We start from the raw sequence: 57,671 nt of genomic DNA, 5'->3' as shown, positions 1-57,671 counted from the left end.
TACTTTATGAGATTGGTGGGGAAGGAACAATAGGTGTAAATGGTAAGAAGATAGAAGATACTCTTTATAGTTCAACAGACTTCATAACAGAAAGTGATGCGATAATAGCTGTTGGTAACCTGACAGAGGTAAAAAGTTTAGTAAAATCTCCTGAATCGTTAGAAATTACGATTGTTTCACGACCGGATGTTAATGACGAGAAACCTGTCTATGTGATAAAAACAGGAGATATGGATGCTAATATCGATTATTTTGAAATTACTGTTGATGCGTTAAGTGGGGTAATTATTAATATAAATCAATTAGTGGAACAGAAGGAGGAAGTTACCATTAATGGAATAACTGCAGAAGAAGCAATTAACTTGTCTAAAAGGTTACCAAGCTACACGGACCTAGTTGAAAATGGGGATACTTTTTCTGCACCAAGAATCTATGAGGGTTCATGGATTATCGATATAAGTCGACCGAACGGTATAGCAGAAGGTTCAATTATCATTGATGAAAATAAAACAGTTTCATTTATGTACCCTAACGGAGATGTGGATGAGGTTACTCCATACGGAGCTTTAGATAACACACAACAGAATCAAGGGAAATCAGTTGGAAATGGATTTTTGAGTGAGGATGAAATTTCTGAGATAGCATGGCAGGACCCGGTAACTAGTAATATTGATTCTCCAAGTATAGAGGTAAAGTTTATTAATTATCCAACAGAAAAGATCCCATATTATAAGGTTCAAGTTGGGGATTTTTCAATAGATTCATATTACACGTTTATCATTGATGCTTATACAGGAGAGATTATAGATATCGGTTCTGAGTGAAGGAGAGGTTAATGAAAAAAGAGTATCTTGGTACGGTTGATTCTTTTATAAGGAGTGATAACATGACGAATGTTGAAATGATAATTGAGATTGATAAGATAACCTCAGGTAAAAACAATGTGATTTCTTTCGAGCGAAAGGGGAAACAAATTGATCAGGCTCCCTTAAAATTAAAACCATATTCAGAGTCGTCAGATTACCATTATAACCATCACTTTGATAAAAATGACCTAGAACAGCTAAGTGAAATTTATCCATCAATTTATCCAAATTACTCCCAAAAGAATATAAACAGTTGGGCAAATGAAATCAAAAAAGCACTTAGACACTTAATTGAAACTGGCCAACTTGATAAAATTTACGATTATCACGGTCAAGAAGTATCTGTAAAGTATATTTGGGTGAATGAGTTGGAATCCAGTTAGAAGATTAATTATGTTAAGGAACAAGTGAATTGAGTTGGTTTATTTCGGTGCCAGTCACTCCCCAAAGTTTTTCAAAGATTTACAGAGAAATAGATTAATGGAAAGCCCTGTGGAGATAATGGTCTCTGCAGGGCTTTTCTATGATATTTTCAGACTATTAAAGAATAAGTATGATAGAATAAAATTGCAGCTGAATATTGTGAGGGTGGTTGGTTGTCGATCTTCTTTCCGTTTAGGAGAGGAGGTGATAACCATGGAAACATTTCTTGAATTTCTAAGAGAAGTTCTGAAAGGGATTGTACGTGCAGTAAGTGCGTATTTCTTTCAGAAAAACATATTAGAACACAAGAAAACCACCCCGCGCCGTCACAATCATAAGGGTGGTTCTCGAAAATAATAAATTTTGACAACCATCTACCCTGACGGTAGCAGCTGTAGGGAGAAGTGTTAGTAGCACTTCTCTTTTTAGTATATTCTTATTATACATGAAATAAACCTTAAAATAAAGCGGGATAGGTGCCAGTCACTCCCCGATATTTCTTTTTTCACGAGAATGTTTCACGGGTTATGAAGAAAAGCTCTGTGGAGAGTAGGACCTCAGCAGTGCTGTTCTTTGATATTTTCAGACTATTAAAGAATAAATATGATAAAATGGAGTTGCAGCTGAATATTGTGAGGGTGGTTGGTTGTCTCACTTCTTTCCGTTTAGGAGAGGAGGTGATAACCATGGAAACATTTCTTGAATTTCTAAGAGAAGTTCTGAAAGGGATTGTACGTGCAATAAGTGCATATTTCTTTCAGAAGAACATATTAGAACACAAGAAAACCACCCCGCGCCGTAGGAAGCAAAAGGGTGGTTCTCAAAAAAAATAAATTAATTTGACAACCATCTACCCTGACGGTAGCAGCTGTAGGGAGAAGTGTTAGTAGCACTTCTCTTTTTAGTATATTCTTATTATACATGAAATAAACCTTAAAATAAAGCGGGATAGGTGCCAGTCACTCCCCGATATTTCTGAATGTTTCACGGGTTATGATGAAAAGCTCTGTGGAGAGTAGGATCTAAGCAGTGTTTTTCTTTGATATTTTCAGACTATTTAAGAAAAAGTATGATAGAATAAAATTGCAACTGAATATTGTGAGGGTGGTTGGTTGTCTCTCTTCTTTCCGTTTAGGAGAGGAGGTGATTATCATGGAAACATTTCTTGAATTTCTAAGAGAAGTTCTGAAAGGAATTGTTCGTGCAATAAGTGCGTATTTCTTTCAGAAGAACATATTAGAACACAAGAAAACCACCCTACGCCGTCGCAAGCAAAAGGGTGGTTCTCAAAGAAAATAACTTAATTTGACAACCACTACCCTGACGGTAGCAGTTGTAGGGAGAAGTGTTAGTAGCACTTCTCTTTTTAGTATATTCTTATTATACATGAAATAAACCTTGAAATAAAGTAGGTTTAGTGCACAGTGCTTAATGAAGCAGAGTTCGTATGAACCTTATCCAGATTTGATCCAGTTTGTTAAAATAGAACAAAAACAGGCGAATGTGAATGACCGAATGTCAAAGTGCGCTTTATAACAAATGAAGATGAAATTCTACTATTTATCCAATTATTGACTTGTATCCGAAGCTACTGGTAAATCTTCTACTGAAATTTCTAAAGTTAAAGTTGTAGAATTTTCATTTGAGTCCTTAAATTGTGTTTCTAATGTGTAATGACCAACTGGGATGAAATCGTATTTCGCATCATCGACTAGTGCCCACTTGTCTCCATCATAAGTTAGCGTGCCCCAGGTTAAGCCTTCTCCAGGTTTAGCGGCTGCAACATCAGTACTTTTTAGTATGACAGTTACTGTTTGGTTATTCGTAAAATTTGCATCCTCAACAGTGAATTCAATCCCATTCAAATTAGCAGATCCATTGGTTGCAGGTAATGTTACATTCGTTGTCGTTTTACCTGCAAAATCGAAGTTGACGGGGTCTACTCCTTCTAATTGAATGACTCCTGCCTTCGCTTTTGGTGCAGCATAATCAAAAGGAAATTCAAAGTCGCCTATAAAAAGTACTCCTTCCTCACCTGTTAAATCACGGTGAGTAATCGTTATTGATTTACGGTCAGTCGAAATAACTGACGTATTGGCGATTAAATCTAAGGATGTGCCATCATTAAAATCAGCCCAAAAATAAAATAAATCGGTAATATCCTCTGCCGTGTATTCATCATCAAGCGGCTCTTCTAATTGTAAAGTGAATGATTTTGAATCAATGATATTTACAGATTCTACATAGATTGAACCATTTTCAAGGATAAAAATGAATGTGTTATATAGAAGATTAGCAAAGTCCCCTCTCGTTATTTCCTGATACGTACCATATGAGGTAGGTGATTTACCCGAAGTAATTTCTGTTCCGTAGAGAGCCTCAATATAAGGCTTGAACACGCCAGCAGCATCGTTGAAAGGTGTTTTAGTTGAATATTCTTCTAATTCAAATGCCTTTACCAGTAATTTTGCCATCGCCCCGCGGGATAATGGTGCATGTGGATCAAATTTATCTTTCGTTACACCAGAAATAATCCCTTCCTCTGCAAGTGCATTTACAGCTCCTCTAATTCGAGGAAATAAATCCTTAAATCCAGCATCTTTAGCATTTTCAGTATCTAAACCTAATACATTCGCAAGGATAACAGCTGCATCTCCTCTAGTTAAGTTCAAGTATGTTCCAAATGTAGTAGTGGATGTACCTTGAATGATCTCAGTTACATATAAGAAATCTACAGCTTCTGAATAGTTAGGACCTACATCTGTAAAAGGATGTTCTGCAGCAAAAGCAGCTGGTGCAACGGCAGTCGCAACAATTGCAGCTGTAGCCCCAGCTGTTACGAATTTTTGAAATGGTTTTCTCATTTATTTTGTCCCCCTAGGAAATAGTTTCATATCATTACTATTTTGTTTGTTAAGAAATTGTAACTTACTTGTAATAGTTTACAAGAAACCGTGATGAACAGATATGAGTAAATATTTCCTTATATTTTCGGAATGGAAGAACGGTATAGAACTCATAACCTATTTATCTATTACTATTTTAGTAGTAGAATACTAGTTTAATTATTTGGTATCATTTGAGTCCTTTGTGAAATTTCACCTTTTTGAGCGAATCTCTTCTATATATATACTAAAAAAGGACTCTATCAATTTATTAATTAACCAATATATAACAATGAAATAGGCATATAGACCTGTTACAATAAATCTCGTGGTCAGGCAATCACCTTACAAAAAAAGAGTAGAAGATTGCAAGTATCCAATTATGTTAATTAATAAAATTCATATACACAACAGGAGGAAATAATTCATGTCATATAAATCAAAATCATATTCTAAATTTATCGCTTCAGCTGCAACAGCAACGATGGTAGCAGCAGTAGTAGCACCATTCGCATCTGCTGCAGGATTTTCAGATGTAGCTCCAAAATACAATGATGCAGTAAACTTTTTAGGAACAAAAGGTATTGAAGGTTTCTCAGATACTAAATTTGGTACTGATCTAAATATCAAACGTGTGGACGCAGCAGTTATGGTTGCAAAAGTATTAGGGCTTGACGTTAACGCTGCTCCAGCATCAGGATTCAAAGATGTTCCATCACGTGCTGTAAAATATGTTAATGCGATTAAAGCTGCTGGAATCACTAGTGGTAAAACACCTACTCAATTTGATGCAGATAGCCAAATTACTCGTGGTGAATTAGCAATCTGGATTCAAAAAGGTTTTGATCTTAAAGGTTCTGGTGAACTTAACTTCAAAGACGTTAATCCTCGTTATGTAGATGCAGTAAAAGCACTTGTAAGTAATGGAATTACAAATGGTGTGTCTGCAACTGAATTCGGTGTTGACCAACCAGCAAAACGTGGTGACTTTGCAATTTTCTTACACAAAGCTAGTGGAGCTGAAGTACAAAGCTCAACAGTTTCAACAGTAAGTTCAATCAATGCTACTCAAGTACAAGTAACTTTCAACACGGCTGTAGATGCTAAATCATTGTTTATAGATGGTGTTTCTGGTGCGTTTAAAGCAGGAGTACTTTCAATTCGTTCAATTGATTCAGTAACAGATGGTACGTTAACTGGTGAACTAAGCAAAGATGGAAAAGTTCTAACAGTAACATCAACACAACTTTTTGAAAAACGCTATGATGTAGTGATTGATAAAGTAACTACTTCTTTAGGTGAAAAGGTTGAGAAGTACAGCAAAATTATCTCAATAGATAAAGATGTAAAAGCTCCTTCAATCATTGGTACAGAGGCAGTAACTGCTACACAGGTTAAAGTTAAATTCTCTGAGCCAATGACAAATGCAGGTTCTATTTCATTCAAACTAGCTGATGGAACTGTAGTATCAGACATTACAGGACAAGGAACACTAGTTGATGGTGGTAAAGCGGTTCTTCTTGACTTAAGTGATGCAGATGTTCCAGAATCAAAAGATATTACTGCAACAATTATTGGTGCAGCTGACATGGCTGGAAATCTTTTAAATCCAAACCCAGCTCAAGTAACGTTCCAAAAAGGAGCCAAAGATGGCGTAGCTCCGACTGTTTCATCAGTTACACAAACAGGAGCAACAACTTTTGAAATTAAATTCTCGGAAGCTGTTGTAGTAAAACCAACAGTTGCGATCGATAGCCAAGCAATATCTGCTTCTGATGTTGTTATCGACTCTGAAGATGCAACAAAAGTTACAGTAACTGCAGGTTCAGTACTTGATGGAGATAAAGTAGTGTCCATTTCAAACTTTGCTGATTTTTCTGGTGAAGTAGGAGAAACTACAAATCGAGTAGTTAAATTTGTTAAAGATACTGCAGCACCACAACTTGTATCAACTTCTGTAGTTGCTGATGCAACTGACAAAGCAGAATACCTTGAATTCACATTTGATAAAAATGTTAATCTTTCAAGTGCAACTGTAGATGTAACTGGTGGAAATCACGTGAAAGATCATGTTACAACACCAGTTGTTGATGGTGACATTTCTGCACAAACGATTAATTACAAAGATACAGCCAATAAAAAAGTGGTTCGTGTAAAACTTGACACTCTATTAGGCGGTATAGATGTTGAGGGAGCTAATTATTCTGTAGACGTAGCATTTGCAAATGTAACAAGTGAAGCTGGAGTAGCGATCACAACTGGAAAAGCTACATTTACACGTGGTATAGATGGAGCTCCTGTTAACACAGATGTAATTGCACTTGCTGCAAGCAATGCAATTGTTCAAAACGTAAATAATAATGATGAAATCGTTGTGACATTCGACAAAAATGTAGATGCTGCTACAGCAACTGAAACATCTAACTATATTGTAGGTGGCGCAATCGTTGATTCTGCAACAGTAAGTTCTACTGACTTAACAAAAGTAACATTAAAATTAAGAGCTAACTCAAATACTTTCTCTGGAGTTCGTAATGTAACAGTACAAAATGTGAAAGCTGCTGGTTCAACAGTTGCAATGACTACTGTAACGAAAGTAGTAAATCTTAATGAGAACGTAGCTCCAACTGTGACTGCTCAACTTCAGTCTGATCTTACAACAGTTAAGTTAACATTCTCAGAGAACGTACTACAAACTGCAAACAGCACAGATGACTTCGCTGTTTTAGTAGGTACTGAAGCATATACCTATGATCATGACACTGATGTAGCTACTCCTGCTATCGCATTTAAAAAGGATTCTGGTTTAGCAACATCTGGAGCTGGAGTTAATACAATTAATATTACTCTTCCAAGCACAGTAACTGCTGATCAATTAATTAAAGGTCTTTCTTTAGAGGCTTTAAATACACTTGATATTAAAGATGTAAAAGGAAATAAACTATCAGTTTCTGGTAACATTACAATTTCACGCTAATTAATAGTTAAACCCTTTAAGGATAGGATATCCTTAAAGGGTTTCTTTATGTATATTTGTATTAATCCGGCGGATTCCGGTATGAATCCGGCCGATTCTTGCTTTTTTCCGGCGGGAATTCGGAATAATCCGGCGGGTTTCAGCAATAATCCGGCCGAGTCCCCTAATTTATGGATACTACCATACTATAAACACCACATCCTACTATTATATTGTTCTTAATAAAAAACGAAAATAAAAGATAGAATGAGATAATCCGTGATAAAGAACGTAAAAGTGTTCTTTATAGTGAATTTCGACTGAAAATGGAAGTTTTCTTTATATTTTTAATCTTTTATACTAGATTACGTAATAGATTACATATATATACAGGAGGTAGTAGGATGAAGAAGAAGAAAAGAAGCAAAGGGATTATTAATGTTTTAAGTACTGGTTTTATTGTGTCTTCACTATTTTTCGGTGGAGTAGTTGCTAGTGCTAGTAGTAGTGGAGTTTCACAAGTTGTAACAGGGAAGCATGACAAAATCTTTGAACAAATCTCTACAGGTAAGAAGAACGTACAAAACCAAGGAGTTCATGATAGTGCGATCGTGAATCAAATTGCGAAGGACTTATTTTTAAGCAGCCAGTTTACAAAATCAAAAAATCTTTCAGGCGTCTCTCAATTAGCTGATGGAAAACGAACAGTACAAAATCAAGGATTATCAAATAGCTCAACACAAAACTCTGGAGCTATGGGATTGTTTGTATCTCAGGATCAGAGATCAAAGGACACAACTTGGGCTGATCAATTAAGTTTTGGCAACCGAAATACACAAGATCAATTTTCTACTAATGAAATAGTTCAGAACGCAGATGTGATTGGTGCTTTAATTGGACAAAAACAAAAGTCTGATAATTATACTGAATTGTATCAAGAAGCAGATGGAAATCAAAATAGTCAATATGGTGAGTCCAATAATGATACAGACCAGAATGCTGGAGCAATCGGAATTGGAATTGATCAAACCCAAAAATCAGTAAATGATAAATGGAATAATCAATATGCATCAGGTAACGGAAATGCACAAGACCAATTCTCGAATAATGATACAGAACAAAATGCTGAAGCGGATGGTTCATTAATCGATCAAAAGCAAAAATCAGACACTCATACTGAGTTAGATCAAATTGCCCTTGGAAATAAAAACTCTCAATACCAAGATTCAGATAACGCAACGAGTCAAAATGCTGGAGCAGAAGGTAATGAAATTAATCAGAAGCAACAATCTACGGATGTAACAATTGGTGCACAAATTGCGGATGGTAATAAAAATTCTCAAGACAATCTTGCTTATAACACAACTGATCAAAATGCTGGAGCTCTTGGTGAACTAATTGATCAAAAACAAAAATCAGACAACTATACGGAGTCCTATCAAGAGGCTACTGGTAATCAGAACTCCCAAATTGAAGTAGTAGTGAATGAGACAAATCAAGAATCCGGTGCAGTTGGAGTTGGCATTGATCAGAAACAAGTGTCAGACAATTATACAGATGTAGAGCAAACTGCAAATGGAAATAAGAATGATCAATATCAGGGCTTAGATAATAGCACAGACCAAAGTTCTGGCGCGGTAGGAATTGGAATTGATCAAAAACAAAAATCTGAAAATGCATCATGGATGGGCCAAATTGCAGATGGTAATAAAAATTACCAGGATCAAACAGCGACTAATGATACTGATCAAGCCGCTGCAGCTATAGGTGGATTAATTGACCAGAAGCAAAAGTCCGATAATTATACAGATCAATACCAAGATGCAGAAGGCAATAACAACTCTCAAGAAAGTACTTCATCTAACGACACAAATCAAGCTGCAGCAGCAGAAGGTGTGTTGATCGATCAAAAACAAAATTCACAGAATCAAACTGAATCTTATCAAGATGCGTATGGAAATGGTAATGAACAAAATCAAGAATCAGATAACTACACAGAACAAACAAGTGCTGCAGAGGGCACTAATATTAAGCAAAATCAAGATGCAAGCAATGTAACGGTACAAAATCAAACATCAGAAGGAAATAATAATAAACAAAATCAATCTGGTAAAACACGTACAAAACAAAAGCAAAGCTCAAGTGGGTCTGGGAATAGTCAAAGCCAAAGCTCAAGCTCTACAATTGTTCAAAACCAAGTTGCTAACTAATCGGGTTTAAGAAAAAATGGACGAACCTAGCGATGTACTCAAATAGAGAGTATTTATTTTTTGATAGGTTCGTTCTTTAATAAGAACTAATTTATTCGTTTTAAAATTATTCTTGGAGGGTGAACTTATTGATTAAAAAGCTCGTCATAACGATATTTACATTACAATTTTTACTATTTGGTAGTGTTACTGCCCTTGCAGCGGATTCAGGACTACAGCAAGATACAGATACAACAGTAGAACAAGGCCAATCAATTATTACTGACGGTACTGCTGATGAAATCAAACAGGGTCAACATGATGAAAATGAAGTTTCACAGGACCAATCAAGTAATTCCCAATCCCAAACAACTGAGGTAGATGCTACACAAAACCAAACTGTAACTGGTGCAGATCATCTAGATTCGAATCAGGGACAAAAGGTTTCTGTTGATTCTAGTCAATCACAACAAATTCACGATCAATCTACAAATATTAAAACAGAGCAAAATCAATCGATTAGCACTGGTAGTGAGATTCCAACAGCAGAACAAAATCAATCAGCAAACCTAAAGACAACACAAGAGGGTAACAAAAACAGTCAATCCCAAAAATCAGATGTGACTCTTGAAGAAAGTCAGTCAACTGAAACAACAGGGGATGCAACATTAAAACAGTCCCAAAGTGTGACCGCAAAAGGACAAGAATCTTCAGGTGAACAAGGATCAATCGAAGCGGGCGCACAAAACCAATTAGAGATTGTGAAGGAATCTGCAAAGACAGTAGTGAAATTAATTCAAAAAATCATTATCAATGGAATTGAAGTAGCTATATTAGACGAATCATATGATTTAGGTGATGATGCAATTGATAAAAAACAAGAGCATAGTTTTTCCTTCGATTGGGGAACAGTATATGTTTCAAACCATACTGTTGCAGAAAAAGACAGTGATAATCTAGTTAAATCGTACATGAAAAGCGTAATCAAGTTATTTCTAGCAACTCCACAACCACCTATTGATGATAGTGATGGGGACGGCTTACCAGATGATGAGGAGCTTCAACTTGGTACAGATCCATATAATCCTGATACGGATGGAGACGGTGTGACAGACTTTATGGAAGTGAAAATTTTTAACACAAATCCATTAAAAATTGACAGTGATGGGGATGGTTTAACAGATTACTTTGAAATTCTCTATCATGATAGCACTCGCTCTTTCAACTCAATATACGAAATAAGCAATTATGCTCCAAAAGACCTCAATCCATTAAACAAAGATACGAACGGAAACGGCATTAGTGATAACAAAGAAGACTTTGATCAAGATGGATATGACAACGAGGCAGAACAAAAAAATAATACAAATCCATATGTTGCAAACTAATGGTACGAGGGATTTGTCCCTCGTACTTTTTACTGCCGCTGCTTGGAAAGTAAGCGTGCTCCAAGTAAGCAAAATCCTCCATACAAAAGATAGACTGGGATGATCGGTGTGCGGTAGCGTTGTCCACCCACTAATAATCCTGCAGATGTTAGACCGGCAAATCCAGCGATGAATAGAAGTAAGAATAGATGAATATGCCGGTTCTCTCGATCAAAAATAAACGCAAGAATCCACCCCACTACGCTAACAAATAAAAGAATCCAATCTAAAACAGAAATTCCTTTAAAAAATAACAGTGACTTGAGAATTAATCGTTTAATGGTTTCAATCGGGTTATGTATCATATAATCGATTGCTTTTTCTTTTAAGAGTTTACTTTTCTCTGAGAGCGGGTAGTCCTTATACGTTTCATATTCGGGACCAACAAAGCGATCAATCCGAGTGGAAGCGTAAAACTCTACTGAAGTGTTTGGATTATTTGCCAAATATAAATTTTGTCCACTATAGTTCTCCAATAATACAAATTCCCCGTGGAGCCATTGATTGTGCAACCCATTTAGTAGCAAAAATAAAAGAGGAATCAAATAAGCTGCTGCTGTGATAATCTTCAACTTCTTTTTTACTACAAGCCAAATATGATAAACGAGTACAATTCCGAAAACATACATAAGATGTGGTCTGAAAAGTAGACTTAATGACAGTATTATCATTAAGTAATAAAAATAGTTAGATGAATCTTGTTTCAACCATAAAATTGATAGATAGCATACGATTAAGATGAACGTAATAAAGATTGTCTCAGTGAGTAAAAATTGGGGACCATTTAATAAAATAACAGGGTGAACTGCGTACATGAATGTTGTCAATACTCCAATTGCCTTAGATTTAAAGAGTTTGATTGAAATAACGAATAAAAGAAGAGAGTTTAATCCATAGAGAATGTATTGAAAAATAAAATAAGGAGCTTCACTTTTAAAAAGTAATACAAAAGGTGCTAGAAATAGGGCAAATAGAGGTGGAACAATAATATCCTCTTTTCGAATCGTATTGATTAACCCATGACCCTCTACAAAATTTTCAGCAAGATTTAAATACAACTTCCCGTCAGCTGTAATCGTAAACCACTGCTGGTTACTTAAAAAGATATACATGATTAAAAAGAATTCTGTCATTAGAAATAGGAAAATATAGACAAATGGTTTTTTTATAGTGGATTGTTCCATATAGACGACCTACCCATCTTTTACCCCATTATGTTAAATTCTTGAAAGTTTGGGGATACTTTAACTATTCAACTATTATATCCAATTAAAAGGGGCTTCATTATGGCTGATAAGGTACTGATTATTATTCCGGCATATAATGAAGAAGAAACTATCTATAATACAGTTACTTCTTTACTTTATTCATGTACATATGATTATTTGATTGTTAATGATGGGTCGAATGATCGTACAAGTGAGATTCTTAAAAAAAATAATCTTAACCATGTAAGTTTGACGGTGAATTTAGGTATTGGCGGAGCTATGCAGACTGGCTATAAGTATGCATTACGACATGGCTATGATTATGCCATTCAACTTGATGCAGATGGACAGCACGATCCCAGGGACTTGGAGAAACTAGTGAGTGAAATGAAAAGGTCTAAAAGTGATATGGTGATCGGGTCGAGATTTATTGAGAAAACGGCCTATAAAGGAAGTTTTATGAGACGGTTTGGGATCTATTATTTTTATTATATGTTACGAATGATTGCAGGTATTAAGGTGATGGATCCGACATCTGGCTATCGGATCGTGAATGCAAAAATTATCAAAGAATTTGCAACCTACTATCCAATCGATTTTCCAGAGGTAGAGGTTCTTGTAAGATTGGCGAGTAAGAAGTACATCATTAAAGAAGTGAAGGTAGATATGAATGCAAGGCAAGGTGGGAAGTCATCAATTACCCCATTTAAATCTATTTATTACATGACGAAGGTAACCTTCTTCTCGATTATTCGCTCAGTATTTTAAGGGGAGATCGTATGAATCAAGTTCAAATGATTGCCATTGTTGCAGCCCTGCTATTCTTAGCACAGGTACTTTATTTAACATCGAAAAATAGGCTTCATGACCAGCAGGCGTTCATGTGGATATTATTTGCACTGGGGGCATTAATTGTTGGCATTGCGTTACCATGGTTTAATGGTCTTGCAAATGTGTTAGGTGTATCCTACATGCCAACTTTAATTTTCATGACAGCGTTCTTTATTATTCTGTCATTATTAATTTACTATACAATTGTGATTTCAAAGCAGGATGAAAAGATGAAAAGCCTTGTTCAAGAACTAGCATTTTTATCAAAAGAAGTAGAGGATTTACGACGAGATTTATCACAGGGAGAATGATGATGACACAATTCAACTTTATATTGTTGCTAATTAATTCATTCATATTGGTGGCGGGGCAATTTCTTTGGAAATTTGGTATGACTAATAAGGAAGATAGCTTTCAATCGATTGCATCGATTATAAAAATGCTTTTATCCCCATATATTCTTGGTGGGCTATTCCTCTATGGAGTAGCCACGATTATATGGTTATTTATTTTGACAAGGGTTCCGTTAAGTGTGGCATACCCTGTTCAATCGATGGGCTATATATTGGCGGTTTTTGGTGCTTACTTTATCTTTCATGAACCACTGACATTTCCAAAAATAGCAGGGGTTCTCTTTATTATGTTAGGTGTCTCTATTATTGGTTTTTCAGGAAATGAATTGATAAACAAATGATTTTATAGTATTATGTTGAGTGCATTTATTGTCGTAATTTGGGGGAGATTTCCGGGTGCTTTTTAACTCATTTGAATTTATATTTTTATTCCTACCAGTTGTTTTTATCGTATATTTTATATTAAATAAGTTAAATTATACTGTCTCAAAGATTTGGCTATTAGGCAGTTCGCTCTTTTTTTATGGTTGGTGGAATCCAAGCTATTTGCCCCTAATCATTTCATCATTAGTCGTTAACTACTGTGTTGGGACGTTAGTAGGCAAAAAATTCAAGACTAGTACAAGAAAATTGATATTAACGGCTGGAATCCTATTCAATGTGGGACTATTAGGATATTTTAAGTATACCGACTTTTTAATAGCAAACGTAAATACCGTTCTATCAACACATTTTCACTTATTTCATCTGGCTTTACCATTAGCAATCAGCTTTTATACGTTTCAACAAATTGCTTATTTAGTAGATTCCTATCGGATGGAAACGAACGAGTACAATTTTTTAAACTATTCATTGTTTGTTACCTTTTTCCCACAATTAATTGCAGGACCAATTGTTCATCACAAACAAATCATGTCGCAATTCGATGATGCTACTAAGCGAACAATCCATTTTAAAAATATTGCATTAGGATTATTCGTATTTGCAATTGGTTTGTTTAAAAAGGTAGCGATAGCCGACCAATTTTCAGCATGGGCTGTAAGAGGATTTGACCAAGTTCCTGTATTGCATTTCTTTGATGCATGGGCGACTGCATTATCTTATACATTCCAATTGTATTTTGATTTTAGTGGATACTCAGACATGGCAATTGGAATTGGGTTACTATTTAATATCGCTCTTCCAATGAACTTTAATTCTCCTTATAAGGCATTAAATATTCAAGATTTTTGGAGAAGATGGCATATCACCCTTTCGAACTTCTTAACGAGATATATTTATATTCCGCTTGGTGGTAATCGAAAAGGAATCGTACTTACATATGTTAATATTTTGATTGTGTTTTTTGTTAGTGGAATCTGGCATGGAGCGGGTTGGACATTTGTTCTTTGGGGTATACTGCATGGTTTGGCTTCGGTTATTTACCGGTTTTGGAATACAAATGGATATAAGATGAATCGTATTCTTGCATGGTTCATAACCTTCAACTTTATTAATGCGACATGGGTATTATTCCGTGCAACTTCATTTTCAGATGCAATGAAAGTGTACAAAGGTATGCTTGGGTTGAATGGATTTGGATTAGCGGACTCACTGACATTTGCCAATATTGTAAGCTATAAGTTTACACTTATTCAAACGAAGTTACCCGAAAGTACATTAACCATTACATGTTACCTGCTAGTATTCTTCTTAATCTGTGTGTTTGCACGTAATTCGCTTGAATTAAGGGACCGGTACAAGCCAACTTGGATTAATATTGTATTTGTATCATATTTATTTCTTTATTCTGTTTTTAATTTACACAAGGTTAGTGAGTTTTTATACTTTAACTTTTAAGGTGGATTCAATCAAATGTCTAATAAATCATGGGTAATCAAAACATTATTAATATGTTTTTTGTTCATTGCTCCAATTTATTCTTTTAATTATTTTATTGATCCACTTTGGTTTGGTGGATCTTCGAGTGAGTTTAATGATGTTCAGCTAGCATTTAATGAAAGGCAGCAAAAGGCAAATCATATCGCTTTTCAACCATTTGAGCATGATACCGTCTTATTAGGCAGTAGTCGTTCCACGTATATTAACCAACATGATTTTTCAGGGTATGATGTATATAATTTTGCCGTTAGTAATATGTCTGTTCAAGAATATAAAAGCTATGTTGACCTTGCAAAACAAGAACGTGGCAAGGATATGAAGGCAATTATTATTGGACTTGACTTTTTTAAGTCAAGTGTTGCTCAAAGCAAAGACAAAATTACATTATATAGTTACATGGATACAATGAAGGAACCCTTATATCGATATAAAAAACTATTAAGTTTTCAAGTTCTTGAGTATTCATGGGGAAATTTCAAGGCTTCTTATAAAGATGGAACACTAGGTTTGAGAGATTATGACCGTAATAATGTTGCAACCGTTAATAAAATGGATCCAGATGTGGCTGAAAAACAAACCGAAGGAAAAATTGCAAAATTTAAAGAAGAGTTCTACGGTGACACGTACATATACAATGAGAACTATAAGGATATTCTCATGGAGGTCAAGCAAGCTAATCCAAACTCAGAATTCATTATATACACAACACCGATTTCAACAGAATTATTTAAGGCATTAGTTGATTCCGGTCGTTTTCCGGATTATGAAAAATGGTTGCGTGACGTTGTAGATGTGTATGGAAGTGTCTATAATTTTATGGATATCAATACTGTCTCTAATGATCTTACGAATAATTATTTCGATGGCCACCATTTTTATCCGCATGTCGGCACATGGATTGCCCATCGAATAAGCAACGTAGAGGATGATACACTTCCAGACGATTTCGGAAGTTATGTCACGAAAGAAAACATCGATCAATACTTAGAAGAACTCAAACAACAAGTGAAGGAATTATAAAAAACTCGTCAAAATTGGCGAGTTTTTTTATGTCACATAATTACTGATTCAATAGGACAACTTATAATTGAAATCATAAGTGTGGGGTGATAATGATGCACAAGATTTTAAGACATGAGTTGAAAAAAGAAGGTACTGAAAATATTATTGTTGTCTACTTAGATCCTGGTTTAGCTGAGTTTGCAAAGGAAATGGGATCATCAGGTGATGGCAATCAAGAAGATTTGAATAGAAGTATCAAAAAGTATGTTGCTCAAAAGTTCCCTAATCTTAAAAACGCAACTGTTAGAGTAATGGTGGGCTCAATGCTAGTTACCTCTATTGCATTAACACCAGCTACCTTTGCAAATACGGGTAAGGCATCTGCGGAAACAATTGAAACTGGTCAGGGCACAGAAGTCACACAATCAACCGAGGCAACAACAAGTGGTACGGAAGCGACACCGACAACGGGGGATTCTTCTACCGCGACAGGAACACCATCGACCGATGTTCCTTCAACTAACCCAAGTGATGGAATAGATACAAATGTAACGCCTCCTACTGAGGAAACCACAACTAATCCTAGTGATGGGACAGAAACGGTGGTAACCCCTCCTGCTGGAGAAACGGAGTTACCTGCAGTCCCAGATCTTGATGAAGAGGGGGACTACGAAGTTCCATTCACAGATATTGAAACACTTTCGTTTGAAAAATTTGCAGCAATCTGGACCCTCCAGGAGTTTGGTGTTATTAATGGATATGGAGATGGGACATATCGTCCAGGTGAAATCTTAACTCGAGGTCAAGCTGCACTAATGTTCTATAACACTGGAATGTTTGATGCACCGACAGATTTGAATGCTTTTTCGGATGTGAAAAATGAGCGCTATCTCGAGGCCGTTGCTGCGATGAAGGATGCGGGTGTTTTTGTAGGAAAGGTTAATAATTCCTTCGGGTTAACGGATAATTTAACGAGGGAACAAATGGCGGCTACGATTGTGCGAGCATTTGACCTTCAACCGATTGAAGGCGTTGAAGTAGATCTGAAGGACCTCAATAAAGTTTCCCGTAGTCTTGTGGATGATGTGGAGATCCTTTACCAGCATGGTATAACTGTTGGGAATGGGAAGGGAGAATTTAACCCAACTGGAACTGTGAATCGAGGAGATTTTGCGTTATTTCTATATCGAGCAGTTATGAATGATATTTTACCATCATCAGAAACTAGTACGATTGAAAGTATCGATAATGGTGATAATACTGCAACTCTAAAGTTTACGTTAAATGATCGCCGTGGTTTCCCGGTTCCTGAAATGACTGCAGATTTATTCAGCATCGAGTCTGAAGATGATTTCTTTACTTTAGATGAGGATACTTATTTTAAAAACTTTACTGAGATTGAGGAGGGTGTATATGAAGTAACATATACACCAGGTAGTCCTATTGATGAACATTTTGAAGTAGCGGTGTTAGGTAATGTAATTGCAGACGACTTGCATATCGTTGTGAAATAAAAGACAGGTTCCTTTTTCCATCCAAGTGGAAAATGGGGCCTGTCTTTTGATTTGAAAAAAAATGTCGAAATTCCTTTTTCAATGTTGGTTTAAGTGGTAAGATAGAAACTGGGTTAGCTTTCCAATTAGCTGAAATAAATATAATACATATATTAATGGAGGTTGTAATGAAGAGATTTATAGTTTACATCACGGCTATCATTCTATTATTTATGATTATCGGAACGCCACAACAGGCAAATGCTACTTCAGAGTTTTCGGATGTGTCTGAGAATCATTGGGCATATAAACAAATTATGTTTCTAACAGATCAAGGTGTTATTAACGGATTTGCAGATGGTAAATTTCGACCAACTGAAACAATTACGAGAAAGCAAGCAGCAATCATGATGAGTTATGCACTTGGCTTGGACCTTGAAAATCGAACAGAAATAAAATTTGCAGATTTAAAACCTAATGAAATCGGATATAAGGAAGTTGTTGCTGCAGTAGAGGAAGGGTTGTTATCAGGAACTACTTACTTTTATCCGAATGAACCATTAACAAGAGAGGAAATGGCAAAATGTCTAGTCATTGCGTATGAGTTAAATAGTGCTGACCAATACAAGTTTTCAGATGTACCTGTAAGCAGCCCTTTTTATACTTATATATCTAAGCTAGCTGCAAGTAAAATTACTACTGGTTATTCAGATGGTACCTTTAGACCAAAGGAAGCAGTAAATCGGGCACAATTTTCGATGTTTCTAGCTAGAGTTTATAATGAACCACATCAATTTGAAATCATGGAATCTGGTAATAAAGTCACTCAATTTAGTTCCAGAGATGAAGCAATTGAATATGCGGTATCAAACCCTGGGACATCAATTAGACCTGCTAGCAATCACTTAATTTCATATCCTAATTCTTTTATTAGTCCTGAAGAGTCGAATATTAAAGCAGGGGCATTGATTTATAATGGGTATGAAATTGATGCGAAATATGGATCGACAGATAGATTTACGCCTGAATTTTTCAAGCCATATGTAGCCTTTGAAAAAGATGGTAGTTATGTAGATACAATGTTTGATACTTTTATTATCTTAGGTCGTAAATATCCAGACGGAGAGTTTCCGGAAACAAAACAAAATATGGCAAACTACAAAGACTGGAAATGGTATATTGATAGAACATTTAGTGAAAATGGCGCTATTTCTAATTTGAATAAGGCAGTTGCACAAGTTCAGAATGTAGATAAGGTAAAAGTATATGTAGCAATCCCTTATCCAAAGGATGAGGGGGTTATCGAGGACTTAAATGGTAACGGGTTTGTAGCAGATTCTTTTAATCGTTTTCAAATGATAAAATGGTATATTAGCGAAGTAAATAACGAGTTTCAGAATAAAAAATTTGAGCATATTCAATTTGAAGGCTTTTATTGGTTAAATGAAACAGTTATTAGTAAAGAGGATGAACAATTAGTAAATTCAACAGCATATGCTGTACAAAATACAGGAAAGAAATTTATATACTCACCACATTCCAGATCTACTAATCTTGAAAAATGGGATTCATATGGCTTGGATGGTGCATATTTACAAATGAATGCACATAAAGCTATACATAATGAATTTGAAACAAAACGCCTTCTCCACAAAGGGTATTTGAATGCGTTGATTAATGGTACAGGTATTAATATCGAAATTGAGGATTCAACCCTTGATATTGAGCTTGTATTTCAAAATCTAAGAAATTATCTCGAAGTTGGTCGTTTATATGGTGCTGAGGATAAATCTATCATTATGTATCAAGGAACAGAAATGGTTCATCGTCTAGCAACATCACCAAGAGAAGACTATAAAAAAATGTATGAAGATCTATATAAATTCTTACGAGGAAAATAGGGAAAGGTTTACTTTTGATATCAATTGGAAAAGGTAACCAATCTTTATATTCATTTCGAAAAAATGTTAAACGAAATTAGCAATATAGGAATAAAAAACATTTACAAGAATAATTTTCTAGTTTATCATGGTAGTAAGTGATAAGCCACTACCTAATTCCTTTTTTAAAAATAATGAGACAAATTGCATTCCAATCGTTATGGAGTGTAAAGCCAAAGAAATTGATTGGCAACCAATCGATGAAATAATTGGTTATAATGACTACCCTTTAAAAGGGTAGTCATTTTTTTGACGAAAAATTTTATAAAATTTCCCAATTTGTTCGACAAAAACTACTAAACTATGATAAAAATAGTATATAACCATTTTCATAGAACAAATCATACTAGATATAGGAGGAGAAGTTTTGGCAGAAAAAAGGAAAATACTATCGATCGTGGTAGTCGCAACATTAATTATTCAAATGGGCTTATTTATGAAGCCAACTAATAAGGTTTCCGCTCAAGGAAGTCAATTCCAGGTTTCGACTGGGGTTAAATATAGTGAGACAAATACGAAGATTAATTCTTATAACCAAGCACTTCGTGTGATGGAGATTAATCTACAAGATCCTTACACTCAATTGGACTTAGGGCTACCGAGTCCACTTAATTCGTTAGCAACTACTTCCAAACAAGCTATCCGTGATAGCAAGGAAGGACATCAGGTTGTTGGGGCTATTAATGGTTCATTTTTTGATATGAGTAGCAAGTTTCCTATGTATCTACTTTCCTATAATAATCAATTAGTAAATGCTGGTGTTATTTCTTCAGGTTTTGATCAGTATGTTAATAAACCAGTTGCATTTGGAGTTACTGCTGATGGAAAAGCATTAATTGATTCCTATGATTTAAATCTTTCCCTCGTACATAATGGGGTAACTTCGAAAATTACTAGTATGAATAAAATCCGAAATTACGATGATTTGATTTTATATACACCAGAGTATGGGAAAAATACGAATTCAAATAAATTCGGTATGGAAGTTGTTATTACGAATGCATCAAAAAATAAGAATTTAGCATTTGGAGATGTTGTTACCGGAACTGTTAGTGAAGTTAAACCATATGGGGAAGCAGCAGCAATCCCAGAGGATGGATTGGTTTTATCAGCTCATGGAACTAGCATTGATATTTTAAAAGGAATGCAAACTGGTGATCAAGTTAGTATTTCATTAGATATTGATGCAAAATGGAAAAATTCTAAATTCATGGTTGCAAGCGGTCCGGTTTTAGTAAGTAATGGACAAGTAAAATTGGGGATTGACCCAAACTCATCACGTGCTAAAGAACGTGCTCCAAGAACAGCAGTTGCTGTAGACAAGACATTAACAAAAGTATTTTTTGTGACGGTTGACGGTAGACAAGAGGGTTACAGCAAAGGGATGAATTTAAAAGAGTTTGCTGAGTATTTAGTAAAAATGGGTGCATATCAAGCACTTAACCTTGATGGTGGTGGGTCGACAGCGATGGTTGGGCGTAAATATGGAAACCAACAAGCTACATTACTAAATAAGCCATCAGATGGAAGAGAAAGAGCTGTTTCGACTACCTTACAAGCAATTAGTACAGCTCCAATAGGTGAGCCTAAAACAATCTCAGCACAGTTTGCCCAAAAAGGAAAAATAGCAATTGGAGCATCTGTTGATGTGAATGTGAAATATATTTTAGACCAATACTATAATACATTAACAGTTGATTCTAGCAAACTAGCATATTCAGCTAGCTCGACGATTGGAAATATGAATGGAAAAACTTTCACAGCTTCAAAAGCTGGGACAGGAAATATTGTTGTAAAATCAGGAAATGCAACAGCCTCTTTACCAATAACGGTGGTTGATAAAATTTCAAAACTGAGTGTTAGTCCTGCAACGATTAACATCGCAAAATCAGCTTCACAGCAATTATCAGTTAAAGGCTATGATGCAAGTGGAGATGAAGTTATTATAAATGCCTCAAGTTTGAAATGGAATGTGCCAAGCAGTCTTGGAACCATTACAAAGGATGGAAAGTTCCAAGCAAGTAGTAAAAATGGATCTGGAACGATTACCGCAACATATGGTAATTTAAGTGTTAAAATACCAGTTCAAATTGGTGCAGATAATGTTATTGTAGAAAGTTTTGATACAGTAGATGGATGGTCAGTGGAGACAGCTCGTGCTACTGCTAGCTTAGTTAAAGCATCTTCATCTGAACCGAAGATGCAAGGAACAGGTGCAGCAAAATTAAGCTATGACTTTTCTAATGGTGATTCGGGAACAGCTGCTGCATATCTAGTGCCTAAGAAGCCAATCACTTTCTCGGATAAGCCGGATCACATTGGAATTTGGACATATGGTGATGGAAATGGACACTGGCTTCGCGGTCTTGTAACAGATGGAAATGGTAAGGAACATACAATCGACTTCACTGAAGAAGGTGGACTTGATTGGGTAGGCTGGAAATATGCAAAAGCAACACTTCCAAGTGATATTGCTCTTCCTATTCAAGTTAAACAGGTTTATGTTGTTGAGCCGAGTGCAAGCAAGCAAGGAAAAGGTACTCTCTATTTTGATAAATTACAGGCTGTTTACAGTGCATCATATATTGAACCAATTTATACTGACGTACCAAGTTCATATCCTGGATTTAAAGAAATCAAATATTTATCAGAAAATAATATAATCTCCGGCTACGGAACTGGTGATTTTAGACCAGGTGCAGAATTAAGGCGTGTAGATGCAGCAATTTTGATTTCAAAAGCATTAAACCTTAATACTGAGACTGTGAAGAATGTTTCGTATAAAGACGTTCCAAAGACATATCGTTTCTATAATGAAATTGCGGCAGTAAGTAATGCAGGTATTATGAATGGTAAAAATAAAGGAACTACCTTTGACCCGAATGCTAAATTAACTCGTGCAGAAATGGCTGTAATTTTACAAAAAGCATTCAAATTAAAAGGAAATGGTAAAGTCGTCTATAAAGATGTAAGTAAGAGTAGTTTTGCCTACGATGCAATCTCAGCCCTATATACTGAAAAAATTACTGTGGGCTATGCAGACAACACCTATCGACCAGGTGAACCGATTACACGTGCTCAATACAGCTACTTCCTATATCGCTGTCTAACAAAATAAGCATAAAAAAACAGGCCAAACTCCTTTGATATGAGTTTGGCCTGTATTCTTTTAACTGGTTATTGGACAGGTATTGCACGCCATTTGCTGAGGTCTGGATTTTCTTTTTTGATAAGGTCTTTTGGAAATATGAATGTCCATGGCTTGCTTGTATTTGCGACAATTTCAAAATTGTCGAGGGCAAAGCCGCCTTCTACGATGATTTCTCCAGTTGCATCTTCAATTTGTAGCGGTAAATGCTGAATTTGAATATTTTTATCCGTACCGTTTCGAATGAGGACTGTTACATGAAGGTCAGCTTCTTCACTTTGTTGGATTTGTAATCCCATAAAGTTTACTTCGCCTTGCTTTGGTGCTCCTAATTTATCGACCATTTCTTGGAGTGATTGCTTAGCTTCATCTGATAGTCCTTTTTCCCAATTTTCATCTAATTGCAGTGAATGCTTTGGTTTCAATTCAAATGCAAGATTCCAGCCTTCTGAAGGTATTTCAGATGATAATACAAATGAAGGTTCGAAAACAAAATGCCATGGTCTGCTGCTTTCTGCAGGGATCTCACCTAATTCTGTTAAGTCAAACTCTCTTCTTGCAAGTATTTCACCGTTTGGGCCACTTAATAATAATGGAGTATTACCTAATGTGATAGACTTAGATAAACTATTTCGTAAAAATGCTGAAACGATTAAGTTGCCGTCTTCTTCATTAATTTCGATTCCAGATAGGGAAATTTGATTTGGCTTTAATGGGTCCAATTCATTATTTAAAAATCGGTACACATAACCTTGTTCAGACGGTAGATTCCAATTTGGGTGAAGGGATAGGCTTGTTTCTACTTCCGTATTCTCCTTAGCCTCACTTGTTTCATTTAGTAAGGTTTCTGATGAAATGCTACTTTCCTGGCCTTTATTCTTTAGCTCTTCTTTTTTATTTTTCTTCAAAAATGAAAGCATTAAATTTCCTCCTTCGTCAGTACAAAAGTAAATGGGGGATGATTAATACCCCCCACTCTTTAAAGCTTCACTTTACTGCTGTCCATTCTCTGTCATATCATGTAAGATTTTCGCAAGTTGAAGACAAGCTTCTTTTTGAAATTGTGCAAACATCATTGTAAAAAGCTCAAGTCCGTCATTTTGATATAGACGCATCGGGTCTTCTTGCTGGTATTGCCGTAGCCCAATTCCCTCTTTTAGACGAGTCATATCTTCAAGGTGTTTCATCCATTTGACGTCAATAAGACTAATGAGAGCATACCTTAAAAAATTCTGAAGTGAAGTGTCATCACGATATGATTCGATAAAATCTTCGTATTCCTTACAAGCTTTAAAGACGATGTCTACTATATCACTTTTATCTTCAAATCCACTTGGAAAATCAATCTCAACTTTGATAATAATTTTTGCTAACTCATTTTTCAACTGGTCAAGATCCCAGTCCTCTACACCTAATTCTTCATTACAATATTCATCAATAAGTGTCTGACATGTTTGCCTAATATAAGGAAGAATAATTGTAACTGGATTGTCATTTGAAAGTACTTTATTACGAATTGTATAGACGACGTTACGCTGTTCATTGACAACATCATCAAGCTTTAAATTGTATTCTCGGATTGAAAAATTGATGCCCTCAACGATTAATTGAACCTTGTCTACAAATTCATGAATTTTTTTACCCTGTACTAACCCATTTTCATCCGTCTTCAAATTTGGTGTCATTTTTTCGAGTTCTTCAAAAGCAAACCTTCGGAACATATCATCTTCCAAGGAAATAATAAATTGAGAAGAACCAGGATCACCTTGTCTTCCGGCACGACCTTTTAACTGGTTATCAACACGGCGACTTTCATGCTTTTCAGTCCCAATCACGTGGAGACCTCCAAGCTCAGCAACACCTTCACCAAGAAGGATATCAGTTCCACGTCCAGCCATGTTCGTGGCAATTGTAATATGCCCACGTTGTCCAGCTCTTGAGATTAGCTCAACTTCTTGTTCCACACTTTTTGCATTCAAAATTTCAAACTCTAAATTTTCCTTTGATAAATACTCTGCCACTGTCTCTGATTGTAAAATGGAAGTTGTTCCAATTAGCACAGGCTGTCCTGTTTCATGACATTTTTTCACTTCTTGTAAAACGGTGTTATACTTTTGTTCCTTTGTTAAATAAACTTGGTCTTCTCTATCTTGTCGAATGACAGGCCTATTCGTTGGAATTTTGATAACATCCATGCCATATACTTGTTGGAATTCCTTTTCCTCTGTCTTAGCAGTACCAGTCATACCAGAAAGGTTAGGATACATTCTAAAATAGTTTTGGATTGTAATGCTTGCCTGTGTTTTATTTTCATCGGTAATTGTTAATTTTTCCTTCGCTTCAATTGCTTGATGCAGACCATCACTAAGAGAACGTCCTTCCATTATTCGACCGGTAAACATGTCAACGAGCGCGATTTTTCCATCACTAACAATATAATCCACATCTCGCTCGAAAATAACATGTGCGCGTAGCGCTTGAATCACATAGTGGAATAATGTTTGATGCTCAAGCTCATAAAGGTTATCAACTCCAAAAGCCTTTTCAACCTTGGAGATTCCTTCTTCAGTTAGATTTGTTGCTTTTGACTCCTCATCAAAAGTATAGTCTTCGTCTCGCTTAAAACGTTTCGCAAGACGAGCAGCAATGAAGTGTAAATCTGGGTTTGCTCCCATTTTTCCTGCAATTATGAGTGGTGTCTTTGCCTCATCGATTAATACACTGTCCACTTCATCGATTATCGCAAAGTGATAAGGGCGCTGCACACGATCAGATGAATCGATAGCCATATTATCACGTAAATAATCAAAACCAAATTCTGTCCCAATACCGTATGTAATATCGGCATTGTATGCTTGTTTCTTGTCTTCCGGTGAAATCATCGGGATATTTAGCCCAACTGTTAGGCCTAAAAATTTATGGATTTGTCCTATTAAGTTGAAGTCACGACTAGCTAAGTAATCATTGACAGTGATTACATGGACGCCTTTTCCTTCTAATGCCCTTAAATATGTTGGTAGAGAGGCAACGAGTGTTTTCCCTTCTCCAGTAGGCATTTCCGCAATATTACCCTCTGTAAGTACCATTCCGCCAATTAATTGTACATCATGATGACGAAGTCCTAACACCCGTTTCGATGCTTCACGAACAACTGCAAAAGCTTCAACTTTAATATCATCTACAGTCGCCCCGTTAGCTAATAAATCTTTGAAGTGATTTGTTTTTTCCTTTAGTTGTTCGTCTGTTAGTTTTTCGAATTGTTCTTCCAAAAGATTAATTTGATCGACAATTTTTCGGTATTTATTGATACGGCGTTCATTTGTATCGCCAAATGTTTTTTTCAAAATTGATAGCATACGTTCAATACGCTCCTTCATTAAAGTACATCTATTATATCATGCAGAAAAAAGTAGTTAAATGTCAATATTTAGTGCAAAATGAGAACGATTTGTAACTTTTTTCGAATAAATTCGTCTAATATGTATACAGGCCCATATTATGGCTGATAGATTGTGGGTAGGTAATCTATAAATATCGTAATATATGTGTAAAAGAAATAATGGTTTCAGAGAGTTGTTTGTTATGATATAATGCAGATTGTGGATTTACCCATACTATTTACAAGCAACTAAATGAAAATACGTTAATTTATGAAAAAAATGCACTAAAATTGGATAAGATAATAGCAAGGAGGGTCTGCATGGTTTATTTAACCTTGTTTCTATGTTTCGTGACCTCTATTCTAATTACACCACTAATAAAAAAATTAGCAATTAAAATAGGTGCAACCGATCAACCTAATAGCAGGAAAGTACATCAAAAAGTGATGCCACGATTAGGTGGTTTAGCAATATACTTTAGTTTTTTAGTTGGATATTTAATATTACGACCAGTATCAGACGACTATAATGTATTCGCAATTCTTCTAGGTGGTCTTATCGTAATTATTACTGGGGTATTGGACGATATTATTGAGCTATCACCAAAGCTTAAGCTACTAGGACAATTGGTAGCAGCAGGTATTGTTGTCATTTATGGTGGAATTCAGGTTGAATATATCACCCTTCCGTTTGGTGGCGAGTTGAATTTCGGATATTTAAGTATTCCAATCACAATTATTTGGATTGTCGGTATTACGAATGCGATTAATCTAATTGATGGCCTTGATGGATTGGCAGCTGGAGTATCCTCAATCTCACTTATTACGATTTCGGGAATGGCAATTTTCAAGGGTGATATATTTGTAATGAGTATCGGTTTAATACTTCTTGGAAGCACATTAGGATTCTTACTATATAATTTTTACCCTGCAAAAATCTTTATGGGGGATTCTGGTGCCCTTTTCCTAGGCTACATGATTTCGGTATTATCACTCTTAGGATTTAAAAACGTTACGGTCATTTCATTTATTGTACCGATCATCATTTTAGGTGTTCCAATTTCCGATACGTTATTCGCAATTATTCGTCGAATTGTCAATAAGCAATCGATCTCTGCACCTGATAAATCTCATTTGCATCATTGCTTATTGAACTTAGGTTATAGCCACCGTAAGACAGTATTAATGATTTACGGAATGAGTGCAATGTTTGGACTAGTTGCTGTTATCTTTTCAATGGCAACGATGTGGGTATCATTTATTGTTGTACTTGCACTTCTCTTAGCAATTGAAATAATTGTTGAAAAGATTGGTCTAGTTGGAAAAGAGTATCGACCAATACTAAATATGCTTCAAGGAATTAGAATGAAATAAGTTTAACCCTCCAAAATTTTGTTGGAGGGTTTTTATGACCAAGTAAGATTGAAAAAAGACAACCATATACGGTTGTCTTTTTTACATTCATATGCTTATTCTTTTAGTTCATCATCCCGTTCGGTTGTTTCGGATAATGCGAGATGTTCTTTTAGAACTTCTGAAAGTTCTTCTAACTTTTCTTCATTTACTTCATAGTAGTAACCGTGATCTGTCCATAAATCTTCACCTTCAAGTACATGTGATTCAATTTGAAGCTTTTTCCCTGAGGCTGCATAGTCATATAAGGAAACCATTTCACCGAATTTCATATTTGTTGAAATGTTATTACCTAAAGCATCAATTACCTCACCATATTTTGTGATAGAACCAACTGAAATGGCTTTATCAATGATCGCTTTAACAACTAATTGTTGTCTTTTTCCTCGTTCAATATCACTATCAATTTTCCTAGTACGTGCTAAAGCAAGTGCTTCTTCACCGTTAAGCTTTTGTAAACCTTTTTCAAGATGAATGGCATTTTTCTTATCTTTACTATTTTGTTCTGAAAATGTTACCGGTACTTCCACTTCAATTCCATCAAGTGCTTCAACGACTTCAATAAAAGCATCAAAGTTCAATTTCATAAAATAGTCAACCGGTACATCGAATAACTCTTCTACAGTTGCAATTGTTCCATCAACACCGTTAAAGGCATGTGCATGATTGATTTTGTCATTTCTGTCACGCATTGGGTCGTAAACAAGAGAATCACGTGGGATACTAACCATATGGACAGATTTTTGCTTCTCATTTAATGTAGCGAGAATTAATGCATCTGTTCGTACTGAATCTCCATATTCACTTTTACGTTTCTCACTATCATCGACTCCCATAATGAGAATTGAAATATTATCATGCTTTGGATCAACAGGAGCAACCCTCTTTTCAGACTTAATACCCCGGTCAAGTTCTGTATTGGAATTTGCTGCAGCATTTGATGCTTTATTTACTAAATATGCACCATAAGCTCCGACACCAAGAAGTACAATTAAGATTGGAACTAAAATAAATTTTATTAGTCTTTTTCTTCGATTTCTTTTCTTCAATTGAACCCTATCAATTTTTTTGGCCATCTGATTTCTCCTCAAATAAGATAGTTTTATTATATATCTTCTTCTAAATATTTAACAATACCAACAGAAATTTCGGATTTACCGTTTGTAAGTTCAATCATCCAGTCGGCAAATGCCTGTTTTTGTTCTTCTTCTACATATGTCTCAATTTCAACATCTTCAAGGAAATGAATATCTTTTATGTTGTAAATTGATGACCTTAATTCATTTTCTACTTTGCCAAGCCAGGTATAGTCAAGCTTAGTATGCATAACCCGCATAAGTTTTCTTTGTACAATTCCGGTACCTAGTAATCCTTCCGAGGTAGCCTTTCCATATGCTCGGATAAGTCCTCCTGCTCCTAATTTTATTCCTCCGAAGTACCTAGTTATGACAACTACTGTATCTTTAAGGTGTTTTTTCTTTAGTACTTCAAGTATTGGAACACCAGCTGTGCCACTTGGCTCACCATCATCGTTTGCTTTTTGGATGTGATCAGTTTCACCAATTAAATAAGCGGAACAGTTATGGGTTGCATTCCAGTTTTGCTTTTTTATTTTTTGAATAAAGTCCTGGGCTTCTTCTTCCGTCGTTGCACGACTAATATATGCAATGAAACGTGACTTCTGAATATTTATTTCATGCTCCCCGTAGCCTTTTACGGTATAATATTGAGTAAGCATTGACTTATAAACCTCCTTCGTATGGGGAAATATAAGCATTTTTTAGTAGATGGTATTAGTTTTTAAGTAAATTTGCCCATCTTTTATTATAAAACGACAAATTTCAGCAATCAATCATTAGTTTATGTATTATAATAGATTTAATAAAAGGTAATTCATATAAATGGAGGTGGGAGGATGACCACCAAAAAACTTGATACGAAAATGTTGGATAAAATATTAGAAAAAATGGTGAAAACCGTTAATCATAGTAAGAGTGAAATTTTTCATATCGGAGAACAGTCGCGACAAGAATATGAATCTCTATCTGAAGAACTCAAAGATATTAAAGTGAAGGTAAAACATGTAATTGATGAAGGGGACAAGCTGGATATTCATATGCGTTTCGCAAGGAAAAGATTATCTGAAGTAAGCAGTCATTTTAAAAGTTATTCAGAAGATGAAATTCGTGATGCTTATGAGAAGGCACATGCGATTCAAATGGAATTAAGTGTGTTCCGTCAAAAGGAGAAGCAATTACGTGATCGTCGTGATGAGTTAGAAAGGCGTTTACTTGGATTAACTGAAACGATTGAACGTGCCGAACATCTAGTCGGTCAAATTTCTGTCGTATTAAATTATTTGAATAGTGATCTTCGTCAGATGGGCGCATTGCTTGAGGATGCACAGCAGAAGCAGGAATTTGGTCTGAAGATTATTGAAGCACAAGAGGAAGAGAGACGAAAGCTATCCCGTGAAATTCATGATGGGCCCGCACAAATGCTTGCAAATGTTATGCTTCGGTCACAGCTGATTGATAAAGTATTTCGTGAAAAAGGAAATGAGGATGGTTTTAAAGAAATTAAAGACCTAAGAAAAATGGTCCGATCGGCGTTGTATGAGGTGCGACGGATTATTTATGACCTAAGGCCAATGGCATTGGATGATCTTGGTTTAATTCCGACACTTAAAAAATATTTATCAACAATTGAAGAGTATAATAGTGACACTAAAATTTCATTTATATATATTGGTTCAGATAAAAGAATTCCTACAAAATTTGAGACAGCCCTATTCCGAATGATTCAAGAGGCAGTTCAAAATGCACTGAAGCATGCAGAAGCGAAAGAAATCAAAGTAAAACTCGAGATTACTAGAAGTCATGTCATCGTCGTCGTAAAAGATAATGGTAAGGGCTTTGACATTCGGGAGAAAAAGGACAACTCGTTCGGTCTGATTGGAATGCGTGAAAGGGTTGAATTATTAGAAGGACATTTGACAATTGATTCAAGTATTGGTAATGGAACGATTATTATGATTCAAGTGCCGATAGAGAAGTAGTGTATGAAATGCTAGAGGGATAGTCAAAAGGAACTAAAAATACTTGAGTACTATCTTTTAAAGTGAAAGTTATACGAGCGTAATTTTACGCAAATTTTTTGATGATTTACAGTGTTGATGATACTTTTCAGGAATTGGTAATCTATAACACTGAAATATATGGAAATTATGAGTAAATGTGACAAACGTCATTGACAAATTGGAATATTTTGTTGAAATACTGCAAAAGGCTTATTGACTACATGTACCTCAATAGGCAAAATGAAGAATGGGGAGGCGTAAAACGTGAAAACAAACATAGTAATTATTGATGATCACCAATTATTTCGAGAAGGTGTAAAACGCATATTAGATTTTGAACCAAGCTTCCAAGTAGTAGCCGAGGCGGATGATGGTGAGAGAGCATTAGAAATTGTCGAGCAATTTCAGCCTGATGTCGTCATAATGGACATCAACATGCCAAATATGAACGGTGTAGAGGCTACAAAGCAATTAATTGAAGCAAATCCTGATACGAAGGTAATTATATTATCGATTCATGATGACGAAAGCTATGTAACGCATGCCCTTAAAACTGGTGCTAGTGGTTATTTATTGAAAGAAATGGATGCAGATTCGTTAGTAGAAGCGGTAAAAGTAGTTGCGGACGGTGGTTCATACTTACATCCAAGAGTCACTCACAATCTAGTAAATGAATATCGTAGACTTGCAGTTGTTGCAAGTGGACATTCAATGGCAACACACCCTCATCAAATGGTGGAAATTCGTCGCCCATTACATCTTTTAACACGTAGAGAATGTGAAGTTCTTCAATTACTTACAGACGGAAAAAGTAACAGAGGAATTGGCGATGCTTTATATATAAGTGAAAAAACGGTTAAAAACCATGTTAGTAATATTCTTCAAAAAATGAACGTTAACGATCGCACTCAAGCTGTAGTTGTTGCAATTAAGAACGGCTGGGTCGAAGTAAAATGATTAAGTGCCAAACACTAAAAAGAGGTGTTTGGCATTTTTATTTTGGGGGGATTTGTATGAGTTTTTGGTTAATGTGCATATAATTCGGTGAGCGTGCAAATGAGTCGGTGAATGCGCATATATTTTGGAGAACGTGCAAATAATTCGGCGAGCGCGCAAATATTGCTGGTAACGTGCATATAATCTGGTGAGCGCGCATATATCTTGGCTAACGCGCAAATAATTCGGCGAGCGCGCATATATCTTGGCGAACGTGCAAATAATCCGAGCAACGTGCATATCCCAAAATTATCGAGCATATCTCAAAAATAACGTGCAAATCTATATTTTCACACCTTCTCAAACCAAAATTCAAGCGCAAAATTCTATAATTATCAATCAAATAGTAAAAAGTCTATGATAAATCTCATGAAATTATCAAATCTATCACCTCCACTCAACCCTCATTTGAAAATTCAAACTTTTTATGTAAGTGTTTAATTTTTCAGTCTCTTAGTTTATAGTTCTAAATAGAAACTATTAATTTTTTATGTTTTTTCAAGTCTGATTATTCAATCTAGGTAGAAAAATACAACATAAGGGGACATACGCAAATGGGAAGGAAAGGTTTTAACATCAAGTCAGGCATTAAGATTAAAAAGGGGAGAAAAGAACATAAAATTAACACTAGAGCAAAGACAAAAGTAGAAAGAAAAGGTTTTAGCTTAAAATTAGGAACAAAGATTAATTTAATTGTTTTGGTAATTATTTTATTACTATCTGCTGTAGTTGGGTCTACAGTTGTGTATCAAATTAATGCGGGGATTAAGAAGTTTGCAGTGGAAAAAGCTCGTGGGGATTTAGAGCTAGCTTATAATTACATAGATGGAAAATATCCAGGTACTTGGTCTGAAAGTGATGGGAAATTATATAAAGGTGCAATTGCATTAAATGAGAATTATACATTTGTTGATCAAATCGGCAAGCTCACTGGAGATACTGTAACTCTCTTTTTAAATGACACTCAAGTTTCGACAAATGTTATGAAGAATGGAAAAAGGGCTATTGGTTCGAAAGCTACCAAAGAGGTAGCAGATACCGTTCTCAAAAAGGGTGAGAAATTTTATGGACAAACTAAAGTTTCGGGGGAAAATGTCCAATCTGCCTACATGCCGATCTATGATCGTAACGAAAAAATAATTGGGATGTTTTATGTAGGAGCATCGCAAGAAATTGTAAAAGAGACAATTATGAATGTTACCGTGATGTTCTTGGTTATTTTAGCGGTAATGATTGTGCTAGCTTATTTAATTGTTCATTTCTTTACAAGTGGATTAAAAAGAAGATTGGCGACTATTTCTTCTGCGTTAGACAAAGCTGGCAATGGTGATTTTACGACTGATATTACGGATCGTTCCGGTGACGAGTTGACTGGTCTAGCAAAAAGCTTTAATGCGATGAAGTCAAACTTAGGTGGTATGATCGGGGAAGTATTGAAGACATCCGAACAGGTTGCTTCTTCATCCGAACAATTGACAGCTGGGGCAGAGCAAACAAGCAAAGCGACAGAAGAAATTTCGAATTCCATTCAGCAAGTGGCGAGTGGTGCAGAAACTTCAACAGAAAACTTAGAAGATAGCTCTGTTTCATTAGAAGAGGTCACTCGAGGAATCCAATATATTGCTGATCACTCATCGACGATAACAGAAGCGGGGGTCAAAGCGACTGAACAAGCGAAACATGGAGGCGATTTTGTCAAAAAATCCGCTGACCAGATTCATGCGATCGACCGGTCTGTTAATATAAGTGGAGATGTGATTAAACTCCTTGAAAAGAGATCAAAAGAAATAGGCGATATTACGAATGCAATTACCGAAATTGCCAATCAAACGAATCTATTGGCACTTAATGCTGCCATTGAAGCGGCAAGAGCTGGTGAGCATGGGAAGGGATTTGCGGTTGTAGCGAATGAAGTTCGAAAGCTTGCGGAGCAATCGCAAAATTCCGCGACCCAAATCACGGAACTGATAAATGATATTCAAAAAGAAATGATTCGATCCAATGATTCAATCACTCAGGTTAAATCAGATGTAAAAGAAGGTCTTGTCATTATTGGAAAGACAGAAGAGAGCTTCAAGGAAATTGTCGCATCAATGGAAGAGATGGGTTCTCGAATTGATGAAATGGCCGCAACATCGGAACAAATAGCAGCAGGTGCTCAGGAAGTATCAGCAACAGTTAACAATATTACAAAAATCACGAGAGATACTTCAATGCATTCACAAAGTGTTGCCGCATCAACAGAAGAACAATTGGCGTCAATGGAAGAGATTACATCCTCGGCAAATAGTCTTTCTGAGATAGCGATGAATCTACAACAGCTTGTAAGTAAATTTCGAGTGTAAAATATGAAAAACAGGATCAACTCTTATGGGTTGGTCTTTTTTAATCTTTCGTCCAAAGTGAGTGACATACCCAAACTTTTCCGATAAAATGGATATAATATAATAACAGTGTGAATAAGGAAGGTAAAAATAATATGAAAACGGCGATTGTAACTGATAGTACAGCTTACATACCAAAGGATATACGTGAAAAATATAATATACATATGTTGCCGCTTAGTGTAATCTTTGGTGATGAGGTATACAGTGAAGAAGTCGACCTTACAGCAGAAGCCTTCTATGAAGAGCTGAAAGTGCAGAAAGAGCTTCCGACTACATCACAGCCACCAATAGGTGAGTTCGTAAAACTTTTTAAGCAACTCGGAAAAGAAAATGATGCGATAATTAGTGTGCATCTTTCAAGTGGGATAAGCGGGACATATCAAGGTGCAGTTACGGCTGGTGAAATGGTCGATGGAGTCAAGGTATATCCATTTGATTCTGAAATCAGCTGCATGGTTCAAGGCTTCTACGCACTTGAAGCTGCAGAAATGGCGGAACTAGAGAAGCCAGCTGAAGAAATTGTGGCAAGATTGAATGAAATGAAGAAATCAATAAGAGCTTATTTCATGGTTGATGATTTAACTAACCTTCAGCGTGGTGGTCGATTAAGTGGAGCGCAAGCGTTTGTAGGCGGCCTTTTACAAATTAAGCCAATCCTTTGTTTTGAAGACAAACTAATTGTTCCATTTGAAAAAATTCGTACCCGTAAAAAAGCACTTAATCGTGTATTTGAGCTGTTTGATGAGGATGCAAGCCTTGGAGTCCCATTGCGTGCTGTCTTGATTCATGGGAATGTCGAAATAGAAGCGAAACAACTTAAGGCAGAGCTTGAACAGAAATATCCTCATGTCGAATTTATGCTTAGTTACTTTGGCCCTGTCATTGGCACACATCTTGGTGAAGGTGCGATTGGACTCGGCTGGTATAAAAAATAATAATAAGATAATTCTGCGATTGCTGAGTCGAAGTTTCATTTATTCGGATAAGCAAGTTTATACTTTCCGTAAAAAAAAGAAGGCGCTAATTTTCTAAGGCGCCTTCTATAATGTATTCTTTTGCGTATTATCCTCATTGCCCTCTATATCCTCAGACTGCACTTTCTGCTGCTCATTTCTAATTAAAATACTCAACAACAGGAAATAGAATAAGATTGGCGCGGTCCATGTTGCTGAGGATAACTGTACACCCTCATGAAACAATATCATATAGATTCCGAACAATAGAACCAAAAGAATACATAGTAGCAATGGATATCGCTTTATCCAATTCATCATGATTCTCCTTTCATTATATTTTAGTACTATTCCCAAAAAAACATTCTCTATACATAAGGAGGCAATTTATGCGATTTTTTCAAAACAATGAACAACTACTTATACCTGAACCACTTACGGACAAACAAGACCACCCACAATTAAAACCAATTTCCCACTTCGAACAACTTCCCTCCGTATTTCCAAACACTACCTATACTTTCTCAACAGAACTTGAACAAATTTTATATGGAAAGCAATTATTCCTAGAAAATCTTCCATTACCAATTGAACAACTCCACCAACACTATGTAAACGGCTATCTCTCCTATCGAAAAGGCATTGAAAATCAAATGTGTATTCGCTGTGGGAATGAAAACCCATCTTTATTCGCGAAATTTTCTTGTTCCCGTTGCAAGCACGAGTGCACGTATTGCCGCAAATGTATTTCGATGGGACGAGTAAGTGAATGTACACCACTAATCAGCTGGACTGGTCCAAAGCCACAGGACAGTATTCCCTTAAAGCCACTCGTGTGGAATGGCACTTTATCAGTTGGACAACAGAAAGCATCTGAAGCATTGGTGGATACAGTAAAACATAATGATCAGATTTTGATATGGGCGGTTTGTGGTGCAGGGAAGACGGAGATTTTATTTGAAGGAATTGAGGCTGCTTTATTAGAAAATAAGAGGGTTTGCATTGCAACACCAAGAACTGATGTCGTAATTGAGCTTGCACCAAGGATAAAGAGTGCATTTCCACAGATCGAAGTGATTGCCTTATATGGTGGAAGTGAAGACCACGGTAGTACCGCACCCCTCACAATTGCTACGACACATCAACTTTTGCGGTTTTACAGGGCATTTGACATGATTATCATTGATGAGGTTGATGCATTTCCATATTCAGCTGAACCGATGCTCCAATACGCTGTTGACCAAGCGAAAAAGGATACGTCCTCAACGATTTATTTAACTGCTACCCCAAATAACAAATGGAAGCAAGAAATTGCAGCGGGTAAAAGAAAAGCAGTCACCATTCCTGCACGGTATCATCGCCATCCATTGCCAGTACCAACCTTTGCTTGGTGTGGGAACTGGGAGAAAAAAGTGAAGAAACAAAAACTTCCTCAAAATGTTTTACAATGGATTAAAGATCACCTTAAGTCGCATAAACAAGCATTTTTATTTGTACCAAGAATTGATTACATCAAGATCGTTGTGTCGATTTTACAAAAGTTGGATCATCGAATTGAGGGTGTGTATTCTGAGGACCCCCGCAGGAAGGATAAGGTGTCTGCTTTTCGGAGAGGTGAAATTCCAATCTTAGTGACAACGACTATTTTAGAAAGGGGTGTGACCGTTCCGAAAATTGATGTTGCTGTTCTCGGTGCAGAGGACACGATTTTTACCGAAAGTGCACTTGTCCAAATATCCGGTCGGGTAGGACGAAGTTCAGACTATCCAACAGGTAGTATTATTTTTTTTCATTATGGAAAAACGAAGGAAATGATTCAAGCGAAAAAACATATTGAAGGTATGAATAAAGAGGCTAGTGAGAAAGGGTTGCTAGAAGTATAAGTGAAGTTTGGTGAGAAATACTAAATGTAAAAATCGTGAATGGTGTGAGTTGATTGAATAAACTTTTTCATTTCCCCCTTTTACTCGTATCCATTGGAGTCTTCCTATTGGGATATACTTTTTTTCAAATGTGGAAGATTGAGAATTTAGAAGGAAAAGCCCTTGTTCAAGCTGAGGAATTGGTTGGACGCCCTCGGAAGGATTCACTTACTCAAACTATTGATGTCCCTATTTTTAAAAAGGGGGATGCGGTTGGAGTGTTGGAGGTGCCAAAATTAAATGTGAAGCTTCCAATCGTTGAAGGAACTGATGAAGCAGAACTAAGAAAAGGTGTAGGACATTTTATCGGTACTGGTTATCCTACACAGAATGACCAAATTGTATTATCAGGCCATCGCGAAACGGTTTTTAAAAGACTGGGTGAATTAACAATCGGGGATATTTTTATTATGAAGATGCAATATGGTGATTTTACATACAAAATTGAAGATATAAAAATTGTTCATGCGAATGATCGAACGATTATTGTCCCGACCTTTCCAAAGGAAGTTTTGACAGTAACGACCTGCTACCCTTTCCGGTATATTGGAAATGCACCGAAACGCTATATTATTATGGCGAAGCGGGTGAATGATTAACGTTGCCAATGTAACAATTCCATTACATTTAGTAAATCTCCATTTCCAAAATTTACTTTTTCATGTAATAATATATAGCATACATATGAAACGGAGAGTGTCCAATGAAGGTTTTTAATGCGATGGAACCATTAGTTGCAGAAGCTTTGAATGAATATTGGTCAGATATTAACATGCCCTGCAAATGTGAACAATGTAAAAATGATGTATTTGCTATAGCACTTAATAGTATTACCCCACGCTACGTATCGAAGGATAACGGAATCGCATACGTCAAAGCTCAATACTTCGATAAACAAATGAAGACAAATATCGTTGTAAAAATAGCCGAAGCAACCAAAAAAGTTGCAGAACACCCTCAATGTGCAAATTTTCAAAGGTAAGGACGTTATATGGTGTCAAATAGATTCATGGGTCGTTGAAACTGTCACAGATGAATACCCCTAGGGTGATAGCAAGGACCCGGTAGATTTTCCTTTGTAACATTCTTCATGAAATCGAATACCTCGTGTATGTGTTACCACAGCAATCTAAAACCCATTAAATGTAAATAATATCTATAAATTAGGATGTGTGGCCGGATTAATGCTAAAACCGGCCGGATTATGGCAGAAAGCCGCCGGAAAAAGCGTAGAATTGGCCGGATAAATTAAAATACCCGCCGGAAACATAGTGAAACCCGCCGAATTCCATCTTTGGAAGAATGGATTTACTAGATGATGATACTATTGAAGAAATTATAATAAATAAAGGTTGTGGAAGATGGCTAATTGTTTACTTTGTCACTCGTATTATGACGAAATTAATTCATGGAGCACATTGTTTTCATTATCTGAACCAGACCCTGTTTGCCCGACATGTGAAGGGAAATTTGAGAGCATTGACGGTGAAATATGTACAATATGTGGTCGGCCCTTTTCAAAAATATCGACGGAATATCGAGAGGGAGATCTTTGTTATGATTGTGTCAGATGGCAGAATGATAACCGGTGGCGAGACGTTCTTCAGAAAAATCGATCCGTCTTCTTGTACAATGATTTTGGTAAAGAAATTATTTCCCTCTATAAATTCCGCGGCGACTACATCGTTTCAAACGCTTTTCGAACATCACTCAAACATACATTCAGAACGTACTATAACTCTTCTTATATCATAGTCCCAATCCCATTAAGCAGTGAACGCCTTTATGAGCGAGGATTCAACCAAGCTCTCGTGCTGGCACAATTATTAGGCAAACCCATACATGAAATCCTTTCCAGAAATCATCTTGAAAAACAATCAAAAAAGAGTAGGCAAGAACGTATGGAAACAGAAAATGTATTTCAAATTGAAGATAGGGTTTCAGTAAAGGAAAAAAGTATTATATTGGTGGATGATATTTATACAACAGGATTAACACTTCGGCATGCTGCAGAGGTTTTATTGCGTGAAGGGGCTAAGTCGGTTTCAGCGCTAACGTTGATGAGGGGGTAGATTGGTAACATGTGGAGTATATTCAAAAAAATATCCATAAATTAGGGTAATCGGCCGGATTATTGTGTATACCCGCCGGATAATAGTAGAAAAGCACCACCTAATATCCAAACACTACACCATATACGATTTCAGTATAAATTTTTAATGTAAAATCCGAAGTGCCACCCTAAAAAAATATATTTCCCAACGAACAAATATGGAGGAGAAATTCTTCTTTAAATTCTTTCCACTCAACCGATATAATAAGTAATAGATTGGACTTGAGGAGAGAGTGAAATGGGAGAATTAATGAATTGTCCGCATTGTGGTAGTATTTTTGTTAAAACAAATCTTCGTGATGTTTGTGAAAAATGTTATAAGAAAGAAGAGAAGGATTTTGAAACGGTTTATCAGTTTATCCGAAAGCGTGAAAACCGTACAGCTACCTTAGTGGAAGTTGTTAAAGCAACTGAAGTAGATGAAGAATTAATTACAAAATTCATTCGAACTGGTCGTCTGAGACTGGCACAATTTCCAAACTTGGGATATCCATGTAAAAAGTGTCATACACTAATTCGCGAAGGCAATTTATGTCAAAGCTGTACAACTCATTTAAGAAAAGAAATGGTCCACTATGAAGAGGAAGAAGAACGTAAAAGAGCAATAAAAGAAAGAGACAAAGGCAGAACATATTTTAGCTGATTGAAGATAATTTCTAAAAAGAAAGTAAACATTTTTGTAACTTTGCCGATAATAACTATATAGATATGTATCGGAAAGGAAGGCGAGGAATACCAATGAAAATTAATCAATTTGGACCACTTGGGGTCAACCCATACAAAAACCAAATGAATAAAGTTGCTGCATCTGAAAAACAAGCAAAAGCAGATAAAGTTGAAATATCCTCTGCAGCAAAGCAACTACAAGAAGTGTCACCAATCACGATTGCACGTCAAGAAAAGGTAGAATCACTCAAGCAGCAAGTACAAAGTGGAACCTACCATGTTGACTCAGAAGCCATTGCAAATAGTGTGTATGATTTCTATTTTAAAAAATAAGATCAGTATCAACTGATTTTGTTTTTTACAAGATTAGAATACCAATTTAATTCTAATGTTTTAAGAAACAAAAGGGAGGGGAATACATGTCAGCCGAAAAACTAATACAACTGCTTAATAAGATTTTGATTTTACACGAAAATCTGTACAAGCTATCTGAACAAAAAACAGAAAATCTAAAAAAAGGCGACATTGATGCCCTGAGTAAACAGATGAAAGAGGAACAGAAATATATATTAGCTATTAAGCAGCTTGAAGATCAGCGTGTATTACTTGTACAGGAGATCCTGAACAACCCTCCAAGGAGAAATGTACAATTAACACTATCTGATGTAATAGAGGTATCAAATGAACCAGAACGAAGACAATTAGTAAAACTAAAAGAGGATATTACAAAATCCATTGCCATGTTACGTGAACGAAATCATTTGAATCAGCAACTTACAAATCAGTCACTACAATTTGTTAATATGGAGTTGGAATTGTTTTATCCAACTGAAAAGACAGTTAATTACGAGAATCCAAATATAAATCAAAGTCAAAAAAAACATCGCTCTATGTTTGATTCAAAAGCATAAATAAACGGAGGATTATAAAATGACATCAACATTTCATGGGTTAGAAACAGCACGCAGAGGGATGGTAACACAGCAAGCTGCATTATACGTAACCGGACATAATATTGCTAATACAAATACGCCAGGTTATTCAAGACAACGTGTGAATTTTGAAACGACAATTCCTTTTCCAGGAGTTGGAATGAATGCCCCGAAAATTCCAGGGCATCTTGGTACGGGTGTTACAGCGGGCTCTATTCAACGAATTCGCGATGAATTTGCAGATAGACAATACCGTGATGAAAATAATAAGTTCGGTTATTGGAATTCACGTGCTGAGTCACTTGCAAGAATGGAAGAAATTATGCATGAGCCATCAACTGAGGGACTAACTGCATCACTTGATGAATTTTGGAAAAAGCTACAGGACCTTGCAGGCAGCCCAGATAACACTGGTGCTAGAGATATTGTCCTTATGCAAGGACAGGCTGTTGCAGATTCATTTAAATATATTTCAGACTCTTTGAACACTGTTCGGGATAATCTTAAGAGTGAAATTGACTTGACGAAAAGTACAATTAACTCAATAGCAGCTCAGATTAACGGTTTGAACAGACAAATAGGTGAGATTGAGCCAAACGGTTATGTACCTAATGACTTATATGACGAGCGTGACCGATTAGTCGATCAATTATCTGAATTAGTTAATGTGAAAATCACTGTGAATCTTAGTGGAGGAAACAGAGATGAAATCGCAATTGGAAAATATACAATTGATATTCTTGATAATAATGGAACGCCAATTGCTAATCTAGTAGACGGTGTTAACTATACAGCAAATGAAATCGATTATACGACGAATGCTAATGGTTATGTTGATGGTATTACATTCGTCAATGCACCAGGTACAACCCATCCAATTGATAGTTTTTCGAATGGTAAGCTTAAGGGTTTAATAGATTCATATGGTTATGTAGACAATGCCGGTAACGAAGTGGGGGAATACCCTAATACTCTAGAAAATCTTGATAAGCTAGCGTTAGCATTTGTGAATGAATTTAATGCAGTTCATAGGAATGGAAGCGGGTTGAACGGCTCTACGGGCCTTGATTTCTTTACTCCTATTGCAAATCAGAAAGGCGCAGCGGCAAATATAAAAGTTGCCATCACTGATAAAAATGATATTGCAGCATCAGATATCACTAAAGGGCCTGGGGATGGCTCGAACGCTTATAAATTATCAGAAGTCATTACGAAAGACTTCGGATCATACATCTCCACCCCTTCTGCAGGACTTTCAGGCAGTGTTAAAGATTTCTATACTGGAATGATTGGTACATTGGGGGTTGCGGCAAGAGAAACAAACTTAAGATTATCCCAGGTAAATTATACGAAGGAATCAGTTGAGTTTCGTAGACAATCCGTAATGGCTGTATCTCTAGATGAAGAAATGACGAATATTATTAAATTCCAGCATGCGTATAATGCAGCAGCTAGAAATATTACAATCATTGATGAAATGTTAGATAAAATAGTGAACGGTTTAGGAACCGGCGGAAGATAGGTGATATGAATGAGAATGACACAAACGATGTTATCAAATAATATGCTCACTAACCTAAATAAGAGCTATGGACTACTCGGGAAATATCAAGAACAGTTATATACACAACAGAAAATTAGTCGTCCTTCGGATGATCCTGTTATTGCTGTAAAAGGTATTCAGAATCGTAGAAGTCTAGAGGAAGTAGAGCAGTATAACAGAAATTTAGGAACAGTTTATGAGTGGCTTGAAAATAGTGAGGATTCACTTGACAAAACGGGGGATGTAATTCACCGAATTACAGATTTGGTTACTCGTGCAAATAACGGTTCTTTAACAAATGAGGATCGCGAAAAGATTTCTACAGAACTTGAAGAGATGAAAAAACATGTACTTTCAATTGCTAATACGAAAGTTTCAGGGAAATATATTTTTAGTGGGTCAGATACTAAGACCGAAACATTTTCTTTTGACACTGCTACTTCAAAATATGTTTATAATGGAAACACTGATAACATAGATATTGAAATATCTGAGGGCATGAAAATATCGGTTAATCAAATAGGCGACAATTTATTTGGTGGTTTATTGAACGATATCCAAGATTTACAAGAAGCGATTAAAAACCCGCCTGCGCCTGGTCAAGATCCGGATTTGTCTACATTTATTACTAAGTTCCAAGACAATCTTGATATTGTTGTATCTACACGTGCAAAAATTGGTGCAACTACAAACCGTGCGGAATTAATTGAGACTCGATTAAGCTCTCAAAAAATTATTGCTACAAAAAGAATGTCTGAGAATGAAGATATTGATGTAGAAGAAGTCATCATGAATTTAAAGACTCAGGAAAGCATTCATAGGGCTGCATTAAGTGTTGGAGCAAGCATCATTCAACCAACTTTAGTAGATTTTATGAGATAAGAAATAGAGCTATCAATTTGATAGCTTTTTTTTCAATGATAAGGAGGATTATTCCTATTATCTAAATCAGTTCAATTAAAGAGCTTTCTTTTTATATAAGGGGAGAAGATTATGCAGTTACCACAAATTCGTCTGGAATCTCAAAATGCTAAATTAAATCTCAATATCCAAAAGCCGGTTCAGGAGATTTCTCAGCAATCTGCTGATTTAACAATAGAACAGCCTCCAGCAACAATGACGATTCAGCGAACACCTGGAAGATTGACAATTGATCAAACACTTGCATGGGAAAACTTAGATTTGAAATCTCCAATGAGACGGGCTGAAGAGAACGCTTCATATGGTATGAGTGTTGCATTTGAAACGGTTGGAAGAATCGCTGAAGAAGGAAATGAATTAATGAAAATTGAAAATGGAGGGAACCCTATAATTGACCAGGTGATAAGGAATAGTGAAACTGAGACCACTTTTGATACAGGTTCAACACCTTCTCAATTCAGTGTAAGGGTGAATTACGAGCCAGTAAATCTAACGATCGATTGGGATCTTAAGAAGCCTATCATTAATGTGGATATTAATAAACCCATTCATAACTATACACCAGGTAAAGTTACTGGATATGTGAGTCCGGGTCAATCACTTTCCATTGATTTTATAGGAGTAAATGTAGATAAAATAAAATGATAATGGTGGGAACTTATGAAAATAAACACAAAATATCATGGTGAGATAGAATTAAATAAGAAAGAAGTAATCCATTTTGACCAAGGTATACCGGGTTTTCCCGAAGATAAAGAATATATTATATTGCAATTAACGGATGATGGGGTCTTTTATATTCTTCAATCGGTAAATACAGACCAACTTGCATTTATTATTTCTAATCCATTTTCACATTTTAAGGAATATGAATTCTTGATTCCAAACGATGACCAAGAACATTTAAAAATCGATAATCCAGAAGATGTTACAGTATTTTCAATTATTACCTTAGTTGAACCATTAGCTAATACAACCGCTAATTTACAAGCTCCTCTTGTTATTAACTTAAAAACGAATAAAGGAAAACAAATTATCTTGAATGATTCAATTTACAGTACAAAACATAAAATCTATACGAAGGAAGCCTCCGACAGGCGGGAGGGATAATCAATGTTAGTATTAACCCGAAAACTAAAAGAATCAATCATGATTGGGGCAAATATCGAAATAGTACTGTTGGAAGTTAATGGTGATCAAATAAAAATTGGCATTAATGCACCAAAGGATGTTGATATATTTCGAAAGGAAATTTTCGAAAGAATCATGGAGGAAAATGCGGAAGCCTCTAAGGTTAATGTAGATTTAGTTAAGAAAATGAGGATGTTAACGTAACAGCCACGTGAGTAACCTGGCTGTTTTTGTTTGAGTATAAAAAGATAAATAAATTTATAAAAAAAATTTATATAAACTATTAAACTTTTAAAATCCATGTCGATAATATATATGAAAGCAATGATAGAGTTGAGTACGGCCGACTCATCTCAATCATTGTTAAAAAAAACAAACCACATGGATGTGGGTTAAACTCAAGGAGGAAATTATAATGAGAATCAACCATAATATTTCAGCAATCAATACTCATCGTCAACTAACTTTCAATAATGGTGCAGCAGCAAAATCTATGGAGAAATTATCTTCTGGATACCGTATCAACCGTGCAGCTGACGATGCAGCTGGTCTAGCAATTTCTGAAAAAATGCGTAATCAAATCCGTGGACTTGAACAAGGTTCAAAAAATGCTCAAGACGGAATTTCTTTAATTCAAACTGCTGAAGGTGCGTTAAACGAAACTCACGCAATGCTTCAACGTATGGCTGAATTATCAGTACAAGGTGGTAACGAAACAATTACTGCTGACGATGCTGCGAAAATTCAAGCTGAATTTGACCAATTAGTTGCTCAAATTGATTCAATTGCTGGTCAAACTAAATTCAACACTAAAGAACTTCTTAATAATACAAACACATTAACTTTCCAAGTTGGAGCTAACGGAACTGAAGTAATTTCTTTAGATCTAATTGATGCTACAGCTGGTACATTAGGTATCGATGCTTTAACATTAGATGGTACTCAAGCAACTGCTTCAGCTACTTTAGCTTCTGTACAAACTGCTATTAATACTGTTGCTGAAGGTCGTTCAAGCTTAGGGGCTGTTCAAAACCGCCTAGAGCACACTATCAACAACTTAGGTACTACTTCAGAGAACCTACAAGCTGCTGAATCTCGTATCCGTGACGTTGATATGGCTAGTGAAATGATGAATATGACAAAGAATAATATTCTTACTCAAGCTGCACAAGCTATGCTTGCTCAAGCTAACCAAGCACCACAAGGTGTTTTACAACTTCTAAGATAATCGTAAGTTACGATATGCTGGGCCTTATTAAAGGGCTCAGCTTTTTTTGTATACAGGATAGGTTCGTTTTTACTAGATGATATTTTTCTGTCATTGATTTTTTAAATTTTCCGAATTAATTAGGTAGATTTACATGGTATTTTTATCATTTTTCCCCAAAATAAACAATTTTATGTTAAAATATAATAGTAAATACTAAAAAAGGTGGGGGCTATATGAAAAAGAGACACTACATAAGACCTATGATTCTAGTTGTAGCTCTATTATTCAGCTTCATTCTGCCAAATTCAGCTGATGCAGCAACAATTACTAGTGGCGATTTATTGAATGTCACCAAAACAGCTGATGTTAATAAATTGGTAGAAAACGATATTGCAAATGTTTCATTGACAGTAAAAGGGACTCCTAAGGACTCCACATTTGTTAGACCGAATGATGTAATATTAATTGTTGATAAATCTGGAAGTATGTCGAGTGATAATCGCTTAACTGCAGCCAAAAATGCAACAAAAGAATTTATTGATTTAATGGATCTGACTAAACATCGTGTGGGTATTGTCGATTTCGACGATTCTGTCTCTTCTTTTCCTCTAACTACTGATGCTACTGCTGCAAAAGCATATGTGGACACAATCCAACTAGGGGGAAGTACGAATACAGGTGATGCGGTCAGAACAGCTACAGCAATGCTAGCAAATCATCGCACTGAAGCCCAGCCAACGATTGTAATTCTGACAGATGGTGCTGCGAATAATGCTACTGATGCGCTAAATAGTGCAACTGCTGCTAAAATGGAAGATATTAATTTTTACTCTATCGCGCTATTAGGAGTAAATGAAGATCCAAGCAAAAGTGCACCGAATGAATTACTAAAGAATATGGCTTCATCAGCGAGCCACCATCACTTTGTACTGGGGTCAGTCGGTTTACCTGATGTGTACAAAAGGATCGCTGAAGAAATTGGATTAGCAAGTGCATACAATGTGAAAATAACAGACACGGTTTCATCTGAATTTGAAATTGTTCCAGGTTCATATGATAACAATATTCCAAAGCCAAAGGTTAATGGAAATACATTGGAATGGGATATACCAGAATTAAAGTCAGATGAACTAACATTCACTTATCAAATTCGTGCGAAGACTTCAACGACAGCTGGTAAGTACTCGTTAGGAAAAACTACGACAACATTTGAAGATCATCAAAGCACAACTTATTCATTAGACAATTTGAACCCTATTATTGAAGTTCTTAATCCAAAACCAATTATTTCTACAATTAATCCTGAAAAGGGATTAACAACTGGTGGAGAGACAGTTTCGATAACTGGAAAGAACTTCTTACCAGGAGCAAAGGTATATTTTGGTTCAAATCAGGCTACAGTAGTATCTGAAACTGCTAATGAAATCGTTGTGAGCACACCTGTTGGTGCACAAGGTACGGTGGAAGTTAAAGTAGTGAATACTGATGGGCAATTTGCTCTAGGTACATTCCAATATTATGCCGACCCAACTATCACATCTGTTACTCCTGCAGAAGGAGAAATGATTGGTGGGAACAGAATTACGATTATTGGTTCGAATTACATGAGTGGAGCAAAAGTTTACATCAATGGAGTTGAAGCGGCAACACAATTTTCTACAGCAAGCAAACTTTATGTAGTTGTACCTGCTTCACAAATCGATGGAACTGTTGCAGTCAAAGTGGTAAATCCAGATCATACAGAGGCAGAGCTTGCGAATGCATATACGTATTTGACTCCACCACCACCTCCAGTTATTCAACTTGATAGTCTTTCAGCTAATTCAGGTATATTAACAGGTGGGGAATCTATTTACCTATTTGGTGCAAATTTTGACAGGAATGTAAAAGTTTATTTCGGAGATAAAGAAGCTATTGTTAACTACTATGCAAATACTAGCAAAATTCGTGTGAGTGTCCCTGAGGGGGTATCAGAAGGTCTGGTTACAGTTAAAGCTGAAAACCCAGATGGTACTTTTGCGGAATTGGTAAATGCATATGAGTATTTAGCTCCACCTCCGGCTCCAGCTCCAGAAATCAGTTATTTATCTGATCCATCCGCATTAACTGGAGAACAAAAAACGATTTATTTATTTGGAAAAAACATCCTTCCAGGTGCACAAGTGTTTCTTGGTGATGAAGAGATTTTCATGGACTTCGTAACAAATAGTAAAGTGCGTATTAAAATTCCAATCAGTAACCAAGCGAAGACTGTCGATGTTAAATTAGTAAACCCAGATGGTCAAACTGCTATTTTAGTTGGTGGTTTCACTTATACTGAGCCAGTATTAGATCCATCTCCAGTCATAACATCACTATCGAGTAATACAGGATTCGTTACTGGATATGAATTAATTACAATTACTGGAAGTAATTTCACTAAAGGTTTAAAGGTATACTTTGGTGATAATCCTGCAATAATTGTGTCTGTAACAGATACTGAAATACAAGTGAAAACCCCTGCTTCTGTTACTACTGGTTTAGTATCTGTAAAAGTGGTGAATCCGGATCAGCAGGAATTCATTCTTACTAATGGTTTTGAGTATACTCAAGTTCCAATTACAGTTACAAAGCTTTCTGTTACAAGCGGTCCTGTAAAGGGTGGGAATTTTGTTGTCATATATGGAACTGATTTCGATAAGGCAATGACAGTTACAGTTGATGGACAAGAAGTGAGTTATACTTTCTTGGCAACTAATCGCATCCGTATATCCATGCCTGCAGCACCGGCAGCTGGAACAGTTGATATTACTGTAGATAAAGCAGGTGCAAAAGCATCCATTCAATACACGTACAATTAATACGGATTTTTAATTAATACAATTTCAGGCTGAATTCAACTCGGATTCAGCCTTTTTGTATTCGCAGGGTGAGTTAATCAGTGTTTCCTATCCCTTGGCAAAATTTATCCGTTAAAAATCTAGTCGAATAACCGATATTAAGAAAAGAGATATGTCGAAAATTAGGGGGTAGTTAATAAATGAAACATTCGATTTCTTTATGTATGATCGTTAAAAATGAGGAGAGATTTTTAGAAAAATGTCTTTCTAGCATAAATAATCAAGTAGATGAGATTATTATAGTAGATACAGGTTCAACAGATCGGACGAAGGAAATTGCAAATAGCTTTCATGCGCAAGTCTATGATTTAGAATGGAGAGAAGATTTTTCTATTGCTAGAAACTTTTCAATAAGTAAAGCAACATCAGATTATATTTTAGTACTAGATGCTGATGAATATTTGGATGAGACCTCAGACCTTCAGGAAGTACTAAAAACAAAAAGGGATCACTACACAGTAAAAATAAAAAACAATCTATCAAGTGGATCTGCAATCTTCCATCCTGCTGTTAGATTATTCAAAAACTTTTTAGGGTTGAATTATTTCGGTAAAATTCATGAACATCTTAATGTCTATGATCCTTCACTTAATTTATCACATGAATATACTACATTTACGATTAATCATGATGGGTATAAAAATGAAGTAGTTAAGGATAAAAATAAACACCAGCGGAATATAATAATGCTGTTAGAAGAAGTTGAGAAAAATCCAAGTGGTTATAATTATTACAATCTGGGTACACAGTATAGGTCAAACAATCAGTTTGATAAGGCAGTTGATGCGTATCGTATTGCTTTCCCACTTTCTAAAAATCAATTATACATTCAATCACTACTATACAATATGATTGATTGCTTAAGGGAATTAGAACGATATGAGGAAGCATTAAATGTTGTAGATGGAGCTATCGAGAGTTTCCCAAATTATACTGACTTTCATTTTATGAAAGGAAGAATCTTTGAGGAATTGGAATATTATCAGGATGCAGTGTTAGCATATCAACATTGCCTAAAACTTGGTGAAGTAAAATTACTTCAAACATTCGAAGGTGTAGGAAGCTTTTTGTCGTATATTCGATTGGGAAATATTTATATGAAACTAGGTAAAAATCTTCTAGCATTTGATATGGCCATGGAGGCTTTAATGTGTAATAAATCTAACTTGACTGCTTTAAGGATGTATTTAGAAATTGTTCAAAAGACTAAGATACCTGCAGAACAAGTGAAGATACATTTAAGCAAAATATATCCTATACAAAATAGTGACGATCTCAAAAATTTAGTTATTGTACTTACAATAATAAAAAGTCCACTCCTTAAGGATTATATCAATATGTATAATCTGAAGGTTGAATCCGCAGTTATGGCAGTTTCTGAGCTCTATGCGAAAAATTACCAAAAGGCGTATAACTTATGGTCAAATCTTGATGTACAAATAGAAAAAAATGATGTGAAAGATATCATTCTTATAAGTTTTTTACTAAATCAAAATCAACTTCTTAATAAGTATAAAAATATAATTAACTTAAATGATAAAGAATGGAAGATTTTAAATAAAGTAGTAAATGAACAAGAGATCAAAGTGAGTAATTTGAGTAAAGAATTCGAAGAAATCATTTTGTTTATTGTTGAAAGATTAATTTATTTGAGTGAAGATAAAAAAATAAAATACATGACCGATATCTTCCTTTCCAGCAAAAATAGTGTATTGGAGCTTGCAGAACGATTAAATGACAATGGCCTATCATATTTAGCTCAAACTATTTTGGTAAATGAATACAAGCAAAATCAAAAAGATCCTATCTTAGTTGAACGACTTGCAGACACTTGTGTTAAACAAAGACAGTTTAAAGAAGCACTTTCATTTTATAATCATGCGATTAGCTTGAAATCTCATTACCCCGTCTTTGAGAAAGCCTTTCATGTGTATCAAGAATTGGATGATCAAGACGGTATGAATTTGGTGAAAAGGGAAATAGAACGTAATTATCCATTGGTAAAATGGGTTAAATAATTCAGATAAAAGGATGAGAAGATGAAAACAAGTATTGTTATCTTAACCTATAACAAACTAGATTTTACAAAACAGTGTATAGAAAGTATCAGAGAATATACAGTAGATGGCACATACGAGTTAATCGTAGTAGATAATTGTTCTAATGATGGGACGGTTGAGTGGTTAAAAGAGCAGAATGATATTAAGGTGATATACAATCAAGAAAACCTTGGTTTTCCAAAAGGGTGTAATCAAGGTATAGAGATTTCAACAGGTGATAATATTTTACTGCTAAATAATGATGTAATTGTAACAAAAAATTGGTTATCTAATCTGAATACTGCTCTTTATAGTAGTGATGATATTGGAGCAGTCGGACCTGTGACTAATTCCGCATCATATTATACGGCAATCTCAACGAATTATAAGAGCTTATCTGAAATGCATGATTTTGCAAAGTCATTTAATCAAAGTAATCCAGAAGAATGGGAATACCGATTGAAGCTAATTGGGTATTGTATGCTTATCAAAAGAGAAGTAATTGATAAAATCGGCATGTTAGATGAGATATTTACACCAGGAAATTTCGAAGATGATGATTATTCTTTTAGAATCCTACAAGCTGGATTTAAATTATTATTGTGTAAGGATACATTTATACATCATTATGGTGGAGCTTCATTTGGAGAAAATATCGAAAAGTATGCAGATGTTCTCAAACGAAATGGCATTAAGTTTGAAGAGAAATGGGGATTTATGCCATCTTACTCCACCTATATTAGAAATGAAGTAATTAATTTAATAGACAGTCCACAAGATCAGCCTATAAATGTACTTGAAATAGGATGTGCATGTGGAGGTACATTATTAAAAATAAAAAGTAAATATAAACATGCTAATTTGTATGGAATTGAATTTAATGAAAGTGCCTCATTAATTGCTAGTCAGTTTGCAGACGTTAAAGCACAAGATGCTGAAAAAGAGATGGATTATCCAACTGATTATTTTGATTATATTATTTTAGCTGATGTTCTAGAACATCTATACAATCCGTGGCAAGTTATGAAAAATATTCGCAACCATCTAAAGGATAATGGGAAAGTGTTGATAAGTATTCCAAATGTAATGCACTTTAGTTTACTTAGAAGTGTAATTAATGGGAATTGGACTTATACTGATTCGGGATTACTAGATCGAACCCATGTTAGATTTTTCACATTAAATGAAATTAATAAGATGCTTACAGAAGCTGAGTATTCTAATATTGAATATAATGCAACAACTGTAGCAAAAAAAAGGGAAGATGAAGAATTTATCCAATCGTTAACAAGGTTAAGTGCTCCATCAATGGAAAGCCAGTATAATGCATATCAGTATATTATTAAGGCAACGAAAAATGATGTAAATATGAAATTAAAACGTAAGTTACAAATAATAGAAGGAAAGTTAAATTCCGGAGATGTCGATAAAGCTACAATAGAGTTATCAGGGATGGAACAATTTAGTTCAGATGAAATAATAGAAAACATTTGTAAGCATTTGAAGAAAAAAGTAGAAATCTTAAACCTTATTGCCATTAATAACTTTGGACAAGGTTTGTTTGATGAAGTTCTTCCTTACTTGGAAAAGGCATTTGAATTAAATAAAGATGATTCTGACACATTATATAATATTATATTTGTTTTAAACAGTTTAGGTGAATCAAAACTTGCACTCGAATATTTTAGATTGTCTAAAGTAAAAGACCAGGAATTAATATCTCTTTATCAAGGAATACAGCAACATAGCCCTATTTACAATTTGTTGATGAATTTGGATGAAAATCCTAATGATATGGAAGCTAAGAATCAATTAGTTTCTATTATAAGAGAAGATGACTCACTTGTTTGTGAACTAAAAGAGATAATTAAATATTGTTTTGATAGTAAAACACAGTTCCTTACTTTAGTTGATGAATATGTAATGAACTTGGAACAGTGAGGTTATTTTAATGAAAGGCATTATATTAGCAGGGGGGACAGGTTCTCGCCTCTATCCCCTGACAAAAGTAACGAATAAACATTTACTCCCTGTTGGGAAATATCCAATGATCTATCATGCAATATATAAATTAGTTGAAGCAGATATTCATGATATTTTGATTGTTACAGGTAAAGAACATATGGGTGATGTGGTCAGCCTACTTGGGAGCGGGGCTGATTTTGGGGTAACTTTCACATATAAAGTCCAGGATCAAGCAGGAGGAATTGCCCAAGCACTTAGTCTCTGTGAAACGTTTGTTGGAAATGATAATATGACGGTCATTCTTGGTGATAATGTTTTTTCTGATAGTATTACGAAATATGTAAAAAAGTATATTGAACAGGGAAGTGGAGCTAAAATTTTGATCAAAGAAGTTGTAGACGCTCAAAGATTTGGTGTTCCAGAAATAGATGGTACTTTCATTAAAAGTATAGAAGAAAAACCTAACAGGCCAAAGAGTAAATTTGCAGTTACCGGTATTTATATGTATGATTCTTCAGTATTTGACATTATTAGAGGAATTGAGCCTTCTAATCGTGGAGAACTAGAAATTACAGATGTTAATAATGCATATATTCAAAAAGATTCATTAACTTATGATGTACTTAACGGCTGGTGGACAGATGCAGGTACTCATCAGTCACTAGCAAAAGCAAATAAACTCGCATCGAGTATTGATCTCGGAGATTATTTTAATGTAAATATGAAGTTGTGAGGGAGTTAATAATGAACGTAATTCATTCTAAATTCCCTGGTGTGAAACTATTAGAGCCTAATGCCCATGTTGACCATCGGGGATACTTTATGGAATCTTTTAATGAATCCATTTTTCAGGATATAGGATTTAATCAGAAATTTGTACAAGATAATCAATCATTATCTAAAGATCCAGGAACCATTAGGGGATTACATTATCAATTGAATCCAAAATCACAAGCAAAGTTAGTAAGGGTACTTTCTGGTGTCATTTATGATGTTGTTGTGGATATTAGAAAAAACTCTCCGACTTTCGGTCAGTGGGAAGGATATATTCTTTCGGAATATAATCTCCGACAATTATTAATACCAAAAGGATTCGCGCACGGATTCTGTACTTTGGTACCAGATACACAAATTTACTATAAGGTGGATGAATTCTATTCAGCAGAACACGACCGAGGAATTTTATGGAATGATCCGGAAATGAATATTACTTGGCCTGTTTCTAATCCAATTTTATCGAATAAGGATGAACGTTTGCCGTTGTTAAAATATGCGGAATTAAACTTTTGAGGAGATATGCATTGTGAATGTTCTAGTAACAGGTGGAGCAGGGTTTATAGGTAGTAATTTTGTAAGATATATGCTTGAAAAATATCCACATTATCATATCATTAATTTTGATCTTTTGACTTATGCTGGTAATTTGGAAAACCTCAAAGAGTATGAGAATCATAAAAATTACACATTTGTAAAAGGTAATATTCAAAATAAAGAGCTTGTTCAGTATGTTGTTAGTAAACATGACGTAAATGCCATTGTTAATTTTGCTGCTGAATCACATGTAGATAGAAGTATAATTGATCCCGGTATTTTTACAAAGACAAATGTGTTAGGGACTCAAGTTTTGTTAGATGTAGCCAAAGAGTGTCATATACAAAAATATATTCAAATCTCAACAGATGAAGTATATGGTTCATTAGAAGAAGTGGGGCTTTTTACTGAAGAAACACCACTGTCTCCAAATAGTCCTTATTCTGCGAGCAAGGCTAGTGCAGATTTATTAGTGAAAGCTTATCATGAAACTTTCGGCTTGAATATCAATATTACAAGATGTTCTAATAATTATGGACCATTTCATTTTCCAGAAAAATTAATCCCGTTAATGATCACTAATGCACTAGAAAATAAAAAGCTTCCAGTCTATGGGGATGGAAAACATATAAGGGATTGGCTTCATGTTAAGGATCATTGTTCAGCCATTAGCCTAGTACTACATAATGGTAAACCTGGAGAAGTATACAATATTGGCGGTAGTAATGAAATGGAAAATATTGAAGTAGTTAAAGAAATATTGAGTATATTAAAAAAACCACAGAACTTGATTCAATATATAGAAGATCGAGCAGGTCATGATCGAAGATATGCAATTGATGCAACAAAGATTAGATCAGAGCTTGGTTGGAGGCCAGAGTATGACTTTGAAAATGGCTTAATTGATACAGTAAACTGGTATTTGGAAAATAAAGACTGGTGGAGCCACATTAAGACAGGCGATTACGAAAAATACTATGTTTCTCAATACGGTGCATCATTATGAGTAAAGAGAAAGTTTTGATTACAGGTGGAACAGGTCAGCTAGGAATAGATATTAGTGAAGTGTTAAAAGGACAGCAATATGATGTGTACGCTTTTTCAAGAGAAGAGCTTGATATTTCGAACAATAGCCAGGTTATTGAGAAGTTAAATAAGATAAAACCTGATATAGTCATACATTCTGCTGCTTATACGAAGGTAGACTTAGCAGAAGAAAATCAGGATGACGCATACTTAATTAATGCAATCGGTACACGAAATGTGGCGGTCGCGGCAGATAAAATAAAAGCGAAGTTAGTCTACATTAGTACAGATTATGTTTTTGACGGAGAGAAACAAGGGAAATATAACGAATTTGATATTCCTAACCCCAAAAATGTCTATGGTAGAACAAAACTAGCGGGTGAGAATATTGTAAGGGATTTCCATAGTGAATATTTTATCGTTCGAACCTCATGGCTTTATGGAGAAAATGGTAGTAATTTTGTTAAAACAATGCTGCTCCTCGCAGAGAAAGGAGTGCAAATTAAGGTTGTAAACGATCAACTAGGTTCTCCGACTTATACAATTGATGTAGCTGATAAAATTTCAGAACTGATAAAGACTCAGTTATACGGAATCTATCATGTAACCAATTCAGGTTCGTGTACCTGGTATGAATTTGCAAATAAAATATTTGAGTATGCACAAAAAAAGGTAAATGTAGAACCAGTTAGCTCAATGGAATATACTCAAATAGCAAAACGTCCGCAAAATTCAGTATTGGACCATATGGGACTAAGGTTAAATAATTTTCCAACAATGAGGAATTGGGAGAATGCACTTATAGAATTCTTGTTAACCAAGAGATAGCGTGATATGTAAAAAGCTTATAGAGTTCTATAAGCTTTTTACATGAGCTAGAATTAATCAAAAATTGGATGATCCAAACCCGATAAGATTTTTATGTTTTTATCAATGGAAAAGTCAATATAATCCATAGATATGAATTCCCTAGTAGTAATAAAGTAATTAACCTCATCTAATAAATCCATTTCATTTTCAATATTGTCACTAAAAATTGAAAAACGTGGTGGATTTTGCTTAGTACTTAGTAATGTTATAATGTCCTCAATATCACTCGTGAAACGTTCTGATTCTTTTATACGAAGTATGAGTGCAACTTGGTCTTTTGAAGAAAATTTCTTTAGAAATTGGCTAATAACCTTTTTCCATATTGGATAAGGATCTTCAAAATCTGGTTGAAATAGGTATGTATCTATATCCTTATCATAATTTAAATATTTTCTATTTTCTCCTGAGTTACTATTTTCAGGGGTGAATTTTGATACGAAGTCGTCTACATTTCCTGTTATGTAGTCCTTACTTTCCATAATTTTATTATCTTTCCAGTTCCACCACTTTATTTTATTGAGTTTATCAATAATCTCATTTGAAAATCGATATTTTATGACTTTTGCCGGATTACCGCCAACAATTGCATAAGGTGGTACATCCTTTGTTACGACTGCATCAGCAGCTACTACTGCTCCATTCCCAATAACTATGCCGGGTAACAGGGTTGCACCTCTTCCAATCCATACATCATTACCGATAATAATTTGGCCTTTTGTTTTAATTTTCATGTCTACATCCCAATTTAAAACACTCGACCAATCATAAGAGGAAACAGATAAATAATCATGATTCAAATTAAGTAAGAAGGATACACCATGTGCGATAGAAGAATAATTTCCAATAAGAATATTGGTGGAATCAGGAGTTACCCTTGCCTCTATCTTTGAATCAACAATATAACTCCTTTTTCCCATTCTAAGTATTGGGAAATTAACATAACTAGAATCATTAATATAAAAATTTCTTATTTCGTTTTTAAAGCTAACATCACTGCAATTTATTATCAAAATTTCCCTCCTCCTTTGGAGTTTATTATCAGCTTATTTCTCCTAATTTATCATATGTTACTGACTTCTTCTCATTTATATTTTCTTCATTTTCAATAGACTCATCATTCTTTAATTGATGGCCTACTATTTCATTGAATTGTCCTTGAATTGTTTGGAGTTTATCTTCTATTTTGTTAATTTTATCTTGTTTTCCTTCAATATTTGCCCCCCTACTAGCATCTAGTTTGATTTCGATCTTTAGTGTATTTTTTTCACGTTCCAAGCGATTAAATACACTATCTAATGTTTTTACTTGATCTAATGTTACTGCCTGGTTTAGTAATTTCTCTTCCTCTGAGTCAGGAGAAGTTTTTGCATCCTCATTTCCATTAGAACCTAGGATCATATTACGTTCTTCTATTTGTTGCTTAGCAATTGCAGCATCTATCTCGGCTATTTGTTTTTCAAATTCCTTTAGTTGTTCTTTAAAACCTGATAGATCTTGTCCAGAATTTATCATATGTTCAGTTAAATTGCTCCTCCTCTCTATTAATGCTTCTCGTTGTTTCATTAACCCTTCAATCATTGAATTTTGTTTCCCATTTTTCATCCCATTAAATAATTGTCGAGATTGATTACTGATATTAATACGATCATTATGACTTTTTGTGAACATTAGATTAGCATTTGAATGATTTGTATATGACTCTGGCCACCTGATATTTCTTGCATCGTTACTTAACGAAATTTTCAATATGAATACCTCCATTCTTAATTAATTATCGGTTAAAAACTGGAAGTGTTTAGTAGACCTGTAGTTGGGCTTATTTCAAAATGGCAAGAGGAAAAACTTGGTCATTCACAAATAATAGCTTGTGTCGATATTAATGGGGAGAGCTGAAAAAAACGTTAAATTTTATTACTATCAACAAAATTCTAACACGAACCTACAAAATTATGATAAATAGGTCAATAGTCAGTAAAGGTTATTCTATTTCATCCGATATAAGAAATAGAAAAATCTTTAGGAGGGTAATAATGGGCTCTGTTGATTCTATTTTTAATCATTCGATTGGTAGTATTAGTGTACAAGGTGTAAATAATGTTACTACCAATTCATTAGAAGAAAGACAATACAACCTTGACCAACAGCCTAAGAGCAACACACAACAAGAAAATGTGAATGAAAAAGAATTTAATGAAAAAGATTTAAGTCAAGTCATAAATGACATGAACCAAGTATTAGGAAATACTCACACTACACTTAAATATGAGTACCATGAAAAGCTTGGGAAATATTATGTTTCGCTAGTGAATGATCTAACGAAAGAAGTAGTAAAAG

General features: G+C 35.3%; 52 protein-coding genes (2 of these 52 cut by a window edge). 43 read left to right on the top strand and 9 right to left on the bottom strand.

Features of this window, described 5'->3' with window-relative positions; translation table 11 throughout:
* The 5 genes from MJG50_RS07200 to MJG50_RS07180 form a co-directional block, all read left to right on the top strand.
* Positions 1 to 824: the 3' portion of a PepSY domain-containing protein gene (locus MJG50_RS07200; RefSeq protein WP_240254085.1), read on the top strand. Its footprint begins 424 nt before the window's first position; the window shows 824 of its 1,248 coding nt (coding positions 425–1,248); its start codon lies beyond the left edge, outside the window; it ends in the stop codon at positions 822 to 824.
* A gap of 11 nt (positions 825 to 835) precedes the next feature.
* Positions 836 to 1,249, top strand: a complete 414-nt coding sequence (locus tag MJG50_RS07195) for a hypothetical protein (RefSeq protein WP_240254084.1) — start codon at positions 836 to 838, stop codon at positions 1,247 to 1,249.
* A 253-nt stretch (positions 1,250 to 1,502) separates the two neighbouring features.
* Positions 1,503 to 1,646 (top strand): hypothetical protein, encoded by a 144-nt coding sequence (locus tag MJG50_RS07190; RefSeq protein ID WP_240254083.1) that lies wholly within the window; start codon positions 1,503 to 1,505, stop codon positions 1,644 to 1,646.
* Between the two features lie 329 nt (positions 1,647 to 1,975).
* Positions 1,976 to 2,122, top strand: coding sequence for a hypothetical protein (locus tag MJG50_RS07185; RefSeq protein WP_240254082.1), 147 nt, complete (start codon positions 1,976 to 1,978; stop codon positions 2,120 to 2,122).
* A 319-nt stretch (positions 2,123 to 2,441) separates the two neighbouring features.
* Complete coding sequence (locus MJG50_RS07180) at positions 2,442 to 2,588, top strand: hypothetical protein (RefSeq protein ID WP_240254081.1); 147 nt, start codon at positions 2,442 to 2,444, stop codon at positions 2,586 to 2,588.
* A gap of 269 nt (positions 2,589 to 2,857) precedes the next feature.
* On the opposite strand, the gene MJG50_RS07175 is transcribed toward MJG50_RS07180, so the two are convergent.
* Positions 2,858 to 4,153, bottom strand: coding sequence for an S-layer homology domain-containing protein (locus MJG50_RS07175; protein ID WP_240254079.1), 1,296 nt, complete (start codon positions 4,151 to 4,153; stop codon positions 2,858 to 2,860).
* A 448-nt stretch (positions 4,154 to 4,601) separates the two neighbouring features.
* Here MJG50_RS07175 and MJG50_RS07170 point away from each other — a divergent pair, with 448 nt between their 5' ends.
* The 3 genes from MJG50_RS07170 to MJG50_RS07160 all read left to right on the top strand — a co-directional run bounded on the left by MJG50_RS07170 (position 4,602) and on the right by MJG50_RS07160 (position 10,707).
* Entirely contained in the window at positions 4,602 to 7,151 is a 2,550-nt protein-coding gene (locus MJG50_RS07170; protein WP_240254077.1) for an S-layer homology domain-containing protein, read from the top strand.
* 383 nt (positions 7,152 to 7,534) lie between these two features.
* Positions 7,535 to 9,340 (top strand): hypothetical protein, encoded by a 1,806-nt coding sequence (locus MJG50_RS07165; RefSeq protein ID WP_240254076.1) that lies wholly within the window; start codon positions 7,535 to 7,537, stop codon positions 9,338 to 9,340.
* Positions 9,341 to 9,468: 128 nt separating this feature from the next.
* Positions 9,469 to 10,707, top strand: a complete 1,239-nt coding sequence (locus MJG50_RS07160; protein ID WP_240254074.1) for a thrombospondin type 3 repeat-containing protein — start codon at positions 9,469 to 9,471, stop codon at positions 10,705 to 10,707.
* A 29-nt stretch (positions 10,708 to 10,736) separates the two neighbouring features.
* Here the strand turns inward: MJG50_RS07160 and MJG50_RS07155 are convergent, their stop codons facing one another.
* The gene (locus MJG50_RS07155; protein ID WP_240254072.1) at positions 10,737 to 11,930 is read right to left on the bottom strand and encodes a glycosyltransferase family 39 protein; all 1,194 of its coding nucleotides are present in this window, start codon (positions 11,928 to 11,930) and stop codon (positions 10,737 to 10,739) included.
* A gap of 102 nt (positions 11,931 to 12,032) precedes the next feature.
* On the opposite strand from MJG50_RS07155, the gene MJG50_RS07150 reads away from it, so the two are divergent.
* The 9 genes from MJG50_RS07150 to MJG50_RS07110 all read left to right on the top strand — a co-directional run bounded on the left by MJG50_RS07150 (position 12,033) and on the right by MJG50_RS07110 (position 22,572).
* The gene (locus tag MJG50_RS07150) at positions 12,033 to 12,722 is read left to right on the top strand and encodes a glycosyltransferase family 2 protein (RefSeq protein WP_240254070.1); all 690 of its coding nucleotides are present in this window, start codon (positions 12,033 to 12,035) and stop codon (positions 12,720 to 12,722) included.
* An 11-nt stretch (positions 12,723 to 12,733) separates the two neighbouring features.
* Positions 12,734 to 13,096: a DUF2304 domain-containing protein gene (locus tag MJG50_RS07145; RefSeq protein ID WP_240254069.1), complete on the top strand. Its 363-nt coding sequence runs from the start codon at positions 12,734 to 12,736 to the stop codon at positions 13,094 to 13,096.
* Positions 13,093 to 13,479 carry an EamA family transporter gene (locus tag MJG50_RS07140; RefSeq protein WP_490374913.1) on the top strand — a complete coding sequence of 129 codons (387 nt, stop codon included), beginning with the start codon at positions 13,093 to 13,095 and terminating at the stop codon, positions 13,477 to 13,479. The genes MJG50_RS07145 and MJG50_RS07140 overlap by 4 nt, the downstream gene beginning before the upstream one ends.
* Positions 13,480 to 13,534: 55 nt before the next feature.
* On the top strand, positions 13,535 to 14,977 hold the full coding sequence (locus tag MJG50_RS07135; protein WP_240254067.1) for an MBOAT family O-acyltransferase: 1,443 nt from the start codon (positions 13,535 to 13,537) through the stop codon (positions 14,975 to 14,977).
* A 15-nt stretch (positions 14,978 to 14,992) separates the two neighbouring features.
* The gene (locus MJG50_RS07130; RefSeq protein ID WP_240254065.1) at positions 14,993 to 16,039 is read left to right on the top strand and encodes a hypothetical protein; all 1,047 of its coding nucleotides are present in this window, start codon (positions 14,993 to 14,995) and stop codon (positions 16,037 to 16,039) included.
* Between the two features lie 95 nt (positions 16,040 to 16,134).
* Positions 16,135 to 17,535: an S-layer homology domain-containing protein gene (locus MJG50_RS07125; RefSeq protein WP_240254064.1), complete on the top strand. Its 1,401-nt coding sequence runs from the start codon at positions 16,135 to 16,137 to the stop codon at positions 17,533 to 17,535.
* A 167-nt stretch (positions 17,536 to 17,702) separates the two neighbouring features.
* The gene (locus tag MJG50_RS07120; protein WP_240254062.1) at positions 17,703 to 19,415 is read left to right on the top strand and encodes a DUF4855 domain-containing protein; all 1,713 of its coding nucleotides are present in this window, start codon (positions 17,703 to 17,705) and stop codon (positions 19,413 to 19,415) included.
* Between the two features lie 127 nt (positions 19,416 to 19,542).
* Positions 19,543 to 19,695: a hypothetical protein gene (locus MJG50_RS07115; RefSeq protein ID WP_240254060.1), complete on the top strand. Its 153-nt coding sequence runs from the start codon at positions 19,543 to 19,545 to the stop codon at positions 19,693 to 19,695.
* Positions 19,696 to 19,821: 126 nt separating this feature from the next.
* Positions 19,822 to 22,572 carry a phosphodiester glycosidase family protein gene (locus MJG50_RS07110; protein ID WP_240254058.1) on the top strand — a complete coding sequence of 917 codons (2,751 nt, stop codon included), beginning with the start codon at positions 19,822 to 19,824 and terminating at the stop codon, positions 22,570 to 22,572.
* Between the two features lie 59 nt (positions 22,573 to 22,631).
* On the opposite strand, the gene MJG50_RS07105 is transcribed toward MJG50_RS07110, so the two are convergent.
* Together MJG50_RS07105 and secA2 are read right to left on the bottom strand one after the other, a co-directional pair.
* Positions 22,632 to 23,522 carry an accessory Sec system S-layer assembly protein gene (locus MJG50_RS07105; protein ID WP_240254056.1) on the bottom strand — a complete coding sequence of 297 codons (891 nt, stop codon included), beginning with the start codon at positions 23,520 to 23,522 and terminating at the stop codon, positions 22,632 to 22,634.
* 72 nt (positions 23,523 to 23,594) lie between these two features.
* Entirely contained in the window at positions 23,595 to 25,958 is a 2,364-nt protein-coding gene (gene secA2 / locus MJG50_RS07100) for an accessory Sec system translocase SecA2 (protein WP_240254118.1), read from the bottom strand.
* 344 nt (positions 25,959 to 26,302) lie between these two features.
* Between secA2 and MJG50_RS07095 the strand changes: the two genes are divergently transcribed.
* On the top strand, positions 26,303 to 27,355 hold the full coding sequence (locus MJG50_RS07095; protein ID WP_240254054.1) for a glycosyltransferase family 4 protein: 1,053 nt from the start codon (positions 26,303 to 26,305) through the stop codon (positions 27,353 to 27,355).
* Between the two features lie 95 nt (positions 27,356 to 27,450).
* On the opposite strand, the gene MJG50_RS07090 is transcribed toward MJG50_RS07095, so the two are convergent.
* Both MJG50_RS07090 and MJG50_RS07085 read right to left on the bottom strand, forming a co-directional pair.
* Positions 27,451 to 28,470 carry an LCP family protein gene (locus MJG50_RS07090; protein WP_240254049.1) on the bottom strand — a complete coding sequence of 340 codons (1,020 nt, stop codon included), beginning with the start codon at positions 28,468 to 28,470 and terminating at the stop codon, positions 27,451 to 27,453.
* Positions 28,471 to 28,499: 29 nt separating this feature from the next.
* A complete protein-coding gene (locus tag MJG50_RS07085; protein ID WP_240254047.1) occupies positions 28,500 to 29,132 on the bottom strand; it encodes a YigZ family protein in 633 nt (210 codons plus the stop codon).
* A gap of 177 nt (positions 29,133 to 29,309) precedes the next feature.
* Here MJG50_RS07085 and MJG50_RS07080 point away from each other — a divergent pair, with 177 nt between their 5' ends.
* From MJG50_RS07080 to MJG50_RS07065, 4 genes are all read left to right on the top strand, one after another.
* Positions 29,310 to 30,452 carry a sensor histidine kinase gene (locus MJG50_RS07080; protein WP_240254045.1) on the top strand — a complete coding sequence of 381 codons (1,143 nt, stop codon included), beginning with the start codon at positions 29,310 to 29,312 and terminating at the stop codon, positions 30,450 to 30,452.
* Positions 30,453 to 30,737: 285 nt separating this feature from the next.
* Positions 30,738 to 31,430 carry a response regulator gene (locus MJG50_RS07075; RefSeq protein WP_240254043.1) on the top strand — a complete coding sequence of 231 codons (693 nt, stop codon included), beginning with the start codon at positions 30,738 to 30,740 and terminating at the stop codon, positions 31,428 to 31,430.
* A 593-nt stretch (positions 31,431 to 32,023) separates the two neighbouring features.
* Positions 32,024 to 33,814 (top strand): methyl-accepting chemotaxis protein, encoded by a 1,791-nt coding sequence (locus MJG50_RS07070; RefSeq protein ID WP_240254041.1) that lies wholly within the window; start codon positions 32,024 to 32,026, stop codon positions 33,812 to 33,814.
* A 134-nt stretch (positions 33,815 to 33,948) separates the two neighbouring features.
* Positions 33,949 to 34,791, top strand: a complete 843-nt coding sequence (locus MJG50_RS07065; protein ID WP_240254039.1) for a DegV family protein — start codon at positions 33,949 to 33,951, stop codon at positions 34,789 to 34,791.
* Positions 34,792 to 34,896: 105 nt separating this feature from the next.
* On the opposite strand, the gene MJG50_RS07060 is transcribed toward MJG50_RS07065, so the two are convergent.
* Complete coding sequence (locus MJG50_RS07060) at positions 34,897 to 35,127, bottom strand: hypothetical protein (protein WP_240254037.1); 231 nt, start codon at positions 35,125 to 35,127, stop codon at positions 34,897 to 34,899.
* 71 nt (positions 35,128 to 35,198) lie between these two features.
* On the opposite strand from MJG50_RS07060, the gene MJG50_RS07055 reads away from it, so the two are divergent.
* The 20 genes from MJG50_RS07055 to rfbD all read left to right on the top strand — a co-directional run bounded on the left by MJG50_RS07055 (position 35,199) and on the right by rfbD (position 55,295).
* Entirely contained in the window at positions 35,199 to 36,692 is a 1,494-nt protein-coding gene (locus MJG50_RS07055; RefSeq protein ID WP_240254034.1) for an ATP-dependent helicase ComFA, read from the top strand.
* Between the two features lie 107 nt (positions 36,693 to 36,799).
* Positions 36,800 to 37,330, top strand: a complete 531-nt coding sequence (locus tag MJG50_RS07050) for a class D sortase (RefSeq protein ID WP_240254032.1) — start codon at positions 36,800 to 36,802, stop codon at positions 37,328 to 37,330.
* Between the two features lie 104 nt (positions 37,331 to 37,434).
* The gene (locus tag MJG50_RS07045; protein ID WP_240254023.1) at positions 37,435 to 37,713 is read left to right on the top strand and encodes a late competence development ComFB family protein; all 279 of its coding nucleotides are present in this window, start codon (positions 37,435 to 37,437) and stop codon (positions 37,711 to 37,713) included.
* 379 nt (positions 37,714 to 38,092) lie between these two features.
* A complete protein-coding gene (locus tag MJG50_RS07040) occupies positions 38,093 to 38,803 on the top strand; it encodes a ComFC family protein (protein ID WP_240254022.1) in 711 nt (236 codons plus the stop codon).
* Between the two features lie 279 nt (positions 38,804 to 39,082).
* Positions 39,083 to 39,487 (top strand): TIGR03826 family flagellar region protein, encoded by a 405-nt coding sequence (locus MJG50_RS07035; RefSeq protein ID WP_240254021.1) that lies wholly within the window; start codon positions 39,083 to 39,085, stop codon positions 39,485 to 39,487.
* A gap of 95 nt (positions 39,488 to 39,582) precedes the next feature.
* Complete coding sequence (gene flgM / locus MJG50_RS07030) at positions 39,583 to 39,843, top strand: flagellar biosynthesis anti-sigma factor FlgM (RefSeq protein WP_240254020.1); 261 nt, start codon at positions 39,583 to 39,585, stop codon at positions 39,841 to 39,843.
* 86 nt (positions 39,844 to 39,929) lie between these two features.
* Positions 39,930 to 40,421: a flagellar protein FlgN gene (locus MJG50_RS07025; protein WP_240254019.1), complete on the top strand. Its 492-nt coding sequence runs from the start codon at positions 39,930 to 39,932 to the stop codon at positions 40,419 to 40,421.
* Positions 40,422 to 40,440: 19 nt separating this feature from the next.
* Positions 40,441 to 41,964 (top strand): flagellar hook-associated protein FlgK, encoded by a 1,524-nt coding sequence (gene flgK / locus MJG50_RS07020; protein ID WP_240254018.1) that lies wholly within the window; start codon positions 40,441 to 40,443, stop codon positions 41,962 to 41,964.
* Between the two features lie 9 nt (positions 41,965 to 41,973).
* Positions 41,974 to 42,867 carry a flagellar hook-associated protein FlgL gene (gene flgL / locus MJG50_RS07015; protein WP_240254017.1) on the top strand — a complete coding sequence of 298 codons (894 nt, stop codon included), beginning with the start codon at positions 41,974 to 41,976 and terminating at the stop codon, positions 42,865 to 42,867.
* Between the two features lie 111 nt (positions 42,868 to 42,978).
* The gene (locus tag MJG50_RS07010) at positions 42,979 to 43,551 is read left to right on the top strand and encodes a DUF6470 family protein (RefSeq protein WP_240254016.1); all 573 of its coding nucleotides are present in this window, start codon (positions 42,979 to 42,981) and stop codon (positions 43,549 to 43,551) included.
* Between the two features lie 15 nt (positions 43,552 to 43,566).
* Positions 43,567 to 44,016, top strand: a complete 450-nt coding sequence (gene fliW, locus MJG50_RS07005; protein WP_240254014.1) for a flagellar assembly protein FliW — start codon at positions 43,567 to 43,569, stop codon at positions 44,014 to 44,016.
* A 3-nt stretch (positions 44,017 to 44,019) separates the two neighbouring features.
* On the top strand, positions 44,020 to 44,241 hold the full coding sequence (gene csrA / locus MJG50_RS07000) for a carbon storage regulator CsrA (RefSeq protein ID WP_240254012.1): 222 nt from the start codon (positions 44,020 to 44,022) through the stop codon (positions 44,239 to 44,241).
* A 211-nt stretch (positions 44,242 to 44,452) separates the two neighbouring features.
* Positions 44,453 to 45,265, top strand: a complete 813-nt coding sequence (locus tag MJG50_RS06995) for a flagellin N-terminal helical domain-containing protein (protein ID WP_240254011.1) — start codon at positions 44,453 to 44,455, stop codon at positions 45,263 to 45,265.
* A gap of 215 nt (positions 45,266 to 45,480) precedes the next feature.
* On the top strand, positions 45,481 to 48,087 hold the full coding sequence (locus MJG50_RS06990) for an IPT/TIG domain-containing protein (RefSeq protein WP_240254010.1): 2,607 nt from the start codon (positions 45,481 to 45,483) through the stop codon (positions 48,085 to 48,087).
* 179 nt (positions 48,088 to 48,266) lie between these two features.
* Positions 48,267 to 50,144, top strand: a complete 1,878-nt coding sequence (locus MJG50_RS06985; protein ID WP_240254009.1) for a glycosyltransferase — start codon at positions 48,267 to 48,269, stop codon at positions 50,142 to 50,144.
* A 21-nt stretch (positions 50,145 to 50,165) separates the two neighbouring features.
* Positions 50,166 to 52,106 (top strand): bifunctional glycosyltransferase family 2 protein/class I SAM-dependent methyltransferase, encoded by a 1,941-nt coding sequence (locus MJG50_RS06980; protein WP_240254007.1) that lies wholly within the window; start codon positions 50,166 to 50,168, stop codon positions 52,104 to 52,106.
* A gap of 10 nt (positions 52,107 to 52,116) precedes the next feature.
* A complete protein-coding gene (locus MJG50_RS06975; protein ID WP_240254005.1) occupies positions 52,117 to 52,863 on the top strand; it encodes a sugar phosphate nucleotidyltransferase in 747 nt (248 codons plus the stop codon).
* A gap of 11 nt (positions 52,864 to 52,874) precedes the next feature.
* A complete protein-coding gene (rfbC, locus tag MJG50_RS06970; RefSeq protein ID WP_240254003.1) occupies positions 52,875 to 53,420 on the top strand; it encodes a dTDP-4-dehydrorhamnose 3,5-epimerase in 546 nt (181 codons plus the stop codon).
* Between the two features lie 13 nt (positions 53,421 to 53,433).
* A complete protein-coding gene (gene rfbB, locus MJG50_RS06965) occupies positions 53,434 to 54,447 on the top strand; it encodes a dTDP-glucose 4,6-dehydratase (RefSeq protein WP_240254002.1) in 1,014 nt (337 codons plus the stop codon).
* The gene (gene rfbD, locus MJG50_RS06960; RefSeq protein ID WP_240254001.1) at positions 54,444 to 55,295 is read left to right on the top strand and encodes a dTDP-4-dehydrorhamnose reductase; all 852 of its coding nucleotides are present in this window, start codon (positions 54,444 to 54,446) and stop codon (positions 55,293 to 55,295) included. The genes rfbB and rfbD overlap by 4 nt, the downstream gene beginning before the upstream one ends.
* A 53-nt stretch (positions 55,296 to 55,348) precedes the next feature.
* Here rfbD and MJG50_RS22125 read toward each other — a convergent pair whose 3' ends face one another.
* Both MJG50_RS22125 and MJG50_RS06950 read right to left on the bottom strand, forming a co-directional pair.
* Positions 55,349 to 56,347 carry a CatB-related O-acetyltransferase gene (locus MJG50_RS22125; protein WP_275695529.1) on the bottom strand — a complete coding sequence of 333 codons (999 nt, stop codon included), beginning with the start codon at positions 56,345 to 56,347 and terminating at the stop codon, positions 55,349 to 55,351.
* A gap of 28 nt (positions 56,348 to 56,375) precedes the next feature.
* A complete protein-coding gene (locus tag MJG50_RS06950; protein ID WP_240254000.1) occupies positions 56,376 to 57,083 on the bottom strand; it encodes a hypothetical protein in 708 nt (235 codons plus the stop codon).
* A 284-nt stretch (positions 57,084 to 57,367) separates the two neighbouring features.
* On the opposite strand from MJG50_RS06950, the gene flaG reads away from it, so the two are divergent.
* Positions 57,368 to 57,671: the 5' portion of a flagellar protein FlaG gene (gene flaG / locus MJG50_RS06945; RefSeq protein WP_240253999.1), read on the top strand. It continues 80 nt past the right edge of the window; 304 of the gene's 384 nt are visible here — the first part of the coding sequence; it begins with the start codon at positions 57,368 to 57,370; the stop codon falls past the right edge of the window.

Source organism: Fredinandcohnia quinoae, from assembly GCF_022427965.1.
In the GTDB taxonomy this organism is placed as follows: Bacteria; Bacillota; Bacilli; order Bacillales; family Bacillaceae_L; genus Ferdinandcohnia; species Ferdinandcohnia quinoae.
The sequence above is the reverse complement of the archived record's forward strand: the minus strand, read 5'-3'. Positions and strand labels throughout refer to the sequence as shown.

Bases quoted from the DNA above. Each gene is read 5' to 3' on its own strand.
- MJG50_RS07195 (WP_240254084.1), top strand. From the start codon at position 836: ATGAAAAAAGAGTATCTTGGTACGGTTGATTCTTTTATAAGGAGTGAT.
- MJG50_RS07190 (WP_240254083.1), top strand. From the start codon at position 1,503: ATGGAAACATTTCTTGAATTTCTAAGAGAAGTTCTGAAAGGGATTGTA.
- MJG50_RS07185 (WP_240254082.1), top strand. From the start codon at position 1,976: ATGGAAACATTTCTTGAATTTCTAAGAGAAGTTCTGAAAGGGATTGTA.
- MJG50_RS07180 (WP_240254081.1), top strand. From the start codon at position 2,442: ATGGAAACATTTCTTGAATTTCTAAGAGAAGTTCTGAAAGGAATTGTT.
- MJG50_RS07175 (WP_240254079.1), bottom strand. From the start codon at position 4,153: ATGAGAAAACCATTTCAAAAATTCGTAACAGCTGGGGCTACAGCTGCA.
- MJG50_RS07170 (WP_240254077.1), top strand. From the start codon at position 4,602: ATGTCATATAAATCAAAATCATATTCTAAATTTATCGCTTCAGCTGCA.
- MJG50_RS07165 (WP_240254076.1), top strand. From the start codon at position 7,535: ATGAAGAAGAAGAAAAGAAGCAAAGGGATTATTAATGTTTTAAGTACT.
- MJG50_RS07155 (WP_240254072.1), bottom strand. From the start codon at position 11,930: ATGGAACAATCCACTATAAAAAAACCATTTGTCTATATTTTCCTATTT.
- MJG50_RS07150 (WP_240254070.1), top strand. From the start codon at position 12,033: ATGGCTGATAAGGTACTGATTATTATTCCGGCATATAATGAAGAAGAA.
- MJG50_RS07145 (WP_240254069.1), top strand. From the start codon at position 12,734: ATGAATCAAGTTCAAATGATTGCCATTGTTGCAGCCCTGCTATTCTTA.
- MJG50_RS07140 (WP_490374913.1), top strand. From the start codon at position 13,093: ATGATGATGACACAATTCAACTTTATATTGTTGCTAATTAATTCATTC.
- MJG50_RS07130 (WP_240254065.1), top strand. From the start codon at position 14,993: ATGTCTAATAAATCATGGGTAATCAAAACATTATTAATATGTTTTTTG.
- MJG50_RS07125 (WP_240254064.1), top strand. From the start codon at position 16,135: ATGCACAAGATTTTAAGACATGAGTTGAAAAAAGAAGGTACTGAAAAT.
- MJG50_RS07120 (WP_240254062.1), top strand. From the start codon at position 17,703: ATGAAGAGATTTATAGTTTACATCACGGCTATCATTCTATTATTTATG.
- MJG50_RS07115 (WP_240254060.1), top strand. From the start codon at position 19,543: ATGGTAGTAAGTGATAAGCCACTACCTAATTCCTTTTTTAAAAATAAT.
- MJG50_RS07105 (WP_240254056.1), bottom strand. From the start codon at position 23,522: ATGCTTTCATTTTTGAAGAAAAATAAAAAAGAAGAGCTAAAGAATAAA.
- secA2 (WP_240254118.1), bottom strand. From the start codon at position 25,958: ATGCTATCAATTTTGAAAAAAACATTTGGCGATACAAATGAACGCCGT.
- MJG50_RS07095 (WP_240254054.1), top strand. From the start codon at position 26,303: ATGGTTTATTTAACCTTGTTTCTATGTTTCGTGACCTCTATTCTAATT.
- MJG50_RS07090 (WP_240254049.1), bottom strand. From the start codon at position 28,470: ATGGCCAAAAAAATTGATAGGGTTCAATTGAAGAAAAGAAATCGAAGA.
- MJG50_RS07085 (WP_240254047.1), bottom strand. From the start codon at position 29,132: ATGCTTACTCAATATTATACCGTAAAAGGCTACGGGGAGCATGAAATA.
- MJG50_RS07080 (WP_240254045.1), top strand. From the start codon at position 29,310: ATGACCACCAAAAAACTTGATACGAAAATGTTGGATAAAATATTAGAA.
- MJG50_RS07070 (WP_240254041.1), top strand. From the start codon at position 32,024: ATGGGAAGGAAAGGTTTTAACATCAAGTCAGGCATTAAGATTAAAAAG.
- MJG50_RS07065 (WP_240254039.1), top strand. From the start codon at position 33,949: ATGAAAACGGCGATTGTAACTGATAGTACAGCTTACATACCAAAGGAT.
- MJG50_RS07060 (WP_240254037.1), bottom strand. From the start codon at position 35,127: ATGAATTGGATAAAGCGATATCCATTGCTACTATGTATTCTTTTGGTT.
- MJG50_RS07055 (WP_240254034.1), top strand. From the start codon at position 35,199: ATGCGATTTTTTCAAAACAATGAACAACTACTTATACCTGAACCACTT.
- MJG50_RS07045 (WP_240254023.1), top strand. From the start codon at position 37,435: ATGAAGGTTTTTAATGCGATGGAACCATTAGTTGCAGAAGCTTTGAAT.
- MJG50_RS07040 (WP_240254022.1), top strand. From the start codon at position 38,093: ATGGCTAATTGTTTACTTTGTCACTCGTATTATGACGAAATTAATTCA.
- MJG50_RS07035 (WP_240254021.1), top strand. From the start codon at position 39,083: ATGGGAGAATTAATGAATTGTCCGCATTGTGGTAGTATTTTTGTTAAA.
- flgM (WP_240254020.1), top strand. From the start codon at position 39,583: ATGAAAATTAATCAATTTGGACCACTTGGGGTCAACCCATACAAAAAC.
- MJG50_RS07025 (WP_240254019.1), top strand. From the start codon at position 39,930: ATGTCAGCCGAAAAACTAATACAACTGCTTAATAAGATTTTGATTTTA.
- flgK (WP_240254018.1), top strand. From the start codon at position 40,441: ATGACATCAACATTTCATGGGTTAGAAACAGCACGCAGAGGGATGGTA.
- flgL (WP_240254017.1), top strand. From the start codon at position 41,974: ATGAGAATGACACAAACGATGTTATCAAATAATATGCTCACTAACCTA.
- MJG50_RS07010 (WP_240254016.1), top strand. From the start codon at position 42,979: ATGCAGTTACCACAAATTCGTCTGGAATCTCAAAATGCTAAATTAAAT.
- fliW (WP_240254014.1), top strand. From the start codon at position 43,567: ATGAAAATAAACACAAAATATCATGGTGAGATAGAATTAAATAAGAAA.
- csrA (WP_240254012.1), top strand. From the start codon at position 44,020: ATGTTAGTATTAACCCGAAAACTAAAAGAATCAATCATGATTGGGGCA.
- MJG50_RS06995 (WP_240254011.1), top strand. From the start codon at position 44,453: ATGAGAATCAACCATAATATTTCAGCAATCAATACTCATCGTCAACTA.
- MJG50_RS06990 (WP_240254010.1), top strand. From the start codon at position 45,481: ATGAAAAAGAGACACTACATAAGACCTATGATTCTAGTTGTAGCTCTA.
- MJG50_RS06985 (WP_240254009.1), top strand. From the start codon at position 48,267: ATGAAACATTCGATTTCTTTATGTATGATCGTTAAAAATGAGGAGAGA.
- MJG50_RS06980 (WP_240254007.1), top strand. From the start codon at position 50,166: ATGAAAACAAGTATTGTTATCTTAACCTATAACAAACTAGATTTTACA.
- MJG50_RS06975 (WP_240254005.1), top strand. From the start codon at position 52,117: ATGAAAGGCATTATATTAGCAGGGGGGACAGGTTCTCGCCTCTATCCC.
- rfbC (WP_240254003.1), top strand. From the start codon at position 52,875: ATGAACGTAATTCATTCTAAATTCCCTGGTGTGAAACTATTAGAGCCT.
- rfbD (WP_240254001.1), top strand. From the start codon at position 54,444: ATGAGTAAAGAGAAAGTTTTGATTACAGGTGGAACAGGTCAGCTAGGA.